We start from the raw sequence: 57671 nt of genomic DNA, 5'->3' as shown, positions 1-57671 counted from the left end.
ACCAATCGTAGCATTAGAATCAACAATTATTTCACACGGAATGCCATATCCACAAAATGTTCAAACAGCACGTGAAGTGGAACAAATTGTTCGTGATAATGGTGCAGTACCAGCAACTATTGCATTAATCAATGGTAAAATTAAAATTGGTTTATCAGATGAAGAACTTGAAATGTTCGGTAATGCTCAAGGCGTAGCAAAAGCATCTCGTCGTGACTTAGGCTATCTTTTAGCAACAAAAAAATTAGGAGCGACAACTGTAGCAGCAACAATGATTTGTGCGGAGCTAGCTGGTATTGAAATTTTTGTAACTGGCGGTATCGGTGGCGTACACCGTGGTGCTGAAACAACAATGGATATTTCAGCAGATTTAGAAGAATTAGCACAAACAAATGTTGCTGTAATTTGTGCGGGTGCTAAGTCAATTTTAGATATTGGTTTAACTTTAGAATATCTTGAAACAAAAGGTGTACCAGTTGTTGGATATGGTACAGATGAGCTACCAGCATTCTACACACGTCAAAGCGGTTTTGATGTCAACTTCAAGATTGATACGCCAGAGGAAGTGGCAGAAATGCTACGTGCAAAATGGCAATTAGGCTTAAAAGGTGGAGCTGTCATTGCTAACCCAATTCCAGAGTCTGAAGCACTTGAGCATTCATTCATTACAGGAATCATTGAAAAAGCTTTAGTAGAAGCAGAAGAAAACGGTATCCAAGGTAAAAACGTGACACCATTCTTACTTGGAAAAGTGAAAGAATTAACAGAAGGTAAAAGCCTGGATGCCAATATTGCATTAGTAAAAAATAATGCAGTAGTTGGGTCAAAAATTGCTGTAGCGTATAATAAATAAGTAACAACTATGATACGATAAGAGAGACTCTTTGCGAAATATTGCATTCGCAAAGGGTCTTTTCATTCATTTAGGAGAATATTTTTCCATTTTTCACATTGTTCACGAGAATAACTAAACAAAATGACACAGTTACTTTACAATAGCCCATAAAATTTTATACAATTAAGTTTATATCTAATCTGAAAAATTTGACGAGCAAGGTGGACATGTTATGGCGAAAGAGCAAATTTTGACTCCCGAGGACGTTTTTGAGTTAGTCAAATCCTACATGAATGATGAAAATGTCGCATTCGTGAAAAAAGCATATGAATTAGCAAGGGATGCCCATATTGAGCAATTCCGAAGCTCAGGTGAACCGTATATTATTCACCCTGTGCAAGTAGCTGGAATTTTAGCTGAATTACAAATGGATCCTGAAACAGTTGCAGCTGGTTTTTTACATGATGTTGTCGAGGATACGGATTTTACGCGCGACGATTTGGTTCGTGAATTCGGCGAAGAGGTTGCGATGCTTGTAGATGGTGTAACAAAGCTGGGGAAAATTAAATATTTATCTAAAGAAGCGCAACAAGCAGAAAATCATCGAAAAATGTTTGTAGCTATGGCGCAGGACATTCGTGTCATTTTGATTAAACTGGCAGACCGTCTACATAATATGCGCACGTTAAAGCATTTACCTGCAGAAAAACAACGCCGTATTTCTAAAGAAACGCTTGAAATTTTTGCACCACTCGCGCATCGTCTTGGGATTTCGACTGTTAAATGGGAGCTTGAGGATACAGCACTTCGTTATTTAAATCCACAGCAATATTATCGCATTGTCAGTCTTATGAAGAAAAAACGTGATGAGCGTGAAGCATATTTAGACAATGTCATGACTGAGATGAAGTCACAGCTTACAGAGGTTGAAATTGAAGCGGATATTTATGGTCGCCCAAAACATATTTACAGTATTTACCGTAAGATGGTGTTACAAAAGAAACAATTCAACGAGATTTATGATTTATTAGCCATTCGTGTACTTGTCGATAGTATTAAAGATTGCTATGCCGTACTTGGGATTGTGCATACATTATGGAAGCCGATGCCTGGGCGTTTTAAAGATTATATTGCGATGCCAAAACAAAACCTATATCAATCACTGCATACAACAGTAATTGGTCCTTATGGTGACCCATTAGAAGTCCAAATTCGAACGAAGGAAATGCATAAAATTGCCGAGTACGGGATTGCAGCGCATTGGGCGTATAAGGAAGGTAAAAAAGTTGATAATGAAAAACAAAATGTCGACCAAAAATTAACGTGGTTCCGAGAAATTTTAGAATTCCAAAACGAATCTTCTAATGCTGAAGAATTTATGGAATCTTTAAAATTTGATTTATTCTCTGATATGGTCTATGTATTCACACCTGAAGGAGATGTCATTGAATTACCGGCAGGCTCTGTACCTATCGACTTCGCATATCGTGTGCATTCAGAAGTTGGAAATCGTACAATTGGCGCGAAAATCAATGGTAAAATGGTACCGCTTGATACACCGTTAAAAACGGGAGATATTATTGAAATTTTAACATCAAAGCAATCATTTGGTCCGAGCCGTGATTGGCTGAAAATAGCTCAATCCTCACAGGCGAAAAATAAAATAAAGCAGTTTTTCAAACGTCATCTTCGTGAAGAAAATATCATCAAAGGTAAAGAGATGATAGAGAAGGAAATCCGAGCACAAGATTTTGATGTAAAAGAAACAATGTCAGCGGAAAACTTGAAGCGTGTATATGAAAAATTTAACTATACAAATGAAGAAGATATATATGCAGCTGTCGGCGTGAATGGAATTACAGCTCAGCAAGTTGTTAATCGTCTAGCGGAAAAACGTCGCAAAGAGCGTGAACAGGAAGAAGCGCTTGAGAAAATTGAACAAAAAATGAAAAACCCTATTCCACAAAAACGTACGGAATCGGGTGTTATCGTAAAAGATATCGACAATATGCTTATTCGACTTTCTCGTTGTTGTACGCCAGTTCCTGGAGATGAAATTGTAGGCTTCATTACGAAAGGTAGAGGTGTTTCAGTACACCGTGCAGACTGCCCAAATATTCAAGTAGATGATGAGCAGGAGCGTTTAATAGAAGTAGAGTGGGAACACGGACTTACTCCTGAGAGAAAAGAATACCCTGTCGATATTGAAGTTTCAGCCTTCGATCGACCAGGCATTTTAAATGAAATTATGCAAATTGTTAGCGAAACGAAAACGAATATATTAGCAGTGAGTGGTCGTGCAGATCGCGATAAAATGGCGACGATTCATTTAACGATATCGATTTCAAATATTTCACATTTGCATAAAGTAGTGGAACGTATTAAGCAAACACCGGATATATATTCAGTACAACGTGTTATTAACTAATCAATTTCTTTACTAAATGAATGGTTGGGCAGTAGCGACTTTGTTATGACCGAAGTTGATACTTCTGGTGCTTACAATGAAGAATTGAGGTTTTAAAGAATGAAAGTAGTTTTACAGCGTAGTAAAGCTGCCTCTGTTACGGTTGACGGAAAAGTAACGGGAGCTATTGAGAGCGGCTATGTTCTTTTGGTGGGCATTACACACGAGGACACGCAAGATGATGTTGTATATTTAGCAAAAAAAGTAGCTAATCTCCGCCTTTGGGAAGATGTAGATGGAAAAATGAACCATTCCATACTAGAGCAAGGAGGGGCTATTCTATCCGTCTCGCAATTTACATTATATGGGGATGCAAAAAAGGGGAATCGTCCAAGTTTTACAAGTGCAGCAAGATCAGAAGTTGCGGAACCGTTATGGGAGGCCTTTAATAATGCCTTACGCGGACACGGTTTACATGTGGAAACAGGAATATTTGGTGCAATGATGGACGTTGCACTTACAAATGATGGCCCAATTACGATACTTCTTGAGTCTAAATAAATGGTACATTTCCTATAATACCTTCATACATTTAACAGTATGGTTTGTTTTGTAGGAAGGAAGTGTGTGAACGGTGACTCAGGGAGGAAGCGTATCAAATCCATATTTATACGAAACTCTAAACATGATGATTGGTCAGGCAATAGTCGTGCAAACAGAGAAAAATATTCAACAAGGAAAACTAATCTCTGTATTACCTGACGATATCGTTGTAGAGATTAGTCGTACGCCGTTGTTCATTCGTATGAAGGAAATTGTATGGGTTACGTTGGCAACAAGGAAAAAATAAACGCATAAAGGTCTCTATACTCATGGGATATGAGTATAGAGACCTTTTTTCATTTTCGTATTGATGAATAGTAAGAAACATTGGGGATGAAGAAAGTCCCCAATGTTTCAAGTTTCACATTATTAATTCTCGTTAAAGTAATTTAAAATGCCTTGGTAGATGCCGAGAGTAGCTTGTTCCCGGAATTTAGCGGATGTAATAACACGTTCCTCACTACCATTACTTAAGTAGCCTAGCTCAATAAGGGCAGCCTTTTGACGATTTTCTCGTAAAACTAAATAATTTCCTTGTTGGGTACCACGATTTTTTAAATCGATTTTATTTGAGAGTCCATTATTTATTGCCTCTGCAAGATCTTGTTGATTACTGTTCATATAATATGAGGTGAAACCATTAACGGAGCTATCGTCTGTAGCATCATAATGAATACTGATAAAAGCATCTGCCTCATATTGGTGTGCAATTGATACGCGTTTACGGAGGGCAACATATTCATCTGATTCTCTTGTCATGACAACATTTGCTCCAGCAGCACTCAACTTTGAAGCAAGAAGAGATGCCGTTTTTAATGTAATTTCCTTTTCATCTGTTCCACGTTGTCCGGTAGTACCGTGATCATTCCCACCATGTCCAGCATCTACGATAATAGTTAATCCATTTAAAGTGCCTTTCTTGCGTGGTTTTGATTTTTCCTTTTTTGTAGCAGTAACAGCTTTACTTGGCGAAGAAGTAGTAACGACCCAGTTCGCCACAAAAGCAGTTTTGTCATCTACTTGTATTTCATAAAAGTCATTTTTAGCGCCTACAATAGGGTAGATTTCACCAGCATCTACACGTTCAACAACTTCGGCAGTTGTTGTTGCATCTGTCCGTAAGTTTGTCCCATTATAAATGATTGTGACAGATTCAAGATCTGAGGAAGCAGAAGAAGATTTTGATGCCTTTTTTTCTATATTTGAAAAAGTACCATAAAAGCTATAAACCCAACCTGCTTTTTTATCGTTATATTGAATTTGTACCCAGTTATGCTCTTGAGCTAGCACTTTAAAGGCTTGTCCATTTGAAACAGTGCCAACCTTGTTAGCATTTAAGTCTGGCTGTTGGCGCACATTAAGTGCATCCACTAAAACTGTAAATGTTGTATCTTTGTTGACTTTTTTTGTGGATACTTCAACTTTAGGTTCATCAGCCTTAGCCTTTTGTTCGGGTAGATCATTGATAGTAACATAGTCAGTGGATACCCAACCAACTAGTCCGTTCCAATCTATTTTCGCCCATTCGCCATTTTTTTCAATAAGTTTAGCTTGGTCACCTGTAGATAATTGTCCAAGAACTGCTGAAGATATGTCAGGCTCAGTACGGATATTTAGACGGTTGACTTGAGAAATTAACGTTTGGTCAGCCGTTTGCTTATCGTTTGTCGAAGCTGTTAGCCAGGATGCTACCCAACCTTCGTAATTGCCTGCTTTTACTCGTATCCAATCGCCCTCGCGACTAATAGAGGTTAACGGGTCACCCTCATCTAATGTCGTAATGATTGGATAAGACAGTCCAGGTCCCTCACGTAAATGAAGAATCGTTCCAGTTACTTTTAAATCACTGGAGTCGGCTAGTGCTGTTTGAACAGTGTTACTTGGAAATGCAAATGTTAGCACTAGTACGAAGATGATTATAGTATGTAAAAATTTTGTCCTCATCAGATTCCTCCTATTCCTTGTTCTATTTTACCATGCTTTTGTAATAGAATTCGTGGGAAAAAGGTAATGGAATTTGTTATTTTAACGATTGTAATGTAAAAAAAACGAAAACAGTTGACATTGCCTTTTGTTGTGACTAACATAAAGGGTAATCAAAAAATGATTAACCGCTTATGACCAAGCAAGTAGCGTATACCTCTATTGGAGAAGAGAGGGAAAGACCTAGGCTGAAATCTTTCCTACAAAAATGTATAACGTGAATAACACTTGAGAGGCTTTTTTCTGAAAAGTAGTGCTTAGTAGGAAAAAACGGAATCGGCCGTTATCCGATCAGGAGGAGGACGCATGTATTTGATGCGTCAACTAGGGTGGAACCGCGGAAGCTTATACAGCTCTCGTCCCTTGCATTATGCAGGGGGCGAGGGCTTTTTTTATGGACAAAAAAATGAGAGAAGTCCAGAAGAGCTTGCTCATAAGCAATTTATAAAGGAGGTATTTATATGAGTTTTAAAGTGCCACGAGGGACGCAAGATATTTTGCCTGGTCAATCAGAGAAATGGCAAAAGATAGAAGCGGTTATCCGTGATATCTGTCGTGTCTATCGTTACAACGAAATTCGCACACCGATTTTTGAGCAAACAGATTTATTTGCACGTGGTGTCGGTGAAACAACAGATGTTGTTCAAAAGGAAATGTATACATTTGAAGATCGCGGTGGCCGTTCGTTAACATTACGTCCGGAGAATACAGCCGGTGTAGTTCGTGCTTTTGTTGAGCATAAAATGTTTGGTGCACCTGATCAACCAGTAAAGCTTTCATATTTAGGACCAATGTTTCGTTATGAACGTCAACAAGCAGGGCGCTACCGTCAATTTGTACAATTTGGAGTAGAAGCCATTGGTTCAGCGGACCCAGCTATTGATGCGGAAGTAATCGCGCTAGCAATGGATGTCTATGAATCAGCTGGTTTAAAGGATTTAAAATTAGTCATTAATTCTCTTGGTGACAAAGAAACACGTGATACACACCGTACAGCACTGCTACAACACTTCGAACCACATATTCATGAGTTTTGTTCAGATTGCCAAAATCGTTTGCAAAAAAATCCACTGCGTATTTTGGACTGTAAGGCGGACCGTGAGCACCCGTTAATGACATCTGCACCTGCATTAACTGATTTCTTAACAGAGGAGTCAGCAGCATATTTCGCTCAAGTTAAAACGTATTTAGATACACTAGGAATTTCGTATGAGATCGATCCAAATCTTGTAAGAGGTCTTGATTATTACAATCATACGACTTTTGAAATTATGTCAACAGCTTCTGGTTTTGGAGCAATTACTACACTTTGTGGTGGTGGGCGCTACAATGGCCTTGTGCAAGAAATTGGTGGACCAGAAGTACCGGGTATCGGTTTTGCACTAAGTATTGAACGTTTATTGCTTGCGCTTGAAGCTGAGGGTGTTGAATTAGACACAGCATCAGGACTCGATGTCTATATGATTGCTATGGGTGATGAAGCGAAGTTAAAAGCAGTAGAGTTAACAAGTACCTTCCGTGCAAAGGGCATTTCTACGGAGATGGATTATCTAGATCGCAAAATGAAAGCTCAAATGAAATCCGCAGACCGTTTAGGTGCAAAATATACGATTGTTTTAGGTGAAACAGAGCTTGAAGAGCAAGTCGCTACTGTTAAACATATGGAATCAGGAGAACAACAAAAAGTAGCGTTCTCAGAATTAGTGAACTACCTATTAAAACAATAAACGAACACAAGCTGTTAAAACATAGATCGTTTATATTTCAATACAAGATTGTCTGTCCAAATGATTAAAATAGTTTAAGCTTCATTTTGGACAGATAAATCATCTAAACAATAAACTGATATCTAATTTTCCATGGCATCAATTCGCTACTTAGTAGGAAGTGTATGCTACATAAATAAAATAAACGGTCCATCATCAAAAGTTAGGGATGACATTTTGTAAAAACGTATGTCATGTGGAAAAGTTGATCTTCGTTACGACTGGACGCCCCCAGGAAGCTCTGCTCTGCGCGAAAGCGAAGCGTCAGCGGCAAAGCGCCCAGTCGGAACGGAAATCAACCTTAAGTTATGGTGATGAGCCAAATAAATTTTGGAGGAATTAATTAAATGGCAACAAGAACACATGCTAGTAACGAACTTTCAGAAGTATTACAAGGCGAAAAAGTCGTATTAAAAGGTTGGGTACAACGTCGCCGTGACCTAGGTGGTTTAATTTTCATTGATTTACGTGACCGTACTGGAATCACACAGGTAGTGTTTAGCCCTGATGTAGCAGAAGCACATGCTTTAGCTGATAAAGTACGTAGTGAATATGTAATTGAAGTAGAAGGAACAGTTATCCTTCGCTCAGAAGACCAAATCAACCCAAATGTACCGAACGGTAAAATTGAGGTAGAAGCAACAAAATTAATCGTCATTAATACAGCTAAAACAACACCATTCCAAATTGAAGATCGCACAGATGTATCCGAAGATTTACGTTTGAAATATCGTTATCTTGACCTGCGTCGTCCGGTTATGTTTGATACATTCAAAATGCGTTCTGACGTTACTCGTACAATTCGAAACTTCTTACAAAACGAAGGCTTCTTAGAAGTAGAGACACCAATTTTAACAAAATCATCTCCAGAAGGGGCTCGTGACTATTTAGTACCATCACGTGTTCATGAAGGTGAATTTTATGCATTACCACAATCACCACAGTTATTTAAGCAATTATTAATGGTATCTGGTTTTGAAAAATACTTCCAAATCGCACGTTGCTTCCGCGATGAAGACTTACGTGCTGACCGTCAACCAGAGTTTACACAAGTGGACATTGAAACAAGCTTTTTAACGCAAGAAGAAATTATAGAAATGAACGAACGCTTAATCCAAGCAGTTATGAAAGAAGTAAAAGACATTGATATCCCTGCTCCGTTCCAACGTATGAAATATCAAGAAGCAATGGATCGTTACGGTTCTGATAAACCGGACGTGCGTTTTGGTTTAGAGCTTGTTGATTTAAATGACATTTTTGATGGCTGTGATTTCAAGGTATTTGCTGATATAGTGGCACAAGGCAAACAAGTAAAGAGTATTAACATTAAAGGTGCAGCAGATAAATACTCTCGTAAAGACATGGACGAGCTAACGAAATTTGTTGGTATTTACGGAGCAAAAGGTCTTGCTTGGTTAAAAGTAACGGAAGAGGGCTTAAACGGACCGATTGCAAAATTCTTTGACGAAGCATTAGCAGCTGCATTAATCGAACGTATGAAAGCTGAAGTGGGCGATATTTTAGTATTTGTAGCTGATCAAGCGTCTGTTGTAGCAGCTTCATTAGGTGCACTTCGTACGAAATTAGGTCAAGACTTAAGCTTAATAGATGAATCACAATTTGCGTTCCTATGGATTACAGATTGGCCATTATTAGAGTACTCTGAAGAAGATGGTCGCTATAAAGCAGCACACCATCCATTCACACGTCCATTTGACGAAGATATTCAGTTAATGGAAACAGATCCTTCTGCTGTCCGCGCACAAGCATACGATATCGTATTAAACGGTTATGAGCTTGGTGGAGGTTCATTACGTATTTATGAGCGTGAATTACAAGAAAAAATGTTTAATTTACTTGGTTTCACAGAAGAAGAAGCAAGAGCTCAATTTGGCTACTTATTAGAAGCATTTGAATACGGTGTACCACCACATGGAGGTCTTGCATTTGGTCTTGACCGCTTCGTTATGTTACTTGCTGGCCGCACTAACTTACGTGACACAATTGCATTCCCGAAAACGGCAAGTGCTAGTTGCTTAATGACAAACGCACCTAGTGAAGTGTCTTCAGATCAATTAAGCGAGTTAAGTTTAGCAATCAAACCTTTCAGAAAATAATTAATACTACGAAATACCTGGATTCTCTAGCAAAAACTGTTGGGAATCTAGGTATTTTTTGCGTTTTCGCAAGAATTTAAATTTTTTAAAGAAAATAGTTTGAATTATCAGAAATTTAGTGTTATTATAACTGTAATACGAATCCTGATGTGTTTGTCTAATTGCTAGCTCTACTTAACAGTTTTGACCGAACACTTTAGAAACGGGAGCCTTCATTTTGTAGTCGCAAACAAGCCCCATGCGGAGCGGGACGTTTAAAGCTGCAAAGCGGGCACCCCCCTGCGAAATGCGGGTTCAAAACGAATGTTTCTTGGCATAACGGCACAATCGGGATTCGTCATACATAGTTATTAAGCAAAAAAAGGAGCATGTAAATAGTAACGGGTTCTGTTTTGAAGTACAAAAAGCAAAATCACAGGTTAAAAAGTCAATTAATTAGCATATTAAAAGGTACTGCAATTGTTATCTTAGGGTAACAATTGCAGTACCTTTTTTGTACAACTTGGTTTGATATTTCGTGAATCAAAATTTAACTAAAGCTACCCGTTAGCTTAATAAACATCTGTTAGTCTTCATCAAAAAAAAGTTGCAGTGGATAAATTTAATAGTGGTACTACTATTATTGCTAAACCTAAACTTACTTCAAAATTTACAATATAAAACATTTTTTCGTTATATTCCAATTTTATTGATAACGCTTTCCTAGCGTGGTATTTTTATATAAAGGAGGTGATTATATGAGGTATTTATTTGGATTCATTTTTTTATTAATAGGTATTTGGCAGCTAATAATAACCTGGCGAACATTCACAGGTCTCAAGAAAGACGGAGATAAAAGTACTTCTCCTTTTATTATGCTAGGCCTGTGGAATAGTTTAGTATTTGCCATAATTTTTATTGCTGTTTCACTCGGATGTTTCTTCATCAATTTTTAAATATTTCTATTTAAAATTTATTTGGTTTGTTCATTATTTTACAAGTATGTGATAAGCCAATCTCGTTTTTGAGTCGTCTTAAACAGTATATTAAGTATCGAACCAAAACACATACAAACTAAAAATCCAAACAAAGCATAAATGAGTGATTCCATAAAATACCTCCAAACTTCTATTATGTAATATTTTACTATAAATTCTTATTCAACTAAACTGCCCCGTTAGTTTAATATAGTTCCTTGCCATTTAAATCCTCACGCTAACTAATTCGAGCGAAAAAAGATTATGTATTCGCATCGTTATAGAACTTTCTATAATGTAGCTTTATTAATGCGATTTGATATACCAATTCATATGAAAATTGTTAAAAAACCGCTTTATATCAATAAAAAAGGGGCATCTAAATCATTTCGATTTGATACCCTTTTTTTAGTGTTTTTTAAAGTTTTGTACTCGAAAACAGAACCCGTTATGTAAATAGCTCCTTTTTTTAATGCAAGTAATGGGTTATTCAAAAAGGCAACTGCTACAAGCGGGACTAAAAAAATCATAGAGGAGGACAGGCGATGATCCTTGGCTTAAAAAAGAATGAAGTGAAAATTGTGCCATATGATAGTGAATGGAAAAATGAATTTATGCGAGCTTGTTCCGAGATTAAAGAACATACGAATATCCAACTTGATCGTATTCAACATATTGGTAGTACATCGATTGACGGAATTCAGGCAAAGCCAATTATTGATATCTTAATGGGTGTTGAGGATATTGATCATATTTCAGATTCATTTTTAAAAGCAATGAAAAAAGCTAGTTTTTATAGACTGCGTGTAGAAAGACCAGCAGAAATTGTATTTGCCAAGTTTACAGACGATACATTCGAAATCAAAACACATTTTGTTCATTTAGTAAATTATCAAGGAGAAAAATGGTGTGATTTATTGTTTTTTAGAGATTATTTAAATGCAAATGAAGAGGTCAAAAGGCAGTATGAAAAGTTAAAATTAAAATTCCTTAACAGCAATTTACAAGGGGTTGAGGAATATACATCGTATAAAGAGCAATTTGTACAATCGGTTTTTGATAAAAGAATTGCTTTAGCAGGAGGTGAATAAGACTTGGATATAGATTGCGGAAAAATGATAATTAAGCCTTCTCGTCACAATATTGAAAGAAAAACTGGAATGATATTTAAAAACATATGCCATGTATATAAGTTGATTGGGGCGAACCTCGCGAGTAAAGCGGTTCATCGGACGCCCCCAGGAAAGTGCCCAGTCGGAACGGAAATTAACCTCGCGTGATGATAATGTGGTGAAAAATTTAGAAAATATAAAAAAATCACTTTTTATTTATGTGAAAGCATCATATAATTGGTATAGACAACTATACCGAATAAAAAGTTTGCCTGTTAGCTTCAGTCAAGCTTCTCAAAAAACGCTTAGGGGGGTGATCTATTGAAGAATACACTTTTAATTTCCAATGTTACGATCGTCAATCATGATGAAGCACCGTATAAAGGCGACCTACACATTGATGATGGTAAGATTATTAAAATAAGTCATAACTTATCTGATAAGACTGAGCACTATATAGATGGCAAAGATAAAAATTGGTTTCTGTTACCTGGCTATATTGATATGCACATACATGGCTCTGCTGGGCATGATGTGATGGATGCTACGCAATTAGCATTACATCAAATGGCACGCTCTTTAGTACAGGAAGGCGTGACAGGCTTCCTTGCTACTACAATGACGCAATCTATAGAAGCAATTGAAAGCGCTTTAGCGAATGTTGGTCGATTTGAAAATAATGAGGATGAGGCAAGCTTATTAGGTATACATGTAGAGGGACCGTATGTATCAAAAAAACGGGCAGGCGCACAGCCAATAGAATACATTATTTTACCGTCTACGGAGCAATTTGCATCCTGGCAGAAGATAAGTAAGCAACGCATTCAACAAGTCACAATTGCACCTGAGGTAGAGGGAGGCTTTCCGTTTATTGCATCGTTAAAGGATTTAAATGTTATTGCTTCCATCGGCCATACTGACGCATCAATTGAGGAGGTGTCTAGGGCAGTAGCATTGGGGGTAAGGCAGGCTACACATTTATATAACCAAATGCGCCCTTTCCATCATCGCAATCCAGGTGTCGTTGGAGCAGTGCTTTTAGATGATCTAGTAAAGACCGAAATTATCGCAGATTTCGTGCATAGTCATCCTCAAGCTGTTAAGTTAGCGTATCGTATAAAAGGAGCGAAGGGCATTATCTTAATTACCGATGCGATGCGGGCAAAAGGTTTACATCACGGTGATTATGATTTAGGCGGTCAAACTGTTCATGTTTCTAAGGATGGCGCTCATTTATCTAATGGAGCTTTAGCTGGTAGTGTGCTAACGATGGAGCAAGCAGTAAAAAATATGAAAACAATCACCAATTGCTCATTGCAGGAAATTGTCGCAATGTCCTCTACGAATGCTGCTGAGCAATTACAACTTGCAACGAAAGGTCGTATTGCAGAAGGCTATGATGCAGATTTTGTATTACTGGATGAAAATTTAAATGTACAAAAAACTATTTGTCGGGGTAAAGTTGTATTTGAGAAATGAAAGTAAAGAGGCGATAAGGATGGTGCAACACTTGTTAGATAAAAATTCTCATATACCTATCTATATACAAATAGAAGAGATTATTAAGCAACGTATTTATTTAGAAGAATACAAAATCGGTGAAAATATACCTTCTGAGCGGGAGCTTTCTACGCAGTTTGATGTTAGTAGAATGACTGTGCGTCAATCCATCACAAATTTAGTCAATAGCGGTTTGCTGTATCGTGAAAAAGGGAGAGGTACGTACGTCGCTAATCCAAAATTAGAACAACCGCTAAAGGGATTAACAAGTTTCACAGAGGATATGCGGGCTAGAGGAATGGAACCAAGCAGTAAAGTTTTACGCTTTGAGAAAATCGTACCACCAGTTGATATTGCTAGAGATTTAATGTTAGAGCCGGGCGAAGAGGTATTCTTCGTTGTACGAATTCGTAGTGCAGATTCCAAGCCAATGGCCATCGAAAGAACATATATTCCAGTAAAAATATATCCTGAATTAGATGAAAAGAAAATAATGGGGTCATTATATGCGTTAATTGAAGCGAAGTTCCATCAGAAAATTGGAAACGCTATTCAGCAAATGGAGGCGGCCATTGTTCTAAAAGAAGATAGTAAATTTTTGCAAATTAATCATACTGCACCGGTGTTAATTATTAAACGTACAAGTTATTTATCTGATGGAGTTCCGTTTGAGCTTGTGCGAAGTACTTATCGAGCTGATCGATACAAATTCATTAGTGAAATTAAAAGGTGATCCTATGGATGCATATTTTCGAGAAATTCAAAAGATAATGCAGGTCGTCAAGGAGCAAGAATATGCTCAAATAAAAGAAGCCGCACAATTAATTGTACAAAGGCTTCAACGCGGAGGAATTGTCCAATTATTTGGTTGTGGTCATTCTCATCTTTTAGCACAGGACGGTTTTTATCGTGCGGGAGGGCTTGTACCTGTACGTCCTATCATTATAGAACCTTTAACATTACACGCAGGAGCGATGACGTCATCTGAAAATGAGAAGGACCCGACGATCATTGAACAATATAAAGATCATTTTGATTTTCATGAAAATGATGTTTGCATTGTTATTTCGACATCCGGGAGAAATCAAGCACCTATAGATGTAGCATTTTTAGCGAAAGAAGCAGGAGTACTTGTCTTGTCTCTGCAATCTCTTGCTTATTGCGAACAAATGACCCGTCATCAAAGTGGCAAGCGCTTAGAGGATGTGGTAGACAGAGTGATCAATACGCATATACCAATAGGAGATGGTTTACTGCATCACAATGACATACAGTATGCCCCATCCTCTACAGTTATTGGTTCAATTATATTAAACACATTATTCAGTGAAGTCATTGAGATCATGGCCATGTCTGACGAAGTATTACCAGTATTTAAAAGCAATAATGTTGACTCGGATTCGTCTCATAATGAGGCAATGATTGCCTATTATCAACATCGAATTAACTTTAAATGACAAGTGGAGGGATATCTATGAAGAAAATGTATAAAGTAACAGCGCCGGAGGGACTACATGCTAGACCCGCAGCTATACTTGTAACTGCAGTCACACCATTTGAGTGTGACGTTCAGTTAACCTATAAAGAGAAATCGGTCAATTTAAAATCAATTATGGGTGTTATGGCACAAGGAGTAGCACCCGGAAGTATTGTAGAAATTTCAGCAGATGGGCCCGATGCCGAGAAGCTTTTTCAAACAGTAACAGAAGTATTTGTTTCTAAAGGAATTGGAGAGGAATGCTAAAAATAAAAGGCATTGCTGTATCTCAGGGGCTTGCGGGAATATTCAGTGTTGGAAGGAGGTGATTTTGCATATGGAAATAAAAATAATTCCACCAGAAGATTATAAGCAGGTACATCAATTAAGAGATTATTGTTTTCCTAGTAAGTATACTGATGCGCAGCGAGATGATTTTCATTATTGGGTTGAGCATAGCACAACATTGGGTGCTTACGATGAACATAAAGTAGTTGGACAGCTATTAATATTGCCACTTAATATGACAATCCATGGTAAAAATTATGATATGGGCGGAATTGGCTTTGTTGCAACCTATCCTGAGTATCGGCAGCAAGGGATTATCAAAAAGCTTATGACAGAGGCACTAAAGAAAATGCGAGAGAATGGGCAAAGTATTTCTGTGTTAGCACCATTTTCTGTGTCCTTTTATCGTTATTTTGGATGGGAATTATTTTTTGAGAAGCTATATTACACGATTCCACAATCGATGTTTCCTTCTTTCGGAAAGCAGTTGGACGTAGTAAAACGTATGAGCTTTGAATGGCCAGATCGTGATCTTTTTCAGGTGATTAAGGATTTTTATAATGCACAGGCACTTTTCCATAATGGAAGTATGCTACGAGATGATGCTTGGTGGAACAGAATAGAGAGAAGGATGCCTGATAGTCATTTGGCGGCCTATTTTAAGGCTGATCAAATTGCAGGTTATATTCGTTATATCATTCGGGATGAAACGTTTGAGATTCATGATTTTATAGCTGAAGATTTACAAGCAGAACAAGCAATTTGGCGTTTTATAACGTCGCATGCGGCGAGTGTAAATAGCATCAAAGGAGTTACTTCTAACAACCATCAATTTGGCTTCTATTTTAAAGAACCACAGTTTAAAAAGGAAGTCGTTCAAGATGTAATGGTAAGGATAGTTGACGCTATGAGGTTTATGCAACATTATCCGTGGGGCGATATTCAGGAACCGTTATATATTCAAATTGAAGATGCGTTTTGTAGTTGGAATGAACACGTATATCAAATAAATAAAAGTGGGGATGTCTCAATAATTGAGACTAATTCTATCCCAGAAATGCATATGTTAACATTACCAATTAATCTTTTTTCAGCGATGATGGTTGGCTATTTTTCTGTAAAGGATGCACTTTTGTATGCAAATAAACATTTGACTGAAGATATGATTAGTCGATGGCAGCTTGCATTACCTTCTAAAAAACCAGCATTTTATGAATACTTTTAAGAAAAGCGTTCATGAATGAATAACTATCGATCGGTTTGTTCTGAAAATTTAAATTTTTTAAACTTTTTTCTGGACTATACCACTTAAATGAATCCTTTCAGTAGTCTGTAACAACGATATAGCCCAGTTTTCAAAACTGTTTTTTAAGGAAGAAAATAGTGTAAAAAGGATATTGTGGTATATACCAATAGGTGCTATTCTCAACATAAGAAAGCGATTTCATAATTCGAAATTTAACAATTATAGTCGCTAGAAAGACAATCTTAAATCGCGAAAAGGAGTGTTTAGATGAAGAACATTATGCTAGTGTGTGTAGCTGGAATGAGTACTAGTTTGCTAGTGTCGAAAATGCAAAAAGCAGCACAAGAACAAAATATTGAGGCGGATATTTATGCGATTGCTGAAAGCGAGGTCGACAAAATATTAGCTACTAAAATGGCGGACGTATTGCTACTGGGTCCGCAAGTCCGTTACTTAAAAGGAACATTTGAAACAAAATACAAGGAAAATTTCCCGATTGATGTCATTAACATGATGGATTACGGCATGATGAATGGCGAAAATGTTTTAAAGCAGGCATTAAAGTTGATTGGTTAAGGGGGCTACGGCAATGGAAGAAACAGTTTTGATGGAATCCATTATGGGACTGATTGTGCACAGTGGTAATACGAAAAGTGAGTGTATGGAGGCTATCCAGCTAGCAAAAAATGGGCAGATTCAGGAAGCAAAGGAAAAAATACAGCTAGCCAATGATGCATTGATTGAAGCGCATCATTCTCAGACGGCTTTACTGTCACAAGAGGCAAGGGGAGAAAAAGTAGAGGTGTCAATGCTGTTAATTCACGCACAGGATCATTTAATGAATGCCATTACGTTTCGTGATTTAGCATCTGAAATGATTGAGTTGTATGAACGAATCAAAGGGGAGTAGCATCAAGCCTTGATGTCACAATAAAAAGTAAAGGGAGTGTGTGAAATGTTCCGTTTTTTAGAAGAAAAATTTGTGCCGGTTGCAGCTAGGGTTGGGAATCAGCGTCATTTAGTTGCCATTCGAGATGGTTTTATTACAATCATGCCATTGACAATTGTTGGATCACTTGCGGTACTTGTTAATAATTTGCCTATCAAATTTTATCAAAATGCACTTGATGCTATCTGGAAGCATGAAACTTGGACACAGTGGGGCGGGAATATTTGGAACTCGACATTTGGAATTCTCTCGCTATTACTAGCCTTTACAATTGCTTATAATCTTGCTAAAAGCTATGAAAAGGATGGACTTTCAGCCGGTGTCATCAGCCTTTCCAGTTATATGACGTTTGGAACCTTTGGTGAAGGTGGATTAACAGGGTTAACAACAGGTACAGGTGGTTTGTTTATAGCCATTATTGTTGCTTTGCTGTCAACTGAAGTATTTTGTAGATTGGCTGGCAACCCTAAGCTACTAATAAAAATGCCGAATGGTGTACCGCCAGCTGTTTCAAAATCATTCGCTGCATTATTACCTGCTATTATTACAATTGGTTTATTTGCTCTAGTTCGTACAATTATTTCGGCAGGCTTTGATATTCCTGATATTGTCGGTTCATTCTACTCAGCGATTCAAGAGCCGTTTATGGGCTTAACGAATACATGGGTTGCGGCTTTAGTTTTAGCATTCATTCCTACGTTTTTATGGACATTAGGCGTTCATGGTGCTAATATAATCGAACCATTTATGCAAACAATAAATTTACCAGCGATTGAAGCGAATGTAAGAGCAATTTCATCTGGTGAAGTAGCGCCATACATCGTTAATAAACCATTCTTTGATGCCTTCATCAATATGGGTGGTTCTGGTACGACAATAGCACTTATTATTGCTATTTTCATTATCGCTAGAAAGAATAAACAATATAATACCGTTGGAAAATTGTCGGCAGCACCAGGTCTTTTCAATATTAATGAACCATTACTTTTCGGTCTTCCAATTGTGTTAAACCCAGTGTTATTTGTACCGTTTATTTTGACACCAATGATTAACGTAACAATTGCTTTCTTTGCAACAAAGTGGGGCTTTGTACCGGCAGCTACAGTTTCACCACCGTGGACAACGCCACCGATTATTAATGGATTCTTAGCGACTCAATCTTGGCAAGGAGCTGTACTTAGTCTTGTTTTACTGATCGTCGCAGTGTGTATTTATTTACCGTTTATTTCGATGGCAAACCGTATCGCAAAGCAGAATGAACAACGAGAGGCTGAATCAGAATCTCAAAACGAACAGCGTGTTTCAGAATTAGAAAATCAAAAAGTAGAAGTGTAATTGTGAACTAATGGAGGTATTAGCAATTGAGAAGATTAGGGATTTCACTATATCCTCAGCATAGTACACTAGAAGATATGAAGCGGTATGTTCAACTCGCTCATGACAATGGTTTTGATCGAATATTTACATGTCTAATGTCGTTAAATAACGATCAGGAACGACAAAAATTACAGCAAATCAATAAATTTGCGCAGCAGCTTGGCTTTGAAATTTCAGCTGATATTGCACCAGCTGTTTTTGAAGATTTAGGCTTAACGTATAAAGATATTGGGTACTTTAAAGAGCATTATCATTTAGCGGCATTGCGCTTAGATATGGGTTTTTCTGGCCAGGAAGAAGCGTTTATGTCCCTCGATGCAAGCAATTTAAAAATAGAGTTAAATATTAGTAACGGTACTAAATATGTAGAAAATATATTATCCTATCAACCGAATAAAGATAATATTATTGGCTGTCATAATTTTTATCCAAGACGTTTCACAGGTTTATCACGTCAACATTTTTTACAAACATCTCAACAATTTAAAGCGAATCATATTCGAACAGCAGCAATGATTTCATCTCAGCATGCTATGTTTGGACCTTGGGAAGAAACCGAGCATGGCTTACCAACATTAGAAGAGCATCGTCATCTGCCAATTACAGTGCAAGCGAAGGATTTATGGCACACTGGTTTAATAGATGATTGTATTATCGGCAATATGTATGCTTCTGAGGAAGAAATACGTGCATTAGGCCAATTAAATCGCCATAAGCTAGAGCTGAAGGTTGAGCAGTCTGTTGAAACGTCTGTTTTAGAAGAAGCAATCCTTTTTAAGGAGCCACATTTTAATCGTGGCGATGTTTCGGATTATGTAATCCGTAGTACACAATCTCGTGTTAAATATAAAAATGGTGACTTCCCTGCCCATGATAGCCACCCATTAAAATTGGGGGATGTGACTATCGATAATAATTTAGATGTACGTTATAAGGGTGAGCTTCAAATTGTTTTAAAGGAAATGCCGAATGCCGGATCAACAAATGTTGTGGCAAGAGTTGTTGAAGAAGAGCAATTCTTATTAGTAAATATTCAGCCATGGGCATCATTTGGCTTTACAAAATGATTACAGAAGAAGGGGTTAAGCCATTAGTTGATAGTGCTTAATCCCTTTTTTATCTTTATTAAGCAATGTTTTCTGTAGTGACAACTACAATTAAGCCAGGGCGAAATTGACTGGGAAGAAAGGAGCAAAGAAATGTATGTATTAGCGATTGATGGTGGTGGAACGAAAACGTCAGCAGTGATTTGTGATGAACTAGGCAATATTTATGCAAAAGTAGTAACGACTCGGAGTAACCCTACAGCAATGGATATACAATATTTTCAGTCAACGATTCATGAGATACTGCAAAATTTACAACAACAAAATCCGCAAGTATTTGCAGCTATCGATAGTTGTTTTGCCGGCATGGCTGGGGTAAAGGAGCTACAGGCAGAAGAAGTTGTAGAAACGATAGTACACCAATACGTTCCTAAAACAGCACATGTTTTTGTTGATAATGATGCTTTAATTGCACTTTATGCAGGCACACTTGGGCAGGCGGGTATTGTGCAAATTGCAGGGACAGGCGCTATTACAATGGGCTACGATCGTGAGCAACATTTTCATAGAGTAGGGGGCTGGGGTTATCTATTTGATGATGAGGGCAGTGGCTATGATTTAGGGGTTCAAGTGCTGAAGGCTATTTTTCAAAGCTATGATGGACGAGGAGATCCGACAGGTTTGACAGATGTTGTATTGCGTTATTTTTCTGTGGAAAATGTACCACAATTAATTGAGTGTATATATGGAGCGGAGCATCCTCGGACAGTGATTGCACCGTTAAGTAAATATGTTTTTGAGGTGGCAGAAAAAGGAGATCGTGTCGCTATAAAGATCATTGAGGGTGCTTGTAAGAAATATTATGTGGCGATTAAAGCATGTTACGCTCATATGACTTGGGAGGAAGGGAAAGTACCTGTTGTATTAGTGGGTGGCGTTTTTACTAATGAAGCATATTTTTTACCGGAATTACAGCGATTTGCACAAGCAGATGGGATACCATTGCAATTTATGGCGCCAGTCTTACAACCAATTGGTGGGGCAGTGATTGCAGCCTTCAAGCAAATAAACGTTCAGCTCGATTCAGATTTTGCGGATTCTTTCACCCATAATTATGAACAGGAATGAAAGTGATGTGATGAAAGGCAATTGAATTACACTTTATTCAATTGCCCTAAAATTTCGACTTCAAGCTTTAAACAGTGTGAACGTATAGATTTTGATGGATCTTACATACATAAAAAGTATTTTAACTTCTTTCAGCGGATGTCCAAACATCCGCTGAAATAGAGGAACTCAGTCTAAGAAAGCCACGTCCTGTGGAATTACCGAAATGACCGACATCGTGTCGGCCCTCGTGTTGTTGCCGCTACGTTAGCACTGCGCTTTCGCACAAAAAACATCTGCTGCTGCCGCTACGCTTTCGCGCAAAAAACATCTGCAGGCCTAAGCACAAAGCCGATTCCGGACGCAAATATGCCGAGGCATAATTGATTTAGTAGGAATACTTAATTTTTTTAGTTATAATTTTTACTTGATGAATATCGTGATAAAATGTAAGATAAGTTTGATTTTATCTTAGTATATAACTAGGTTTACTAATAAAGTGATCAGTGGAAGGTCTTTATCTACCGCTGATTATTAATGTTCACTAATAGGGCTTTAATGGGCAGATAATCGCACTTAACTTTTTTGGTAACACTAAATGTTGAGGTGGGAGTCTTGTACCTACAAATAAATTACTGCCCATTAAAGCGGAATCAAAATTCAATAGACGGAGAGTGTAAGGATGTTACATCAATTTTCACGTAATGAGCTCGCAATAGGAGCAGAGGGACTCGAAAAATTAAAAAATACAACAGTAGCCATTCTTGGTGTAGGCGGTGTAGGTTCATTTGCTGCTGAGGCATGTGCACGAAGTGGTATTGGCCGCATTATTTTGGTGGATAAGGATAATGTAGATATTACGAATGTTAATCGTCAATTAGTTGCCTATCTTTCAACGGTAGGAAAATCTAAGTCAGGTGTCATGAAAGAGCGTATTGCTGATATTAATCCAGCGTGTGAAGTAATTGATATGCACATGTTTTACACGGAGGAAACATATGAGCAATTTTTCGCACAAGGCATAGATTATGTTATTGATGCAAGTGACACAGTGATGTATAAAATTCATCTTATGAAGGAATGTCTAAAACGTAACATACCGATTATTTCTAGTATGGGTGCAGCCAATAAAATGGATCCTACTCGTTTCAAAATTGCGGATATTTCCAAAACACATACGGACCCATTGGCTAAAATAATCCGTACGAAATTACGGAAGGATGGTATTCATAAAGGCGTAACGGTTGTGTTCTCGGATGAGAGTCCTATTGTAGTTCGGCCAGATGTTGTGGAGCATGTCGGAAAACCGGATGCAGCTATTCGTAAAGCAAAAATGCCTCCATCTTCCAATGCCTTCGTTCCTTCAGTGGCTGGCTTAATAGCAGCAAGCTGGGTAGTGAATACAATCGTAAAGGATATAAAAATTACACGTGTACAAGGCTAATACACCTTTGAAAAATCTGTGTGTCGATAAATTTAAAAAGTTGGACGATAAATTCAAAATCTTCATCGATAAATTAACAATATCTATCGATAAACTCAAATAATTTCTCGGTAAAAATAAAAAGGGTATCCCCAGAAGAATCAGCGGCCGCCACCATTAAAGCGCCCAGACGGGAAGAAAATCACCATCAGTTATGGTGATGAGCCAATTTATGGAAGTAGCTGTCTCATTTAAGACAGCTGCTTTTTATATGTTACAATAGGAGCGTTGTAAAAAAAAGGATCTAAGATATTTGCCAGGTAATTAATGAGGGAGAGACAGACGCCTGAACGTGAGGGCAGCTTCACATTATGACGCCTCCAATATTTGCTGTAGAACCTAAAAGGAGGCGTTTTATAATGGAGCAAATCTATCAAATGGAATATAGAGGCTTAAATCTATTCGATGAAATTAGCACAGTAGAATTAGCTATTGATGAAGAAGGGCAAACAATACACATTTTTGATGTTGGCCAGGTTGTTAGCCCTATTTTTAATTTTGATGTGTCGGCTTACGAGCTATCAGATGGTTTTTACAAAATGGCGGATATACTCCGACATAAACGTATATTGACAAATCAACAGCCAGGTAATGAACTAACACTTAGTGAGTGGTTAATTACAAATACGGCCTATTTTTATATACCGCAAAAAAGAATAAAAAAATATGCGCAAGGAAGTATAATAGAAATTATTGATCGAACGAAAGAGCGATCTTTATTTGATGATTATGTTCAAAAAACATAATTTTACCAAAATAGTTCGCCTAAGGTGTTCAAAATGCTATTAATTCACGAAATTGCCTTATTTTTTTCATGTGACCACTTCTCTATTTGGTTTATTGCTATAATTTGAATAAATTCCAATAGATAATAGATCAGTTTGTTTGGAATGTACAGAACTACTTAAGGAAGTAGGAATGACGTTTAGAAAACAAATGAGAACACATCGGAGAGTGGTAAAATGGAAATTCAAGTAATTCGTGATCATTTAGATATTGTAAAACTTCAGCAGAAAATGAATGATATTGTATTTGACTATTTGGATACATCTAATAATTATCCAAAGGCTATGAGAGCACTAAATCCTTTATATACACAAGTTACAACATTTTATAAAGAGTATTTAGACAATAGAGCGGGTGAATTACCAAGTGCCAATACATATTGGCATTTGTTTATAGATTGTTGTGCAAAGCTTTGCTACTTTTTAGCGGCATCAACTTATTATTCATCCAATGAGTTACAAAAAACACCTGAAAAAGTTGAGCAATTATTAACGATTGCAGCCTATTCTTTACCTAGTATTGACCAGGAAGAGAATGAACAATTATTATCAGCGATTTTCGCACTTTACAGTGAAGTCGTAAAAGATGAAGAGAAAACCATATCACTACGAAATGCAGTACTTGAACAAAAAGGTGCTGTCAAACAATGCTTGCAGCAATTTAAAGTATTTGTTGATCATGAGTTTACGGTATAATTTACGAGTGATTTATCATCACTTTCAGAAAATAGAATAACAGTTTAGAATCTGCTTACTTTTTGCGGTTAATCCACCAATCCTTACAGCAATCTACTTTGCGAGGGATGATTGGGTTTCCGACTCTTAAAGTTTTGCAGATTTTTTTGTTAATGTTTATAGATTATTAAGAGAAGAATGGTATAGTAGTGCTGAAATTTTGTTGTATGAAAATAAAAAAAGGACTTTTTTCTTAAAAGGTATTTATAAATTTTTGTCGAAATATAGTTAAAAAATTGAAAATCTATGTGTAAGATTTATGGCTCATCATCGATTGTTAAAACGTATACTATGTACAAGTTGATTGGAGTACCGATTGCAACGGAAATCAACCCTACGTTATGGTGGTGATTAAGGTTTATTACATACTGAAAGAAGTTAAAGCCTCCGGCGGACGCAATTATGCCGAGGCATAATTGATTGAAGGGGGACGTTCGATGTTAATAAACGGTATCGAAATCGATTTGGAGAAATTAGAAAAACCACTCTTATTAGTAAGTGAGGATGAGGAGTTTTTATTTCTACAGCTTATACAACCAACACTTGAATATGAGCTTATTCAATGTCAACTAGCTCTCTCGACAAGAAAATCCATCTCATTAGTTAGAGATTTTTGGTTGGCATTGTATAAAGGTCAAGAAAAATTATATATCAACAGTGGACATGCGCTTCTGTACCCAATTCGTTCAATCATATTCGAACTGGTAACACAAGCTGAGTACTTTAAACGTTTGTCGAAAAAATCTTTTGAAGATGAATGTCTGTCACTTATTTATGCCGTTGTTCTAGTACAATTTGTCTTACGGTGGATAAAGGAACGGTTTAGTGATAACAAGGAAGTTAATGAAGCATTAAAATTATTATATAGAACTACAGATGATAATGAGGATGATCAAACCTCTCCGTCAAGGGAGCAATCGATCGGTCAAGCGATTGCTGTAAAAGCAATTCGCTTTGAAGTACGGGAAAACTCTCAGGAATTTGCTAGTCTACTCTATCAGACCTACAATTTTCTTCATTATTTACATGATATTGAAAAAGAACAGAAAGAAACGACTAAATTATCATCAATGAGAAATGTGGAAGACGTATTGAACCGATTTTACAATAAGCGCTATACAACAAATAAGGCTACCTTTACAGGATGATTGCTTAACACTTTGTCCTGTTTATTAGGGGGAGTAATAAGATAAAAAAATAAGGCGCTTCTAGTTCAGATTGAAGTGCCCTACTTTCATGAAAAAATAGTATATTATGATTTTCAGTGAAGCTAATCTAGAAACGATATTACTTTTCATCCTTATGAAAAGATTTAAGCTTTTCGTAGATTCCTGCCATTCGTTTTTCTTCACCTGCAATAACAGGTTTATAAAATTCTGTGCCCACTAGCTCATCAGGTAAATATTGCTGGTCGACCCAGCCGCCAAATGTGCCGATAGGGCTGTTGTGGGGATATTGATAGCCTACATGACCTAAATCTTTTGCTCCTTCATAATGAGCATCGCGTAGGTGATGCGGAATATCGCCAGTTTTTCCTTCATGAATGCTGGCAATGGCGGCATCAATGGCTGCAATTGCAGAATTAGATTTTGATGCAAGGCACATTTCAATAACAGCACTTGCAAGCGGAATACGTGCCTCGGGTAGCCCTAAACGTTCTGCTGCTTGTACAGCCGCGAGCATATGCGGCCCTACATCAGGATTGGCAAGGCCTATATCTTCATAAGCCATAACAAGTAAGCGTCGACTAACAGCTACTAAATCACCTATTTCCAATAAATGAGCTAAATAAAACAAAGCTGCATTCGTATCACTTCCACGAACAGATTTTTGCAATGCGGATAGCAAATTATAAAAATGGGATCCTTTTTTATCACCATAAACACCAATTCTACCGATAAGATGCTTAAGGATATGATCAGCAGCAACTGTTCGACCGTCCACTTCATCACTTGCATAATAAATCGATTCAAGCAAAGTTAAGGCCTTCCGAGCGTCACCATTAGCTGCTTCAGCAATTTGTTCAATTTGATGATCTGTTAAGACAAAATGATGTTTCCCTAGTCCGCGTTTATCATCAGAAAGTGCTTTGTTTATAAGTTCGATTATATTTTCTTTCGTTAAACGTTGAAGTTGGTATATTTCTCCGCAACGTGAGCGGATAGCGGGATTTACATCATGGTATGGATTTTCCGTCGTAGCTCCAATTAACACGATGGAGCCGTTTTCTACATGTGGCAACAAAGCATCCTGCTGTAATTTGTTAAAACGATGAATTTCATCCAAAAAAAAGAGGACTTTCCCTGAGATTCTAGCTTCCTGTACAATATCCTCAACATCCTTTTTACCTGCGCGAGTAGCATTAAGCGCGAAAAAGGGAAGGTTCGAGCTTCCTGCTATGGCATTCGCTATTGACGTTTTGCCGATACCTGGTTCACCAAATAGCAGCATGGATGGAACATGCTCATTTTGAATCATTTTATAAAGAGCGGTATTAGGACCGATAAAATCTTGGTGTCCTACAATCTCATCAAGGGTTAAAGGACGCATGCGATAAGCGAGTGGTTCATTATGCATTGAAAATTCCCCCTTTCAACTGTTTCATTGATTTTCAACTTTTTTTAGCGGGCTAAATGTTTATTTGTGCTTATAATGAAGCATTACATAGTATTTTGCCTAACTATACTAAGGCGCAAGTAATAGTATATCATAACCTCCCGAGAGTATTTCCGAGTTTTGCGAGAGGAGATTATGTTATACTGTTGGTAGTATTTTTGACTAGACTATTTGAGGGTGATAAAATGAAAATTTCTACAAAGGGCCGTTATGGTCTAACGATTATGATTGAATTAGCAAAGCATTATGGGGAAGGACCTATTCCACTACGCAAAATCGCTGCTGAAAAGGAGCTTTCTGAGGCATACTTAGAGCAGTTGGTTTCACCATTACGTAATTCTGGCTTAGTGAAAAGTGTACGCGGTGCATATGGTGGGTATATGCTTGCAAATCCACCAAGTGAAATTTCGGCGGCTAATGTTATTAGTGTGTTAGAGGGTCCAATTCAACCAGTAGAAGGTATTGAAAATGAAGAAGCACCTCAGCGAGAGTTATGGCTCCGCATTCGTGATGCGGTGAAAAATGTATTAGATACAACGTCAATTGAGGATTTAGCACAATATACGGAGGAAAATGTAGCGGAAGGCTATATGTTCTATATTTAAAATTAGGCTAAAGCACAGCTCCTTGCCCTGTGGCATGGAGACGAATCTTTAGCGCTTTTCGTACAAAGGAGTTTTCAACATGAATTCATATATTTATCTCGATCATGCTGCGTCTTCACCAATGAATGACAAAGTAATAAACGCTATGACTACAGCAATGCAACAAGTTTATGGAAATGCATCAAGTATTCATGGGATAGGTCGAGAGGCGCGCAAATATTTAGATGATGCACGTGAAATACTTGCCAAATCAATTGGTGCTCAACCAGGGGAAATTATTATAACAAGTGGCGGAACAGAGGCGGATAATACGGCTATTTTTGGCACTGTTTATGCACGGGCTGCTGAAGGGAAGCATATCATTACCACACAAATTGAACATCACGCGGTTTTACATACTTGTGAAAAGCTTGAGCGAGATGGCTTTAATGTGACCTATTTGCCGGTGGATGAAAAGGGACATGTTTCTGTAGAAGACGTGCGAAATGCATTGCGTGAGGATACAATTTTAGTAACGATTATGTACGGTAATAATGAAGTCGGTACAATTCAACCGATTGCCGAAATTGGTAACTTGCTACGCGAACATAAAGCTGTTTTCCATACAGATGCTGTACAGGCATATGGTTTAGAGTCAATTAATGTTGCTGATTTACAGGTTGATTTGCTAAGTGTTTCCGCACATAAAATTAATGGGCCTAAAGGTATTGGTTTCCTATACCAAAAAGCAGGGACACCATTTACTAGTTATGCATTAGGTGGAGCACATGAGAAAAAACGTCGTGCAGGTACTGAAAATGTGCCCGCAGTGATTGGCTTTGCGACTGCAGTGCAAATTGCAAATGAGTTGCGAGAAGAAAAGCGAGTGCTATACAATCGCTTTAAGCAAATTATGCTGGATGTTTTCACGAAGGAAAATTTAGCATTTCATGTGAATGGAGAGTTAGAAAATACGCTCCCACACGTTTTAAATGTAAGTTTTTCTGGTATGGAAGTAGAGTCATTCCTTGTAAATCTTGATATGGCAGGTATTTGCGTATCTAGTGGTTCTGCATGCACTGCTGGCTCCATTGATCCATCACACGTGTTAGTTGCGATGTTTGGACAAGGGACAGAGGAATTACGTAACTCGATCCGCTTTAGCTTCGGCCAAGGTTTAATAGAAGCTGACGTACAACATGCTGCTGAAAAAACTGCGGCGATTGTGAAAAGACTCGCAAAATAATAATTTGCAAAAATTGTACATGTAATGGAATTTTGATAAAAGAAAAGGTGACCATAATGAAAGAAACACGTGACCCCTCACAAATTCGTGTTGTTGTCGGCATGTCAGGTGGGGTAGATTCTTCGGTTGCTGCATATTTACTAAAACAACAAGGATATGAAGTAATCGGGATATTTATGAAAAACTGGGATGATACAGACGAAAATGGCGTTTGTACAGCTACAGAAGACTATGATGATGTTATTAAAGTATGTAATCAAATCGGGATTCCGTACTATGCAGTGAATTTTGAAAAGCAATATTGGGATAAGGTTTTCACCTACTTTTTAGAAGAATATAAAGCAGGGCGCACGCCAAATCCTGATGTTATGTGTAATAAGGAAATTAAATTTAAAGCGTTTTTAGAGCATGCGATGGATCTTGGAGCTGATTATTTAGCGACGGGTCACTATGCTCGAGTTGATCGTAGTGGCGATGGCGAAGTTCAAATGCTTCGAGGCATAGACAATAATAAAGATCAAACGTATTTCTTAAACCAATTATCTCAGGAACAATTGTCGCATGTAATGTTCCCAATTGGACATATTGAGAAAAAGGAAGTCCGTAAAATTGCGGAGGAAGCTGGGTTAGCGACAGCGAAGAAAAAAGATTCAACAGGAATTTGCTTTATTGGAGAGCGTAATTTCAAAGAATTTTTAAGTCAATATTTACCAGCTCAACCAGGTAAGATGGAGACGATGGATGGTGTCGTAATGGGCCAACATGACGGATTAATGTACTATACACTCGGTCAACGTCATGGTCTTGGAATTGGTGGTGACGGGGAGCCTTGGTTCGTGTTAGGGAAAGATTTGGAGCGCAATGTGTTACTAGTTGGACAAGGTTTCAATAATGATTCGTTATTTTCAACTTCACTGACTGCTGTGAAAATGAACTATACTTCGACAAAAAAATTGCCCGGGAAATTTTCATGCACAGCAAAATTCCGTTATCGTCAAACAGATACACCAGTAGAAGTGGAAATTTTAGCGGATGGACGTACACATATTACGTTTGCTGAGCCAGTACGTGCGATTACACCTGGACAAGCTGTTGTACTATATGACGGTGAAGAATGTGTAGGTGGCGGTACAATCGACGAAGTCTTTAAAAATAATGAAAAACTAACATATGTAGGTTAATTTGCGCAAAGACTGCTTATACTCTTTCCTAAAGCGTATAGAATTTAGGCAGTCTTTCGCTACATAGAGGTGAAGAAAAACAATGGATTTTAACGAGCAAGGCATTCAGGCGTTTCAAGAAAAGCGCTACGAGGATGCTGCACAACTTTTTACACAAGCGATTGAAGAAGAGCCTGAAAACCCAATAGGTTATGTGAATTTCGGAAATCTCTTAGCAGTCTTAGAGGATACTGAACGAGCAGAACGCTTTTTTCAAAAAGCAATCACTGTCGATGAAACAGCAGCAACTGCTTATTATGGTTTAGCAAATTTATATTATAATGCGGAACGATATGCGGAAGCAGTAAAGCTTTATGAGCAAGCACTAAAACATAAAATTGAAGGCGCAGATGTGTATTATATGATGGGCAAATGCTTTGAACGAATGGAAAATTCGAAGCTTGCACTGCCATACTTACAACGAGCTTCAGAGCTTGCACCAGAAGATACACAAATTCGTCTAGCATATGCGATCGTGCTATGTGCATTAGAAATGTTTGAAGAAGGTAAAAGGGAATTAGATTATTTGATTGAACAGGATTGGAATAACGCAGATGCACATTATAATTTAGGTGTATTATATGCGGTATCTACTGAGCAAACAGAAAACGCTATGTACCACCTAAAACAAGCATTTACATTACAGCCAGAATACGACCAAGCACGTTATCTTTACGATATGATTGCACAGCGATTTAACTAATATAATTTAAAAGCTCTCAAAAATACTGAAAGGATGCCAAAATTACATTGGCATCCTTTCAAATTGTCTACAAGGGAACATATATTAAAGTGTATCAATAAGCAAAGGTTGATTTTCACTCCGAGTTGGCGCTTTCCGCGGGCTTGGCTGTAACTTCTTTCAACAGGTGTTTGGATAACCTGCTGGAAGAAGTTACAGCCTCCGGCGGATGTCACGGAATCGGAAAGGAGTTCTTTGTGCATGCACAAAGCCGATTCCGGACGCAATTATGCCGAGGCATAATTGATTCTCCTCGTCACTACGTTCCTGCAGGGCTTTCAGCGCAAGCTCATCCCGCAGGAGTCGCCACTCTCCGTGAAAAATCAACAACTCCTAAGCAAAAGTAGTATTATTATAAATAACATCCTATGCTAAATAATACATGCTAGGTGAATTGGTTGATCTTCGTTCCGGCTGGGCGACTCCTTGGGGATCAGCAATAGAGGAACGAAGACTAAAACCATCACATCCTGTGATAACGCCTTCGTGACCAACATCGTGCTGTTGCTGTCGCTACGTTGCACTACGCTTTCGCACAGACAAAAACACTTTGCTGACGCTTCGTTAGCACTACGCTTTCGCGCAAAAGACATCTGCTGGCCCGAGACCCTGGAGCGAAGCGGCTCATCGGACGCCCCCAGGAAGCTTTGCTCTGTGCGAAAGCGTAGCGACAGCAACAACAAATGTTTTCTGTAGCGAAAGCAAAGCGTCAGCTACAAAGCGCCCAGCCGGAACGGAAATCAACCCCTCGTTGTGCCGAAGAGTAATACTATTCATTTACGTAATAGGATTTCAACAAACTAAAAGGATGCCGAAACTAGTTCAGCATCCTTATTTATTTTAATCTTCATCATCCTCGGAAGGATCATCAAATGGTAGTTGATAGATATATTGTGCTAAATGTGCAATTGGAGTAGTTTCTAAAAATGATGATTCTGCTTCGTTCGCTTTTAAAATATTGATTTCTTCATTTAGTCGTTCCATTTTTCGATCGAGTTCAGCTACTTGAATGGCTGCCTCCTTCAATTCAAAACGGATATGTTCAGGTACTTCCTTGTTGTATTTGTAATAGATTTTATGTTCAAGGCTAGCCCAGAAGTCCATTGCAATTGTTCGAATTTGAATTTCGGCATATACCTTCTCCATACGATCAGACATAAAAATGGGGATTTTTATTATAAGATGCAAGCTTTGATAGCCATTTCCCTTTGGGGATGCAATATAATCCTTTACCTCCACAACTTCAATATCATTTTGTGCCTGTAACATTGCACTCACTTTATATATATCTTCTACAAAGGAGCATGTAATTCGGACGCCTGCGATATCACGAATGTTTTCACGAATTGCTTCAATAGATGGCTTAAGGTTCCTTTTCTTGACCTTCAATAATATACTTTTCGGTGATTTTACTCGAGTTGATAAATGCTCTATCGGGTTATATTCATGAATCAGTTTAAACTCTTCTTGTAAAATATTTATTTTCGTTTCAATTTCCTGCAAGGCAAATTTATAGGCTAAGAAGAAGCGTGTTAATTCTGTTTGTAAAGTTTGTATAGTAGTTGCTTCAAGTTCATTTTTCATACTTCATTAAATCCTTTCTATTAATAAATGTGCACACAACTAATAGTAGCTTTTCAAAACTAGCTACTATATAGAAATAAGTGCTCTGAATCTTATAGCGTTATTGTTTCATCTAGTTCAAATAAAAAAAGGGGAGTTTAGTCCCTATAGTAAATCAAACGATAATTTCAGCATTTAGTTTCATAAAAAGGAAAAATATAATCCATATTATAAAGTGACTTCACAATACCCCGCCTTGTTTGCAATAATCCACTACGTCTGAATAATGCAAATCTCCACCAAAAATTGAAAGAGCGCTACCGATTGTAACGTGAAGTCTACCATTTGCGATATTTTTAAATTTCTTTAAGTCGTCTAAAGATCGAACGCCACCAGCATATGTTGTTGGAATCGTTGTCCAAGAGGCTAAATCATGCACTAGGCTTTCCTGTATACCACCTTTTTTTCCTTCCACATCAACAGCGTGAATAAGTAGCTCATCACAGAAATTTTCGATAAATACAATAGACTCAGCATTTACTTCAAAATCACTAAACTTTGTCCATTTATCAGTAACAACAAACCATTTTCCATCGCGCATACGGCAGCTTAAATCAATGACAAGATGCTCTTTACCAATATTCTGTACTAATTGTTTGAGACGATCTAAATGGAGCTTACCATCATAGAAAATAAATGATGTAACAATAACATGAGTAGCTCCTGCATCAATATATTTTTTTGCATTTTCTGAGGTGATGCCGCCTCCTACCTGCAACCCTTGAGGATATGCTGCTAATGCTGCTAATGCGGCCTCTTCGTTTCCATCACCTAGCATAATGACGTGACCACCTGTTAATTGATCCTTGGCAAACATTTTTGCATAATAACTAGAGTCATGATTTGAAATATAGTTCTCGATAACTTCTTGATCGTTATGACCTAGTGTGCTGCCAACAATTTGTTTTACTTTGCCATCGTGTAAATCGATGCAAGGTCTAAATTCCATTAGCTTCACAATCCTTCCGTACAATAAATTCACCTATATCATAGCATGGAAAGGTTGATAATAACTGTGAATTATCAGTTATCGAAATATTCTTTCAGTGTTTTCGTAGCAAAAGTGATACGGCAGCTACAAAAATTTAGTGAATTCTCTTTTTAAACGATTTTTCAAGTTACGGTGTGGTAAAATATAATGATTGAAATGAACGGGAAAGGACGACCGAAAATGGCAGATAATCTTGATTTATTTGAACTAAATAAATTTTTTATACTCGGACGTCCAATCGTCTCTATCTTCCATAATGCGCAAAATATGTATTCGATAGTTCGTGTGAAAATTCAAGAGACCAACTTACAGTATGAAGATAAAGAAATAATAGTTGTTGGATATTTTCCGCCGCTACAAATGGATGAACAATATCGTTTTACAGGGTTATTGAAACAACATCCAAAATATGGTGTGCAATTTCAAATTGAGACATTTACAAAGGAAGTGCCAGCAACAGAGCAAGGAATTATTCATTACTTATCGAGTGATTTGTTTGTTGGAATCGGAAGAAAAACCGCTGAAACAATCGTAGAGAAACTAGGCGCAAATGCGTTACGTCTTATTTTAGAGGACCCAAATGCGCTTGATGCTGTACCTCGTTTATCTGCTGAAAAAAAAGAGGTTATCCATCGTACGATTGAACAAAATCTAGGCTTAGAACGTGTGATGATTCAACTTAATGAATGGGGTTTCGGACCACAGCTCGGCATGAAAATTTACCAAACATATCGCACAGAGGCAATTGAATTATTAACTGAAAATCCATATCGCCTAATTGAAGATGTAGAAGGTGTAGGTTTCTTTCGTGCGGATGAACTAGGTTCTAAATTGGGTATTACCGGCAATCATTCAGACCGTATTAAGGCGGCGATTCTACATACTCTCAATACTGCAGCATTATCGGATGGGCATGTGTATTTAGATGCAGAAAATGTTTTACCACTTGTAAAAGATATGCTTGAGCAAAGCCAACGAGAGGAAATTCCCTTTGAAATTATTTCTAAAGCTTGCATCGAATTGCGAGAGGAAAGTAAGATTTGCGGGGAAGAAACGAGACTCTATTTGCCATCTCTATATTTCTCAGAAGTAGGAATTGCATCAAAAATAGTAGGTTTAATCGAACGTAACAAGAAAGCTGAACATTTTAGTAAGGACGAAATACGTAAAGCGATAGGTGAAACAGAAGAGCTGCTCAATGTCACATATGCTGAAACACAAGCGAATGCTATTCAACAAGCGCTAAACTCAGCCGTTATGATTTTAACTGGTGGACCTGGTACAGGTAAAACAACTGTTGTTCGGGGTGTAGTAGAAGTGTATGCAAAGCTACACGGACTATCATTAAACCCGAAGGAATATGCACAAAAAGAAGAGCCATTTCCGATTATTTTATGTGCTCCAACAGGACGTGCGGCCAAGCGTTTATCGGAATCAACAGAGCTTCCCGCAATGACAATTCATCGATTGCTAGGTTTTACTGGTCAGGAAAAAGAGGAAGAAACTGAGCGTGAAGTTACAGGAAAACTCATTATTGTAGACGAAATGTCGATGGTCGATACTTGGCTCGCACATCAATTATTAAAATCCTTGCATGAGGATGTACAAGTTGTATTTGTTGGCGATCAAGATCAACTTCCGCCAGTAGGACCAGGACAGGTGTTAAAGGATTTGTTGGCTTCCGGGCAAATACCTACTGTGGAATTAACAGAGGTTTATCGACAAGCAGAGGGCTCAACTATTATTGAACTTGCTCACCAAATTAAACGTGGTAATATCACAAATGACTTAACGTTAAAAACGTCTGATCGTTCATTTATTAAAGCCTCATCAGATCAAGTAGCAAACGTTGTCACACAGGTTGTGAAAAGTGCGGTTACGAAAGGGCAAGAAATTCGAAATATCCAAGTGCTAGCACCAATGTACAAAGGTCCAGCAGGAATAGATAATTTAAATAAAATGATCCAGGAGCTTATTAATCCAAACGATACTGGTACTAGAAAAGAGCTCGTCTTTGGGGATGTCACATATCGTATAAAGGATAAAGTCTTACAACTTGTCAATCAACCAGAAAGTAATGTTTTTAATGGTGATATGGGTGAGGTAATCAGTATTATTAAGGCAAAGGAAACAATTGAGAAACAAGATTTGCTTGTTGTATCATTCGACGGTATTGAAGTAACTTATCAACGTACTGACCTCAATCAATTGACACTTGCCTACTGTTGTTCTATTCATAAATCGCAAGGCTCTGAGTTCCAAACGGTTATTATGCCGGTCGTACGAGGCTATTCTAAAATGTTGCGTCGTAATTTGTTATATACAGGTATTACGCGTGCAAAAAATTTCTTAATTTTATGTGGTGAGCCTGATGTGCTAGCTGATGGTTTGCAGCGTACGGATGATTTACAGCGCTTCACGTCTCTACGTGCAAGGCTCAATCCAATGGATATTGCAGAGGAAATTGTAGAATTAGAAACGATTCCATTAAACGAAGATTTACAAAATGAAAAACAAGCCATTGATTTCAAGCTAACGGTAGAAACGGAATCATATATCCATCCATTGATTGGAATGGACGGTATCTCGCCATATGATTACTTAGATAAGTAAAAGAGGATAGTATGAGGGGCAGAAAAAGTAATCAATAACAACATTCGACCAAATGGTCCTACCATATGCACAGTAAAATACAAAACCCGATCAATTCGAATTGATCGGGTTTTGTTGTGCGACCTTTTTGATTAGTGAATGCCAACTAAGTGATGTTTAACTACTTCATATGCTTGGCACACATTTTTAAATTGATCTTTTTCTTTGGCGATCATATCTGAAGCAATAGAAAATAAAAGATTTTCTTCATTATGGTCCTCCATTTTGCTCATTAAAGCAGCTTCCATTTGCGCCACGTACGAGATGATTTGTTTATTCATATATATTCTCCTTTAATAAAAAAGATGTTTTCGTTTTTAGTTTCGAAGCTATCTTACACCTGCATAAATAAAAAATCTAGAAATTCTGTACTAGTCGAAGGAGACTTTTTTGTGAATGTGTCGCAAAAATGAACTTGTTAAAAAAGTGCTGATTGAAACCGTTTTTCTCTAAAATAACTGAAAAATCGTGCAATGAAGGCAGTTTTTAACTGTATTTATAAAGTAGTACAGTTTGTAAATTATGAGGGGTTGCTATAATACAGCTTGCTGAAGCGGAACCTATTTTAGGGAATGTCATATACTAAATAAGTATAAAAAACATTTGTAACGTTTAGGGGTGACTGCATGCCAGTAATTACAGGAAAGCAATATATCGACCGTATTGACGCTTTACAAACATATATTTCAATTGATGGGAAAGTTGTCACAGGGAAGGTGTCGGAGCATCCAGCATTTAAGGGAGTAATGCAGAGTCAGGCAAGGCTTTTTGATTTACAAAATGAAGAGGCATTGGTTGAAAAGATGACATATGTTTCACCAACGAGTAATAACCGTGTAGGTATGTCTTTCCTTCAAGCGGTGACAGTCGAAGATCTCGTGAAAAGACGTAATGCAATACGTGAGTGGGCATTATCCAATAATGGCCTTATGGGGAGAAGCCCGGATTACATGAATACGACATTAATGGCTCTAGCATCGGTTGCAGAATATTTGAAAGATAAGCCAAATTGTTTCCCTCAGCATTTGTTAAAATTTTATGAGTATGCTCGAGAGAATGATTTGACTATGACACATACATTTATCGAGCCACAAGTAAACCGTCAAAAATTTTATTTTGAAGATGAAGAGGTTACAATTGCAGCTAAGATTGTCGATAAAACGAGCGAGGGGTTAGTCATTAAAGGTGCGAGATTACTAGCGACACAGGGAGGAATTACAGATGAACTCCTTGTTATATCAACAAATGGTTTTGATGAAGGAAAAGGCTATTCTTTCTCAATACCAAGTAATACAAAAGGTTTAAAGTTTTTATGTAGGCAATCATTTGTCGGAGGAGAATCGGCTTTTGATTATCCATTAAGTAGTCGTTACGAGGAAATGGATGCAATCGTTGTATTTGATAATGTTGTAGTACCGTGGGAACGCGTCTTTTATTATGAGAATGTGGAAGTTGCCAATAACTTTTTGAACGTAAGTGGTTTTCAAACACATGGTTTACACCAAGTTCTTACACGACAAATTGCCAAAACTGAATTTGTCTTAGGTGTTGTACAGTCAATTATAAATACGATAAATATCGGCGAATACCAACATGTACAGCAAAAGGTAGTTGATATCATCGTGACATTAGAAACGATGAAAGCCTTACTGTTAAAGTCTGAAATAGAAGCAAAAAAAGATGCTTTTGGTTTTATAAGACCTGACCTTCCAACAGTACAAGTAGCTATTCAGGTTTTCCCTAAAGTGTATCCGACCTTTACAGAAATTATCCAGCTACTTGGCGCAAGTGGACTAATGTCCATTCCAAGTGAAAAAGCATTTACTGCGGATGACGGCGACCTTGAGCACTATCTACAGTCTTTTCAAGATGGTGGAGAGGAGCGCGTCAAAAAATTCCGCCTAGCTTGGGATTTAACGATGAGTAGCTTCGGTACAAGACAAACACTGTATGAGCGCTTTTTCTTTGGGGACCCAGTCCGTTTAGCTAGCGCGCTTTATAATTCTTACAATAGGGAAGAATTAGTGAATAGAGTAGAAAGCTTTTTAAAAAATAATAATTAGTTTCGAGGAAGTAACTGTTTAAAACTAATTTAAACAGTTACTTCTCTATGATATGAGTTGCTGTGAAAAATATACAATATCAATAGCTTTATAGATTAGTCAGCACATCATCAAAAGTAACGATTCCAAGGAGTTCAAAGTTCTCTGTTACAACAGGGACTGCTAAAAGACCATATTTGCGTATGATTTGGAAGACCTCAGATTGGTTTGTGTTGGCAGTCACTGAAATGATTCCAGAGTTCATAATTTCACCCATTCGACTCTCTGATGGGGAAATGATAAGCTCTCGTAATGATATGACACCAAGCAATTGTTTATTGGAATCTGTAACGTATAAGTAATAAAAAGTTTCTGCATCTACTTCGCTATGCTTTAGACGTTCAAACACATCAATTACTAAATCATCTTTTGCAACTATTACTACGTCTGTTGTCATCAAGGCTCCCACTGACCCTTTTTTGTATTGAAGTAATTGCTTAATATCATCGGCTTCATCTTTTTCCATTTGCGCTAAATAATAATCAGCTTCTTTATATGATAGTAGCCCCAAAAAATCGGTAGCGTCATCTGAAGGTAATTCATTTAACATCTCCACTGCAAATGGACGGTCAAGCTCCAAAATACATTTTTTCTGCAAAGATGGTTCTAACTCGCTAAAAATTTCTCCAAATTCACAAGGAGTTAAAAATGAATAAATTGTGAAGCGTCTTTCCTCACTAAGTTCTATAAAAAATGTTGCTTGATCCATAGGGTGTAAATCTAGAAAATCCTTTCGAAAAGAATCTTTTTTTCCAGACTTTAAAGATTGCAACATGTAGTATGTGTACTCTTCTTTATATTTATATTGATGTAGTCTAATCATTATTGACGCTCCTTTCTATTACAAATTCTCAATTTCGACACTCAGGACGTGATCAATCTTTTTGACATAATAATAAATCTCCGTCGTATATTGGTCTTCTGGTACCGAAAGAATTAAGTCAATTAATTGGTGATCGTTATCAATATCTTTGAGCTTGAAATGCCGAATTTTATACTCGTATTTTTTGGAAGATCCATTTTGCCCTCTATGCTTAATCATTTTAATTAATTCTGTCATACGATAATTCGATTCCACGATAATCTTTAATGAAATATCCTGTCGGTTAAGTGTTGATAAACCTAATGTTTTAATAAAAAAGGGCACAATGTTGACTGCCACTATCAAAAGGATGACAGCACATGTTGCCTCTATATAAAACCCCGCCCCGATAGAAATTCCAAGGGCAGAAGCTGACCAGATTAGCGCAGCGGAAGTAAGACCAGAAATCACCTCGTTACTTCTTCGTAAAATAACACCAGCACCAATGAAACCAACTCCACTTACAATCTGCGCAGCAAGTCTCATCGGATCCATATTCGGATGATTGGCACCTCCAAATTTTCCGAATGCTTCTATGGAGACAATGGTTAATAAACAGCTGGCAATACAGATGACCATACTAGGTCTCATGCCAAGTTGTTTTTGTTTAATCTGTCTATCAATCCCAATCAATAATCCGAATAGTAAAGCTAGGCTTAACTTGATTATCATTTCTACTGTCATTATCATCGTCAATCACCTCTTCAGTTCTTTTTATAGAATGCCACTAAAATAAAAATAATATAAAAAAGCTCCCGTAAAAAAGGGAGCTTCTTGCTTAGAATGTATCTTGTTCGACGTACACATCAAATAAACCTATCTTGGTAAACGCCAATTTGCGAAAAAATTCATAATTGGGTTTTTGAAGTAAGGGACATATGCGGACTGAACGCAAAAACGCTGCCTTTTGCCATATTCGAATTATTTAAAAATATGAAATGCCATATCGAATAACTATCCATCACATGTTCCCCCTTTTATAGTCAAATAAAATAAAACCCCCTCTAACGATTTAGAGGGGGTGAAAAGCGCACAAAAAAACAAAAAAAGTACGTTCGTTTCCCCTTAATCGAGTTTTAGCACTATACACCGTAAAGAAATGACATCATTTCTTAGCCACCTTAAGAAAAGCCTTAATTCGGCAATTCCTGTTCTACCCATGGGTATCTTTCGATATTTCTGGGCAGTGGCCTATGTTTGCATAGGAGCCTCACCTAACGAGGACATATAGTTTTCAAGTGAATTGTACTCCGAATAATTTTGGTTGTCAACAACTGTTCAAAAGAAAAAACCTTAAAAAATGGTATCAGGGAAATAGTGTATTTTCGGTGCATCATCATAACATGGGAGGATTTCTGTTCCGTCTGGGGGTCCGATTAGCCACTTGGGGCAAAATGATATTGGCTACGAATGCGTATCACAGAGACGTAATTCCTCTTTACCCTTCCCTCGCCTACTGGCTCGCTCCAGGGTCTTGTAAATCCTCTATTTGATGAGCCATATTTTTATGCTTACAATTTTTACTTAATCAAATTGTGGGGTAGAGATTTTTCGAATTTAAAATTTATAAATTTGTAATTTACGATAATCAATAGCCTCTGTAACAGTTGTTAAGCCCTTTTCAGAATACGTAAGTTTTTTTATTTAAAACTGCTGAACAAAAAATCTAAATAGGATCAATACAAAAATCGATGAAAATACATAGAGTGGAGAGGAGCAATTGCTTTTTGTCTCTCTACTTTCGTTACGGAGCAAAGTTTACTGGAATCTTTTTGGTAATATGTGAGCTACGAGATTATGCCGAGGCATAATTGATTAGAGTAAAGTATTACGAAAGCTCTTTATCTGTTTTGTTTGAGAAAATTTTTTTCGTAAACAACCGCAAATTTCTACTCCGTTTATTTCTTATTTCGCACGGGAATTCGTAATAAAAAAACCTAAAAAAAATTTTTTGACTCTTGACAAATCAAAAAATACGGCTTACGATTGCGAAGAAATTAAATAAAACCTCGTTAGGTGAGGCTCCTATACAAACATAGGCCACTGCCCAGAAATATCGAAAGATGCCCATGGGTAGAACAGGAATTGCCGGATTAAGGCTTTTCATAAGGTGGCTAAGAGATAAATTCATCTCTTTACGGTGTATAGTGCTAAAACTCGACTAGGGGGAATCGAAAGTGCTTTTTTGTGCTGCTTATTTTTGTGCACTTTTTAAACCCTCTAGGACTCCTAGAGGGTTTTTTAATTTCCAAAAAGATCCTTATTGCATAATGCCATATCGATTAAATCCTTTTAGCAGGGGTAAAAGAGTTCATTTTTAGAAAGGAGGGGGTCAAAATGGAGAGTCCGAGTCCGACCGATGAAGATAGTAGGAGTAAAAAACTTAAATCTGTTTTAATTCAGCAGATTAGGAGGGCGATTCAATGCTTAAAATCTATAAAAGAAGCAAAGAAGGGCTACTGGAAGAACAGCCTAAGATCGTTCAGGGTAGCTGTGTATATCTCACTGAACCATCCGAAGAGGATATACAGTATGTTGCTAATCGACTTGGAGTACCAACTGACTTTATTAGTGACTCCCTTGATATTGATGAACGATCACGAATAGAAAAAAGCGGAAATGATTTATTACTGATTGTCAATGTACCCTTAAAAATGCCAAATGGTGAAACTATACCATATAGGACAATTCCAATCGGTATTATTCAAACAAGTGAAGTAATTGTAATAATTTGTCGCGTTAATCATCCGATTTTACAGGAATTTAGCAAAATTCTCGATAAGAATTTTAATAACAATATAAACGTATCTTTTATTTTACAATTGTTGCTTATTTCGGCCCGTTATTGTTTACGAAGCCTTGACGATATTAATCAAAAAGTTATTGTATCTGAAAAATTAATACAAAAATCGATCAAGAACAGTGAAGTGTATACTTTACTCAATATAAATAAGAGCCTTGTTTATTTCATAAAGGCGTTAACAGTAAATCTTGTAATGATGAGGAAATTGTCAAGAGTACTAGAAATGAATGAAGAAGATGAAAAACGGATGCAAGACACTCTTAATGAGATGCAGCAAGCTCTTGATACATCAAAAATTTACAACGAAAATTTAGGTAATATGATGGATGCATATTCTGCTGCGATTGAAATTAACCTCAGTGTTGTAGTGAAAGTTTTAACTGCATTTACGATTATCTTGACGTTTCCGACGATGGTCGCAACAATTTATGGGATGAATTTCCCATTACCGAAGCAAGATGGTGCATATGCATTAGCAGTACTAATGTCAATCTCTGCAGTCATTAGCTTGTTGACAGGTTGGGTATTTTATAAAAAACGGCTATTTTAGAAGAGAAAGTGAGGAAAAAAGATGCTTACGATATATCAAAGTAATTCAATAGGTCAATTACAACAGGTATCTGATATTGTTCACAACACGTTGCTCTATCTTGTGGATCCGACAGATGCTGAAATTTCTCAAATTTCAAATAAACTTAATGTTCCGAAAGATTTTATTCGTGATTCCTTAGACATCAATGAGCGACCTCGGATTGAAAAAGAAGATTCGTCAATGGTCATCATTCTTAATTCTCCTGTTGTGATGAATGAGGAACGTTTGTACGAGGAAATTCCTTATCGTACGATACCAATCGGGATTATTCATGTAAAGGACCATTTAATAATTGTCACAAAAGAAGACAATCCATTATGTAGAGACATATTTTCAGGAAAGTATGGAACATTTCAAACGCATATGAAGACTCGAATAACATTACTTCTATTTGAAGCGATTGCTCAATCGTATCTCGATTTTCTCAAGCGTATAAAAGCGCAGGTTGGACGATTACAGCGAGAATTAAAAGAATCACATAACAATCGTGAGCTTTTTGGTCTGATTCATATTAATAAAAGTTTAGTATATTTTTCAACATCTTTACGAGCTATGCGCAATGTCTTTTTACACCTTTCCAAAGGGCAGGATATAAAGCTATACGTAGAAGATCAACAAATGTTGCATAATGCGCTCGTAGATATTGAACAAGCAGCGGAAGTAACAGAAATGCGAAGTCTTAGTTTAAGTGGTCTTATGGATGCGTACGCAGCAATCACTCATAATAATCTGAATAGTGTTTTGAAAATACTGACTACTCTTACGCTTGTACTAATGATTCCGACTATAATTGGAAGTGTTTTCTCGATGAACGTCCCATTGCCCTATGAAGATCAGCCATTCATGTTCTTAGTAGTTATTGGACTAATGGTAGGAATCAGTGGGAGTCTCTTCTACGTATTTTACAAATCAAAATTTTTGCGTTTCTAATATATTCAGATAGTACGTAAGAAAGGTTGTGTTATAAAATGCTTTTAATTAACAAAAGTACCTCAGAAGGTAAGTTTGAACAGACATCAAAAATTGGTTATAACAGCTGGCTTCATCTTGAAGCACCAACAACAAGTGAAATTGAACATGTAGAGGCAGCTCTTGGTGTTCCAAATAATTTTTTAACGGATTCACTTGATATAGAAGAACGCCCACGAATTGAAGAGCGCAACGGAGCGGTCTTGATGGTTATTCATGTCCCATACGACCAATTAGATGTCGAGAGTTCTGATCAAGATGTGAAGTATCGGACAATTCCAATGGGTATCATACACACAAAAAATCATATGATAACGATTTGTAGAGAAGAGTTACCTTTTATGAAGGATTTGTTTAATGGTGAATTAACTCTTTGTGAGACACATATGAAAACGCGCAACACTTTAAATATATTAAGTATAACGGCTCGAGCATATATTCGTTTTTTAGCTACAATTGAACGGGAGATCACTTTAGCAGAAAAGGAACTTGCCAAGTCATATCGTAATAGTGAGATGTACACACTCCTTCACTTAAACGAAAGTCTTATATATATGGTAACTTCTCTCAAACAAATGAAATTTACGATGCAAAAAATATTACATGGTAGCTCTATCAAATTAGACGAAGACGATGCAAGTATTTTAGACGACGTCCTTATTGAAATTGATCAAGCATATGAAGTGACGGAAATTAATCAAACTAATTTAAATAATATTATGGATGCATATGGTAACGTAATTCAAAACAACGTAAGCCAAGTTCTTAAATTACTCGCTTCATTTACAATCATATTATCGGTGCCGATGTTAATTGCCAGCATTTATGGAATGAATGTGCCTATACCATATCAAGATACACCAAATATTTTTTGGGTAGTGATTGTCGTTATGATCTTGTTAACAGGATTGTCTACCTTCGTTTTTTACAAAAAAAATTATTTCTCTCGGTAGCATAGTGGGATAGAATATACTCATTTTTAATGAGCTTAGTTATGATTAGCAATTATAGTGCGAATTGACAGAAGGAAATATTTTTTTTATAATTCTCGTTAGAAAATAGTAAAAAACGATGATGGAATAAGTACGTATTTGTACGTGTAAAAGAAAGGGATTTCTAGGCTGAAAAAATCCTCACAATAGCAAATGCCGAAAGCTACTCCAGAGTGCAGTTAATCACTGCCGTTCACTTACGTTACAAGTGCTAAAGAGGTAAGTATATTTTTACTTACAACTAGGGTGGTACCGCGAGACAAACACAAGTCCTCGTCCCTTTTTTGGGATGGGGGCTTTTTTATGTCTATCTGCGCGAAAGCTTACGCCGAAGCAAAATTGATTTGCGGACTCATTTCGTATTTTACAAAACATATTGGGAGGAACTTTTCATATGAAAGCAGTAGAAATTCGCCGCATGTATTTAGAATTCTTTAAAGAAAAAGGTCATCATCATGAGCCATCAGCACCACTTGTGCCAATCAATGACCCATCATTACTTTGGATTAACTCAGGTGTTGCAACACTTAAACCATATTTCGATGGTCGTATCATTCCTGACAATCCACGTATTACAAATGCCCAAAAATCAATTCGTACAAATGATATTGAAAACGTAGGTAAAACGGCTCGACACCATACGTTTTTTGAAATGCTAGGTAACTTCTCGATTGGAGATTACTTCAAAAAAGAAGCTATTCATTTCGCTTGGGAATTCTTAACGGATAAAAAATGGATGGGCTTTGATCCAGAGCTTTTATCTATTACTATTCATCCTGAAGACCAAGAAGCGTATGACGTTTGGCATAACGAAATTGGTATTCCTGAAGAGCGTTTAATCCGACTTGAGGGGAACTTCTGGGATATCGGTGAAGGTCCATCTGGTCCTAACTCAGAAATTTTTTATGACCGTGGGGAAGAATACGGTTCAGATGAAAATGATCCAGAAATGTATCCAGGTGGTGAAAATGAACGCTATCTTGAAATTTGGAACTTAGTGTTCTCTCAATTCAACCATAATCCTGATGGCACATATACGCCACTTCCAAAGCAAAATATTGATACAGGTATGGGTCTAGAGCGTATCGTATCAGTTGTTCAAAATGTTCCAACGAACTTTGATACTGATTTATTCATGCCTATTATTGAAAAAATCGAGCAGTTAGCAAATCGCCCATACAAACGTCCAGGTGAAGTAGCGCTAAGTGAAATCTTCGGTTCAGAAGAAGATATTAATACACCATTTAAAGTTATCGCGGACCATATCCGTACAGTGGCGTTTGCCATTGGTGATGGTGCTCTTCCTTCAAATGAAGGTCGTGGATATGTATTACGTCGTTTACTTCGTCGTGCAGTGCGCTATGCAAAACAAATCGGCATTGAAAAGCCATTTATGTTTGAATTAGTACCAACTGTTGGTGAAATTATGAATGATTTCTACCCAGAGGTAACGGAAAAATGCGAATTTATCCAACGTGTTATTAAAAATGAAGAAATTCGCTTCCATGAAACATTAGACGGTGGTCTTGCTATCTTTAACGAAGTTGTAGCAGCTCAAAAAGCAGCAGGCCATGACTATATTCCAGGTGCAGATGCATTCCGTTTATATGATACTTACGGTTTCCCAATCGAATTAACAGAAGAGTATGCGGAAGAAGTAGGTATGAAGGTAGATCATGAAGGCTTTGAAGTAGCAATGGAGGAACAACGTGAACGTGCACGTGCGGCTCGTCAAGATGTAGATTCTATGCAAGTACAAAACGAAGTGTTAGCAAACTTGACGGTTGCAAGTGAATTTGTAGGCTATGATACATTAGCGACAGACACAGAAGTTGCAGCGATCATTGTCAACGGCCAAGTATCAAAAGTAGCATCTGAAGGGCAAGAAGCATTAGTTATTTTAGCTAAAACACCATTCTATGCTGAAATGGGTGGTCAAATTGCGGATAGCGGTGTTATTTCTAATGATAGCTTTACTGCTATTGTAAAAGATGTACAAAAAGCTCCAAATGGTCAGCCGCTTCATACTGTACTTGTAGAATCTGGGGAAATGCATGTTGAAGATGCTGTGAAAGCAGTAGTTAACCGTGATGAACGTAATTTAATTATTAAAAACCATACAGCAACACATATTATGCAACGTGCATTAAAAGACGTATTAGGTGACCATGTTAGCCAAGCTGGATCATATGTAGGACCTGATCGTTTACGCTTTGACTTCTCTCACTTTGGACAAGTGACAAAAGAGGAATTACAACAAATTGAACGTATTGTAAATGAAAAAGTGTGGGATGATATAGAGGTCGTTATTGAAGAAAAAGGTATCGAAGAAGCGAAAGCTATGGGTGCAATGGCGCTATTCGGTGAGAAATATGGCGATGTCGTTCGCGTTGTTTCAATTGGAGATTACTCTATTGAGCTTTGCGGTGGTATTCACGTAAAACGCTCTTCTGAAATTGGCTTCTTCAAAATTGTTTCAGAAGGTGGTATCGGTGCAGGTACTCGTCGTATCGAGGCTGTGACAGGTAAAGTTGCATATGAAGCAGTAAAAGAGGAAGAAGCTTTATTAAACGAAGCGGCAGCATTATTAAAAGCAAATCCAAAAGATCTTGTGACAAAAGTACAAGCATTGCAAGCTGATTACAAAGATTTACAACGTGAAAATGAGGCATTATCACAAAAAATCGCGAATGCACAAGCGGGCGCTATTGTGGACGCAGCGCAAACTTTTGGGGATGTAACTGTTCTATCTACTAAAGTTGAGGCGAAGGACAACAATCAACTGCGTCAAATGATGGATGACTTGAAAGCTAAAATGCCTAAAGCTGTTATCGTTCTTGGTGCTGTCGATGGCGAAAAGGTTATGCTATGTGCTGGAGTAACAAAAGATTTAGTTGGTGGCAATTACCACGCAGGAAATATCGTAAAAATGGTAGCAGAAGCATGTGGTGGTAAAGGTGGCGGTCGTCCAGATATGGCGATGGCAGGTGCAAAAGAAGCATCAAAACTTGATGAAGCACTACTTTCTGTGTATGATTATGTTAAATCCATTTAACTTCTTTCAGCGAAAAGAAGTTAAAGCCTCCGGCGGATGTCACGGAATCGGCAAAGGAGTTCGCATAGGATGTTAGCCTAAAATCATCGCATTCATGCGATAACGGCTAACTGACCTGCATCGGTAAAAACGCCACGTCCTGTGGCATTACCGAAATGACCGACATCGTGTCGGCCCTCAGCAGGCCTAAACACAAAGCCGATTCCGGACGCAATTATGCCGAGGCATAATTGATAATACGCCAAAACATGTTATAATAAAGAGAAATTGGAGATGGCTTTTGTTGCACATCTCCTTATTTCTGAAAGCGAGGTGCTGGTCATGAGTTCATTTGATCAAACTATGAAATTTAATTTTCCAGAAGAATCAATGGAACAGGAAGTCAAGCAGGTAATGTTGAAAGTACATTCTTCATTAGAGGAAAAGGGATATAACCCTATCAATCAGATTGTCGGTTATTTACTTTCTGGTGATCCGGCGTATATTCCTCGCCATCAGGATGCTCGTAATTTAATTCGCAAGCTTGAGCGTGACGAAATTCTAGAAGAGCTTGTTAAGTTTTATATTAAAAAGAATAACGAGGACTAGAAATGAGAATTATGGGATTGGACGTTGGGTCAAAAACCGTTGGCGTTGCTGCTAGTGATGCTTTAGGGTGGACGGCTCAAGGTATTGAAACCGTAAAAATTGATGAAGCTAACGGCGAGTTTGGCATTGAGCGAATAGCCGAGCTAGTGAAGGAGTACGCTATAACAGAATTTGTTGTAGGATACCCGAAAAACATGAATAATACGGTTGGACCGCGTGGTGAGGCTTCTGAAAACTATAAAAAGCTTTTAGAAGAAACATTTTCACTACCGGTTAAGCTTTGGGATGAGCGTTTAACTACGATGGCTGCTGAGCGTATGCTAATCGAAGCTGACGTGAGTCGCAAAAAGCGTAAGCAAGTCATTGATAAGATGGCTGCTGTGATGATTTTACAAGGCTACTTGGATAGCAAAAATTAATTGATGAGGTGACAACCACATGGCACAAGAGCATAACCATGAAGAAGAATTACATGTACAACACATTACAGTGATTGACGAGAACGGAAATGAACAGCTTTGTGAAGTAATTCACGTACACGAATCAGCTGAATTTGGCAAATCATACGTATTTTACTCAATGGTAGGCGCAGAAGAAGATGAAGATGGCTCTGTAGAAATCTTCGTATCTTCATTCGTTCCATCTGAAAATGGTGAAGATGGTGAATTAACACCAATCGAAACTGAAGCAGAGTGGGATATGGTAGAAGACGTATTAAACGCTTTAGAGGATGAAAACGAGGAATAATCATCGTAATCTTTAAAAGTGTGGAACAAGGATGGCAACAAGCACTCCTTGTTCCTTTTTTACTTTAGGAAGAATGAAACTATGAGGTTGTAATGCGCCTATAGTGAATATATAAAGATTTTTATCAAAGTTTGAACCATAGTTAAAAGGAGGAGATTAAATGAACGAGGAAACGCAAGAATTTCTGATCATTGGAGAGAATGGCAAGGGGCAAAAGTGTCGTGTTGTTTTCACCTTCGATGCAGAAGAGAAATCATATGTATTGTTTTCGTTAATCGACGAAGAGGGTAATGAAATTCCTGGAGACATTTCTGCTATGACATTTGATTATGATGATAATAATGGAGAAATGACTAATCTGCAGCCTGTTGAAACAGAGGCAGAATGGGAAATGATTAATGAGGTAGTCCTGACACTTCTAGACGAATTTGAAGAAGAACCGCAGCTATTTACAATAACAGATGAGGCTGGGGCAGATCAGGTATGTGAGGTTATTCATACATTTTCATCAGAACAATTTGGCAAATCCTATGTTCTTTATGTGCTGGCAACGGACGAGCCAATCGAGGACCGAGATATTTTTGCTTCTCAATACGTATCTGGAAATGACGGAACGATTGAAGATTTATTACCGATTGAAACAGATGAAGAATGGGCATTTGTTGAAGATGTATTAAATGAATTGTAATTAGAACTCTGAGTGGTAACTTGCTACTCAGAGTTTTTTTATTGAGAATGATTAATATGAAGGGGTGCTTGCGGAATTTAATAGAAAATTTCTATCTCGTATGTAAAAATATTCTATACGCAAATGAAATTCATGTATTTTTGAGTGAATTTGATTGTTTTTCGAGAATAAATGAGAATTCTTGAAATTTTTTTATCTGAATTTTTAAATATTTACAGATAAAACGAGATATCGATTATTGACCAATCAAAAGTAAACAGATAAGATTTGTTTTACATTAAACCAAGTAAGTTGATTTATAAAGGAGGGAATAGAGAATGAGGACAATATGGGGACTACTAGTCGGTGTATTAGTGATAGGTTTGTTGGTAGGCTGCACAAACAAAGGAGAAGCGAGTAAAGATGAAACAGTAACATTAAAGGTGGGGGCAGCCAATGTGCCACATGCGGAAGTACTAGAGTACTTAGCAAAGGATCTTGAAAAAGATGGCGTGAAATTAGACATTATAATTTTAAAAGATGCTGTTCAAACAAATCAGCAAACGGCAGATGGTGAACTAGATTTTAATTACTTTCAACACATTCCGTTTTTAGAACAAACGAATAAAGAAAGCCATTTAGATTTAGTGAGTGTAAAAGGAATTCATATTGAACCTTTTGGTGTGTACTCTAAAAAAATTAAAAATATAAATGATTTACCGCAAAATGCAAAGATTTCGGTCCCGAATGATGTCGTCAATTTTTCGCGGGCCTTACTACTATTTCAGAATAATGGACTAATTGAATTAAATAAAGCAAAGGAAAATAACTATACAGTTGAGGATATTACAAAAAACGAAAATAATATTGAATTTATCGGTGTTGATTCTCAGTTATTAACTCGTTCACTAGATGATGTAGACGCAGCGGCAATTAATACGAACTACGCCTTAGAAGGGGGCTATAACCCTAAGGAGGATGCTCTTATTATTGAAGGTTCAGAATCGCCATATGTCAATATTATTGCGACTACAAAAGAAAAGCAAAATGATCCAGCAATTCAAACAGTCGTTAAATGGCTGACAAGCGAAAAGGCGCGCACCTTTTTTGAAGATCGGTATAAGGGGGCTGTCGTTCCAGCATTTTAGCTTAAAATCGAGGGCGTCAAAACTAAGGAGGTAGACGTGAAATGATTGAATTTATCGAAACGACAAAGGAATTTAAGGTAGGAACAACCGTTGTAACGGCATTAAATCACATTAATTTAACGATTCAAAAAGGTGATGTTTTTGGTGTTATCGGCTTTAGCGGTGCTGGCAAAAGTACATTAATACGGACAGTGAACTTACTGGAGGAACCAACGTCTGGTCGCGTTCTTGTGAATGGCAAAGAGCTGACAACATTAAGTAAAAAGCAGCTCCGCGAGGAAAAGAAAAACATTGGTATGATTTTTCAACACTTCAATCTTCTCCGTTCAAAAACTGTCTTCGAAAATGTTGCGATGCCTTTAGTATTAAGCGGCGTTAAAAAATCAAACATTGAAGGTCAAGTAAGGGAGGTTTTGTCGTTTGTCGGTTTACAGGACAAAGCCGAGCGCTATATCGATGAGCTGTCAGGTGGACAAAAGCAGAGAGTGGGCATTGCTCGTGCACTTGTCACAAAGCCAACAATTCTATTGTGTGATGAAGCGACCTCTGCTCTTGACCCGCAAACGACTAAATCTATTTTGGAGCTACTAAAGCGAGTCAATATCGAGTATGGTATTACCATTTTAATGATTACACATGAAATGGAAGTCATAAGGGATATTTGCAATCGTGTGGCTGTTATGGAAAACGGAAGAGTAATTGAAACGGGCAATGTACTTGAAATTTTTTCTGCACCGCAAAAGGAGACGACTAAAAACTTTGTACAATCGGTAGTTCGAGATGAAATTCCACAATCTGTTTACGAGCAACTTAAAACGATAGATCAGTCTAAAAAAATTTATAACCTGAAATTTATAGGTGTAGACGTTGGGCAGCCGGTTGTCTCTCAAGTAGCAAAAAAGTTTGATGTTGATGTAAATGTACTGTTTGGCAATATTACAGAGCTACAAGGGATTCCCTTTGGTAATTTAATCGTTGAGCTAGTTGGCGTAGATAAAGAAATAGAAAAGGCGCATCAATTTATTCGAACGAAAGATATTCAAATAGAGGAGGTTATTGCACATGAAGGTGAGCTCACAAATCATTATCGACGCAGTATTAGACACGCTGTACATGGTTAGTATTTCGTTATTTTTTGGTGCCATTTTAGGCTTTATTTTAGGGATTACTTTAGTTGTGACGAGAAAAGGGCATATTCTTGAAAATAAAATGATTTTCTCAATCATCAATCCCATCGTCAATACCCTACGCTCCATTCCGTTCATTATTTTGCTTGTTGCTATCATTCCATTTACACGCTTGCTCGTTGGAACGGCGATAGGTACGACTGCTGCCATTGTGCCGCTCGTCTTGCATATAGGTCCGTATATATCTAGGTTAATAGAAAATTCATTATTGGAAGTGGATGAAGGCATTATTGAAGCAGCGAAGGCAATGGGTGCCTCCCCACTTCAAATTATTCAAAAGTTTTTGTTACCTGAAGCTTTCCCCTCTTTAATATTAAGTGTCACGACTGCGACAATTGGGCTTATTGGGGCGACTGCAATGGCAGGGGCTGTTGGAGGAGGTGGCCTTGGTGATGTAGCCATTACTTACGGCTATCAACGCTTTGACAATGTCACAATTTTAGTAACAGTGGTGATTTTAGTAGTACTTGTACAAATTATTCAAAGTATAGGAAATAGTCTTGAACGAAAATTACGCAGAGTGTCATAAAGGAGAATTTTAATATGAGGAAACTAAATTATTTTTTCGGCTTAATAGCATTACTGTTCCTACTAGTTGCTTGTGCAAAAGCAGATGAAAAAGATACTGTAAAGGTTGGTATTCGTAGCTCGGAATTGAAAACATGGGAGTATATAAAAAAACAGGCTGCTAAGGAAGATATAAATCTTGATTTAGTGACATTCTCAGCACAATATGACCCGAACCAAGCATTGGCGGAGGGGGAAGTTGATATCAATGCGTTTCAACATGTAGCCTACTTAAATTTATTTAATACGAATAACAAAACAGATTTACAGGCGATTGGCACAACGATTATGGCTCCGATAGGTTTATATTCAAACAAATATAAATCCTTGGATGATATGAAAGAGGCCGCCAAAATTGCTGTACCAAACGATCCTTCTAACTGGGGGAGAGCTTTACTGCTGTTACAGGAAAATGGATTACTGACGGTTACGGATAATTTTGATGGCAACGGTGGAGAGGATCGGATTAAAGATAATCCAAAAAAATTGAACATTTTACCAGTAGATAGTGCGACGACACCGAGGGTTATGGAGGATGCTGATTTTGCGGTCATTAATAATGGGGTCGCTGTCGAAGCAGACCTACTATTGAAAGATGCTATTATTCATGAAAATGAAACGGCGAAGCCATTTATTAATGTCATCGTAGCAAGGCCTGAAGATAAGGACAACGAGACATTGAAAAAAATTGTTGCCATCTATCAGCGTGAAGAAACTGCTAATTTCATTAAAGATGTTTCTAATGGCAATTATATTCCTGTAAAAATGCCTTTAGATGAATTAGCTACTTGGAAAAAGTTTTATCTTCATTGACCAACACTATATTAGCCTAATGCCTTTGTTTATATGTGGATAGTGAAATGGATTCATTTTTAAGGGAGATGACGAGAAAATGACTAAGAAAAAGGAGTTAAAGCTTGCGTTATATTTAATTGGGGCAGGTATGCATGTTGCAGCTTGGAAACATCCTTCAGCAAAAGTTAATGCAAGCATCGATATTAAAGCTTTACAAAAGGTGGCGCAAATTGCTGAAAAGGGTAAGTTTGATATTGCTTTTGTTGCGGATAGTTTAGCGATCAATCATGAATCACATCCACATATTTTAAATCGCTTTGATCCTCTTATACAGATTACAGCTTTGGCAGTTGCGACAACGAAAATTGGACTTGGTGCAACTGCATCAACCACATATAGTGAGCCATATGTGCTTGCAAGGCAACTAATGTCTGTAGACCATATTAGTGATGGTAGAGTCGGATGGAATTTAGTGACAACAGCAGATGCCACAGGAGAGACGGCTTTAAACTTTAGCCGTGACAAGCATTCGGAGCACGATCATCGTTACGAACGAGCGGAGGAATTTATCGATATAGTTCAGTCGTTATGGGATTCATGGGAGGACGATGCTTTTGTCTACGACCGTGATCATAATATTTTTTATGACCGTAATAAAGTACATGAGACCGCTTTTAAAGGCAAATATTTATCAGTGAAAGGTCCGTTGAATATTGCACGTTCCGTTCAGGGGCAGCCTGTTATTGTTCAGGCGGGTGCTTCAAAACCTGGGCAAAAATTAGCAGCACGAACAGCGGAGGTCGTTTTTGTTCATTGGGATAATATTGAAAAGTCCAAGGAGTATTATCTACATTTAAAGGCACAGCTTGCTCCATTTGGTCGCACCGAGGAGGAGCTCCTTGTGTTACAGGGGATATCGCCAATTGTGGGGGATACTGAGGAAGAGGCCATCCGTAAGTATAATGAATTACAGGCGTTGATTGACCCATATGAGAGCTTAAAATTTGTTTCGGGTTATATGGGGAATGTGGATTTTTCTAAATACTCGTTAGATACACCTGCAATTGAAGTGGATTTTCCTAAGGTCAACAGTATTCAAAGTCATTTCTATGAGCATTTAGAGATTATCAAAAAAGAAAATTTAAAGGTTGGCGAATTATATGCGCGCCTATTTGGTCCTGCGAAGCGCGATGCCTTTGTTGGAACACCCACACAAATTGCTGATGAGATGGAGCGGTGGATTACAGAGGCAGCGGCAGATGGCTTTATGTTACAGTTTCCATTATTGCCACGTGATTTAGAAGACTTTGTGAACAAAGTTGTGCCAATTTTACAAGAGCGTGGTATTTATCGTAAAGAGTATACAGGTTCAACACTAAGGGAACATTTAGGGCTGAAAAAACCACACAATAGATTTACGAAAAGCAAGGTGACTCATTAATGAGTGATGTTTATATTCGTAACGATCGTGAGAAAAAGCTAGTTCAATATGCTTATGAATTGGCACAACAATTTGACAAGACAGCTAGTAAATATGACGAGAGTGGAGAATTTCCGTTTGAGCACTTTAAAATCTTGGAGGATGCGGGTTATTTTAAATTAACCGTGCCGAAAAAATACGGCGGCGAGCGAGGAAAGGGGAATATTTTCCGTGGTAGTTTACCTGGAACAATTGCCAAAAAAGTGCCTAGAGGCTATATCATTACAGGTGAAGATGATGTAGTTGTTTTACAGCTTGCGAAGAGTTTACTAGTCGATGTCAAACAAGGCGCTTTTCAATTATAGGTATCATTTCATCTTGAAGTTTTCCAACCGTTATCTTGGGGAAAATAGTATTGAATCTGCTAACAATATAGTTGGCAGATTTTTGTTTTTCTTCATGAAGGGGCTTTCCATTCCAATAATCAAAACGACTCCATTATTATCTATCTGGTTTTCTCTAGTATGTTATTAATGACTTAAAACTGTTTTTGTTTCAGTTTGTTGACGAATTCTTGGAAATCAACTTTGATTATTATATTCATCCTATTGTCATAAGCTATTTTTTTATGTGTGCTATTTCTACTGAATTTTCTATTTCTGTTTGTCGTGAAAGTTGATTTCTAGTATGATAATGGAGTGATAGGGGGGAAACCCGTGAATAACGGTTCAAAAAAACAAGAAATGTTATCAAAAATGCAAGAAAGAAAATCCGAGGTAAAAATTGTGAGAAAAATCGTTGCTATTGTTGCAATTGCTTTGATCCTAATAATAGGGGTAGTCGGTTTAATTGGCTATAGTTATGTGAAGAGTGCATTAAAACCAGTAGATCCAGATGCGACTAAAACAATAGCGGTTGAAGTACCAATTGGCTCAGGTTTAAGCTCTATTTCGACTCTACTAAAGGAAAAAGGGTTAATTAAAGATGCTCGTGTTTTTAAATACTATGCCAAATTTAAAAATGAATCCCAGTTCCAAGCAGGAAAATATGATTTAACACAGTCAATGACATTAGATGAACTAATCGAAAGTTTAAAAACCGGAAAGGTCTACCGTACACCAGTCTTTACAATGACCATTCCTGAAGGCTTAACACTTGAACAAATCGGTAATATTGTGGAAAAGAAAACGTCGTACACTCAAAAGGAATTTATGGACTTAGTAACAAGCGATACATTTGTTCAACAAATGAAGGCTAAATATCCTGAGCTTGTGACGGATGCGGTTTTAGCCGATAATATTCGTTATGATTTAGAGGGCTATTTATTCCCTGCAACGTATTCTTATTTTGAAGAAAAACCAACATTGGAATCGATTGTAGATGAAATGGTAGGGGCAATGGACAAGGTTGTGAAAAATTACAGCGATGTTCTAACTGAAAAGCAAATGTCAGTACATCAATTATTAACATTTGCTTCATTATTGGAAAGAGAAGCTACTGCTCAAACAGATCGAGAAACAATTGCGAGCGTATTCTATAACCGTATCGATCAAGGGATGCCGCTTCAAACAGATCCAACTGTTTTATATGCACTAGGATCTCATAAAGATCGTGTACTTTATAAAGATTTAGAAGTAGATAATGCCTATAATACCTACAAAAATAAAGGCTTAACACCAGGTCCTATTGCGGGTGCTGGAAAAACTTCAATTGAAGCAGTGCTTAATCCAAGTAAAACAGAATATCTCTTCTTCTTAGCGGATAAAGAGGGTGTCAATCATTTCTCGAAAACATATGAAGAACATTTACAGAAAGAACAACAATATTTGCGCAAGGCAGAGTAATTTTTGTTAACTTCTTTCAGTCAATGTTTTTAGAAGACTCCCAGGTGAGATGCATGCGGTTTTAAGTTACTTTTCAGCGGGTGTCCATACATCTGCTGAAAACGTAATTATGCCGAGGCATAATTGATATTATTAAAAAATAAATAGCAATAAAGAGGATAGAAGGAAAGAAAAATAGCTTTCCTTCTATTTTCGTGCTATTATAAATTGTGATTTTTAATCGATCCGCATGGGAATAATTCAATCAGTCCGTTAATGTGGAATAATATACGTGGTGGCAATTGTTTAAAGCTTATAAAAACAATTGCTCATTTTTGTATGACGAAGTACCAAGACATCACGTTTGGTCTTTTTCTTTTTGTTGCTAAATGATGAAGTACAGACAACGAGGATTGCTCGTTGCGCCTCTGGCGGATGTCACAGAATCGGAAAGTAGTGCTTATAGGATAATGACCGACATCGTGTCGGCCCTGGTGCAGGCCTAAGTACAAAGCCGATTCCGGACGCAATTATGCCGAGGCATAATTGATATGAGGGTGAACTTAAAAATGGAATTATCAGATGCATATATTCAATCATTTATTCAGCCACGTAATGAATTGCTTTTAGAAATGGAAGCATTTGCGGAGGAGAATCATGTACCGATTATGCAGCTTGCAGGTATTGATGCACTAAATCAACTGCTACGTATTCAAAATCCGTCGAAAATTTTAGAGATTGGTTCAGCAATTGGTTATTCTGCTATAAGAATGGCAGAGGCTTTACCAAATGTGCATATCGTTACAATTGAGCGTGATACAGAGCGTGTTGGGAGAGCGAAGGCTTATATTGAACGTTCTACAGTTTCAGATCGTATTACGGTCATTGAAGGTGACGCCTTAGAGGTGAACGATGAAGCAGTTCATACGACCTTCGATGCAGTTTTCATCGATGCTGCAAAGGGACAATATCAACGCTTTTTTGAAAAGTATGCGCCACTAGTAAAATCTGGCGGAGTTCTATATATCGATAATATGTATATGCATGGCTTATCAGATTTGGATTTAAAAGATGTACCGCGTCGCAAGCGTACAATGATTCGCAATTTAAAAAACTTCACCGAATGGATTATGCAGCACCCTGATTATACTAGTGCATTTTTACCAGTCGGTGATGGTTTATTACTATGTTTGAAGAGGTGACTATTATGAAAAAACCTGAATTGCTTGTTACACCGCAATCAGTGGACCATGTAAAAGCACTTTTACAGGCTGGAGCAGATGCTTTTGTCATTGGTGAACAACAATTTGGCCTTCGTCTAGCAGGGGAATTTTCTGTTAGTGAAGTAGAAGAAGCTACAAAGTTGATTCATGCAGCGGGTAAAAAGGTTTATGTTGCGGTAAATGCGCTATTCCATAATGAAAAATTGGATGCACTTGCCGAATATGTAAAAGAAATGCAACGTATTGGTGTTGATCGTTTAATTTATGGTGATCCAGCAGTATTAATCATCTGTCGTGAGCAAGGTGTTACAATACCGCTACACTGGAATCCAGAAACGACAGCAACGAACTGGTTTACGGCAAATTATTGGGGGAAACGCGGAGCAACTCGCGCAGTACTTTCACGTGAACTTTCTTTAGATGAAGTACTAGAAATTAAAGAAAAAGTAGATGTAGAGATTGAGGTTCAAGTACATGGAATGACATGTATGTTCCAATCAAAACGCCCATTACTAGGCCATTATTTCTTATATCAAGATAAAGTAATGGAAATTGAAAATCGTAAGGAAAATCGCAATATGTTCCTTCATGATGATGAACGTAATAATAAATATCCAATTTATGAAGACGCTAACGGTACGCATATTTTCAGTCCAAACGATATGTGCATTATTGATGAGCTTGG

At 37.5% G+C, this 57671-nt stretch carries 53 protein-coding genes, 1 other RNA gene, 2 riboswitches and 2 other annotated features (2 of these 58 cut by a window edge); of the genes, 46 read left to right on the top strand and 8 right to left on the bottom strand.

The window, feature by feature from the left end:
• The 4 genes from ACFCYJ_RS10300 to ACFCYJ_RS10285 all read left to right on the top strand — a co-directional run.
• Positions 1 to 853: the 3' portion of a pseudouridine-5'-phosphate glycosidase gene (locus tag ACFCYJ_RS10300; protein WP_376073844.1), read on the top strand. 56 nt of this gene lie to the left of the window's left edge; 853 of the gene's 909 nt are visible here — the last part of the coding sequence; the start codon falls outside the window, past its left edge; the stop codon is at positions 851 to 853.
• A gap of 214 nt (positions 854 to 1067) precedes the next feature.
• Positions 1068 to 3263, top strand: coding sequence for a RelA/SpoT family protein (locus ACFCYJ_RS10295; protein WP_376073842.1), 2196 nt, complete (start codon positions 1068 to 1070; stop codon positions 3261 to 3263).
• A 99-nt stretch (positions 3264 to 3362) separates the two neighbouring features.
• A complete protein-coding gene (gene dtd, locus ACFCYJ_RS10290; protein ID WP_376073841.1) occupies positions 3363 to 3803 on the top strand; it encodes a D-aminoacyl-tRNA deacylase in 441 nt (146 codons plus the stop codon).
• A 73-nt stretch (positions 3804 to 3876) separates the two neighbouring features.
• Positions 3877 to 4092: a DUF2642 domain-containing protein gene (locus tag ACFCYJ_RS10285; RefSeq protein WP_376073839.1), complete on the top strand. Its 216-nt coding sequence runs from the start codon at positions 3877 to 3879 to the stop codon at positions 4090 to 4092.
• A 122-nt stretch (positions 4093 to 4214) separates the two neighbouring features.
• Here the strand turns inward: ACFCYJ_RS10285 and ACFCYJ_RS10280 are convergent, their stop codons facing one another.
• Entirely contained in the window at positions 4215 to 5789 is a 1575-nt protein-coding gene (locus tag ACFCYJ_RS10280) for an N-acetylmuramoyl-L-alanine amidase family protein (RefSeq protein ID WP_376073838.1), read from the bottom strand.
• A gap of 164 nt (positions 5790 to 5953) precedes the next feature.
• Positions 5954 to 6195: a binding site (T-box leader), on the top strand.
• Between the two features lie 94 nt (positions 6196 to 6289).
• Here ACFCYJ_RS10280 and hisS point away from each other — a divergent pair.
• From hisS to ACFCYJ_RS10185, 19 genes are all read left to right on the top strand, one after another.
• Complete coding sequence (hisS, locus tag ACFCYJ_RS10275) at positions 6290 to 7555, top strand: histidine--tRNA ligase (RefSeq protein WP_376073836.1); 1266 nt, start codon at positions 6290 to 6292, stop codon at positions 7553 to 7555.
• Positions 7556 to 7790: 235 nt separating this feature from the next.
• Positions 7791 to 7937 carry a hypothetical protein gene (locus ACFCYJ_RS10270; protein WP_376073834.1) on the top strand — a complete coding sequence of 49 codons (147 nt, stop codon included), beginning with the start codon at positions 7791 to 7793 and terminating at the stop codon, positions 7935 to 7937.
• Between the two features lie 4 nt (positions 7938 to 7941).
• Positions 7942 to 9711 carry an aspartate--tRNA ligase gene (gene aspS / locus ACFCYJ_RS10265; RefSeq protein WP_376073832.1) on the top strand — a complete coding sequence of 590 codons (1770 nt, stop codon included), beginning with the start codon at positions 7942 to 7944 and terminating at the stop codon, positions 9709 to 9711.
• Positions 9712 to 9849: 138 nt separating this feature from the next.
• A non-coding RNA gene (gene ssrS, locus ACFCYJ_RS10260) (6S RNA) lies at positions 9850 to 10049 on the top strand.
• Positions 10050 to 11212: 1163 nt separating this feature from the next.
• Entirely contained in the window at positions 11213 to 11758 is a 546-nt protein-coding gene (locus tag ACFCYJ_RS10255; RefSeq protein WP_376073830.1) for a GrpB family protein, read from the top strand.
• Between the two features lie 342 nt (positions 11759 to 12100).
• On the top strand, positions 12101 to 13258 hold the full coding sequence (gene nagA / locus ACFCYJ_RS10250) for an N-acetylglucosamine-6-phosphate deacetylase (protein ID WP_376073828.1): 1158 nt from the start codon (positions 12101 to 12103) through the stop codon (positions 13256 to 13258).
• 31 nt (positions 13259 to 13289) lie between these two features.
• Positions 13290 to 14012 carry a GntR family transcriptional regulator gene (locus ACFCYJ_RS10245; protein ID WP_376073854.1) on the top strand — a complete coding sequence of 241 codons (723 nt, stop codon included), beginning with the start codon at positions 13290 to 13292 and terminating at the stop codon, positions 14010 to 14012.
• Between the two features lie 4 nt (positions 14013 to 14016).
• Complete coding sequence (locus ACFCYJ_RS10240; RefSeq protein WP_483869476.1) at positions 14017 to 14736, top strand: sugar isomerase domain-containing protein; 720 nt, start codon at positions 14017 to 14019, stop codon at positions 14734 to 14736.
• 17 nt (positions 14737 to 14753) lie between these two features.
• Positions 14754 to 15023, top strand: coding sequence for an HPr family phosphocarrier protein (locus ACFCYJ_RS10235; RefSeq protein WP_376073825.1), 270 nt, complete (start codon positions 14754 to 14756; stop codon positions 15021 to 15023).
• A 70-nt stretch (positions 15024 to 15093) separates the two neighbouring features.
• Positions 15094 to 16269 (top strand): GNAT family N-acetyltransferase, encoded by a 1176-nt coding sequence (locus ACFCYJ_RS10230; RefSeq protein WP_376073823.1) that lies wholly within the window; start codon positions 15094 to 15096, stop codon positions 16267 to 16269.
• A gap of 288 nt (positions 16270 to 16557) precedes the next feature.
• A complete protein-coding gene (locus ACFCYJ_RS10225) occupies positions 16558 to 16866 on the top strand; it encodes a PTS sugar transporter subunit IIB (RefSeq protein ID WP_323647521.1) in 309 nt (102 codons plus the stop codon).
• Positions 16867 to 16879: 13 nt separating this feature from the next.
• Entirely contained in the window at positions 16880 to 17200 is a 321-nt protein-coding gene (locus tag ACFCYJ_RS10220) for a PTS lactose/cellobiose transporter subunit IIA (RefSeq protein WP_376073821.1), read from the top strand.
• 45 nt (positions 17201 to 17245) lie between these two features.
• The gene (locus tag ACFCYJ_RS10215; RefSeq protein WP_376073819.1) at positions 17246 to 18574 is read left to right on the top strand and encodes a PTS sugar transporter subunit IIC; all 1329 of its coding nucleotides are present in this window, start codon (positions 17246 to 17248) and stop codon (positions 18572 to 18574) included.
• 26 nt (positions 18575 to 18600) lie between these two features.
• The gene (locus ACFCYJ_RS10210) at positions 18601 to 19683 is read left to right on the top strand and encodes a DUF871 domain-containing protein (protein WP_376073818.1); all 1083 of its coding nucleotides are present in this window, start codon (positions 18601 to 18603) and stop codon (positions 19681 to 19683) included.
• 132 nt (positions 19684 to 19815) lie between these two features.
• A complete protein-coding gene (locus tag ACFCYJ_RS10205; protein WP_376073816.1) occupies positions 19816 to 20790 on the top strand; it encodes an N-acetylglucosamine kinase in 975 nt (324 codons plus the stop codon).
• Positions 20791 to 21451: 661 nt separating this feature from the next.
• Complete coding sequence (locus tag ACFCYJ_RS10200) at positions 21452 to 22213, top strand: tRNA threonylcarbamoyladenosine dehydratase (RefSeq protein ID WP_376073814.1); 762 nt, start codon at positions 21452 to 21454, stop codon at positions 22211 to 22213.
• A gap of 398 nt (positions 22214 to 22611) precedes the next feature.
• Positions 22612 to 22998 carry a hypothetical protein gene (locus tag ACFCYJ_RS10195; protein ID WP_376073812.1) on the top strand — a complete coding sequence of 129 codons (387 nt, stop codon included), beginning with the start codon at positions 22612 to 22614 and terminating at the stop codon, positions 22996 to 22998.
• A 216-nt stretch (positions 22999 to 23214) separates the two neighbouring features.
• Entirely contained in the window at positions 23215 to 23733 is a 519-nt protein-coding gene (locus ACFCYJ_RS10190) for a hypothetical protein (RefSeq protein ID WP_376073810.1), read from the top strand.
• 476 nt (positions 23734 to 24209) lie between these two features.
• Positions 24210 to 24920: a hypothetical protein gene (locus ACFCYJ_RS10185; RefSeq protein ID WP_376073808.1), complete on the top strand. Its 711-nt coding sequence runs from the start codon at positions 24210 to 24212 to the stop codon at positions 24918 to 24920.
• A 139-nt stretch (positions 24921 to 25059) separates the two neighbouring features.
• On the opposite strand, the gene ACFCYJ_RS10180 is transcribed toward ACFCYJ_RS10185, so the two are convergent.
• The gene (locus ACFCYJ_RS10180; RefSeq protein WP_376073806.1) at positions 25060 to 26349 is read right to left on the bottom strand and encodes a replication-associated recombination protein A; all 1290 of its coding nucleotides are present in this window, start codon (positions 26347 to 26349) and stop codon (positions 25060 to 25062) included.
• A gap of 224 nt (positions 26350 to 26573) precedes the next feature.
• Here ACFCYJ_RS10180 and cymR point away from each other — a divergent pair, with 224 nt between their 5' ends.
• The 4 genes from cymR to ACFCYJ_RS10160 all read left to right on the top strand — a co-directional run bounded on the left by cymR (position 26574) and on the right by ACFCYJ_RS10160 (position 30141).
• Entirely contained in the window at positions 26574 to 26993 is a 420-nt protein-coding gene (gene cymR, locus ACFCYJ_RS10175) for a cysteine metabolism transcriptional regulator CymR (protein WP_053596201.1), read from the top strand.
• A gap of 79 nt (positions 26994 to 27072) precedes the next feature.
• Positions 27073 to 28218, top strand: a complete 1146-nt coding sequence (locus tag ACFCYJ_RS10170) for a cysteine desulfurase family protein (protein WP_376073803.1) — start codon at positions 27073 to 27075, stop codon at positions 28216 to 28218.
• Between the two features lie 56 nt (positions 28219 to 28274).
• On the top strand, positions 28275 to 29399 hold the full coding sequence (mnmA, locus tag ACFCYJ_RS10165; RefSeq protein WP_376073802.1) for a tRNA 2-thiouridine(34) synthase MnmA: 1125 nt from the start codon (positions 28275 to 28277) through the stop codon (positions 29397 to 29399).
• An 82-nt stretch (positions 29400 to 29481) separates the two neighbouring features.
• A complete protein-coding gene (locus ACFCYJ_RS10160; protein WP_376073800.1) occupies positions 29482 to 30141 on the top strand; it encodes a tetratricopeptide repeat protein in 660 nt (219 codons plus the stop codon).
• A 410-nt stretch (positions 30142 to 30551) separates the two neighbouring features.
• Here the strand turns inward: ACFCYJ_RS10160 and ACFCYJ_RS10155 are convergent, their stop codons facing one another.
• From ACFCYJ_RS10155 to hisA, 3 genes are all read right to left on the bottom strand, one after another.
• Entirely contained in the window at positions 30552 to 30773 is a 222-nt protein-coding gene (locus ACFCYJ_RS10155) for a hypothetical protein (RefSeq protein WP_376073798.1), read from the bottom strand.
• 247 nt (positions 30774 to 31020) lie between these two features.
• The gene (locus ACFCYJ_RS10150) at positions 31021 to 31764 is read right to left on the bottom strand and encodes a GTP pyrophosphokinase (RefSeq protein ID WP_376073797.1); all 744 of its coding nucleotides are present in this window, start codon (positions 31762 to 31764) and stop codon (positions 31021 to 31023) included.
• 220 nt (positions 31765 to 31984) lie between these two features.
• Complete coding sequence (gene hisA, locus ACFCYJ_RS10145; protein ID WP_376073796.1) at positions 31985 to 32752, bottom strand: phosphoribosylformimino-5-aminoimidazole carboxamide ribotide isomerase; 768 nt, start codon at positions 32750 to 32752, stop codon at positions 31985 to 31987.
• Positions 32753 to 32974: 222 nt separating this feature from the next.
• On the opposite strand from hisA, the gene recD2 reads away from it, so the two are divergent.
• Positions 32975 to 35407, top strand: a complete 2433-nt coding sequence (recD2, locus tag ACFCYJ_RS10140) for an SF1B family DNA helicase RecD2 (protein WP_376073794.1) — start codon at positions 32975 to 32977, stop codon at positions 35405 to 35407.
• 131 nt (positions 35408 to 35538) lie between these two features.
• On the opposite strand, the gene ACFCYJ_RS10135 is transcribed toward recD2, so the two are convergent.
• Complete coding sequence (locus tag ACFCYJ_RS10135) at positions 35539 to 35727, bottom strand: hypothetical protein (protein ID WP_376073792.1); 189 nt, start codon at positions 35725 to 35727, stop codon at positions 35539 to 35541.
• Positions 35728 to 36072: 345 nt separating this feature from the next.
• Between ACFCYJ_RS10135 and hpaB the strand changes: the two genes are divergently transcribed.
• Positions 36073 to 37509 (top strand): 4-hydroxyphenylacetate 3-monooxygenase, oxygenase component, encoded by a 1437-nt coding sequence (hpaB, locus tag ACFCYJ_RS10130; protein ID WP_376073791.1) that lies wholly within the window; start codon positions 36073 to 36075, stop codon positions 37507 to 37509.
• 88 nt (positions 37510 to 37597) lie between these two features.
• Here the strand turns inward: hpaB and ACFCYJ_RS10125 are convergent, their stop codons facing one another.
• Complete coding sequence (locus tag ACFCYJ_RS10125; protein WP_376073790.1) at positions 37598 to 38371, bottom strand: magnesium transporter; 774 nt, start codon at positions 38369 to 38371, stop codon at positions 37598 to 37600.
• Positions 38372 to 38389: 18 nt separating this feature from the next.
• Positions 38390 to 39094, bottom strand: coding sequence for an MgtC/SapB family protein (locus ACFCYJ_RS10120; RefSeq protein ID WP_370042174.1), 705 nt, complete (start codon positions 39092 to 39094; stop codon positions 38390 to 38392).
• A 371-nt stretch (positions 39095 to 39465) separates the two neighbouring features.
• A riboswitch (M-box (ykoK) riboswitch) is annotated at positions 39466 to 39639 on the bottom strand.
• Positions 39640 to 40411: 772 nt separating this feature from the next.
• A riboswitch (M-box (ykoK) riboswitch) is annotated at positions 40412 to 40586 on the top strand.
• 247 nt (positions 40587 to 40833) lie between these two features.
• Here ACFCYJ_RS10120 and ACFCYJ_RS10115 point away from each other — a divergent pair.
• From ACFCYJ_RS10115 to ACFCYJ_RS10035, 17 genes are all read left to right on the top strand, one after another.
• On the top strand, positions 40834 to 41763 hold the full coding sequence (locus tag ACFCYJ_RS10115) for a magnesium transporter CorA family protein (protein WP_376073789.1): 930 nt from the start codon (positions 40834 to 40836) through the stop codon (positions 41761 to 41763).
• Between the two features lie 21 nt (positions 41764 to 41784).
• A complete protein-coding gene (locus tag ACFCYJ_RS10110) occupies positions 41785 to 42735 on the top strand; it encodes a magnesium transporter CorA family protein (protein WP_376073787.1) in 951 nt (316 codons plus the stop codon).
• 38 nt (positions 42736 to 42773) lie between these two features.
• Positions 42774 to 43727, top strand: a complete 954-nt coding sequence (locus tag ACFCYJ_RS10105) for a magnesium transporter CorA family protein (protein ID WP_376073786.1) — start codon at positions 42774 to 42776, stop codon at positions 43725 to 43727.
• Positions 43728 to 43836: 109 nt separating this feature from the next.
• Positions 43837 to 44050 (top strand) — a binding site (T-box leader).
• A 110-nt stretch (positions 44051 to 44160) separates the two neighbouring features.
• Entirely contained in the window at positions 44161 to 46821 is a 2661-nt protein-coding gene (alaS, locus tag ACFCYJ_RS10100) for an alanine--tRNA ligase (RefSeq protein WP_376073784.1), read from the top strand.
• A gap of 321 nt (positions 46822 to 47142) precedes the next feature.
• Positions 47143 to 47409: an IreB family regulatory phosphoprotein gene (locus ACFCYJ_RS10095; protein ID WP_004226839.1), complete on the top strand. Its 267-nt coding sequence runs from the start codon at positions 47143 to 47145 to the stop codon at positions 47407 to 47409.
• Between the two features lie 2 nt (positions 47410 to 47411).
• On the top strand, positions 47412 to 47828 hold the full coding sequence (gene ruvX / locus ACFCYJ_RS10090; RefSeq protein ID WP_079562849.1) for a Holliday junction resolvase RuvX: 417 nt from the start codon (positions 47412 to 47414) through the stop codon (positions 47826 to 47828).
• Positions 47829 to 47847: 19 nt separating this feature from the next.
• Positions 47848 to 48156 (top strand): DUF1292 domain-containing protein, encoded by a 309-nt coding sequence (locus tag ACFCYJ_RS10085; protein ID WP_049667728.1) that lies wholly within the window; start codon positions 47848 to 47850, stop codon positions 48154 to 48156.
• Positions 48157 to 48316: 160 nt separating this feature from the next.
• Positions 48317 to 48844: a DUF1292 domain-containing protein gene (locus tag ACFCYJ_RS10080; RefSeq protein WP_376073781.1), complete on the top strand. Its 528-nt coding sequence runs from the start codon at positions 48317 to 48319 to the stop codon at positions 48842 to 48844.
• Between the two features lie 317 nt (positions 48845 to 49161).
• The gene (locus ACFCYJ_RS10075; RefSeq protein WP_376073779.1) at positions 49162 to 49971 is read left to right on the top strand and encodes a MetQ/NlpA family ABC transporter substrate-binding protein; all 810 of its coding nucleotides are present in this window, start codon (positions 49162 to 49164) and stop codon (positions 49969 to 49971) included.
• A gap of 41 nt (positions 49972 to 50012) precedes the next feature.
• Complete coding sequence (locus ACFCYJ_RS10070) at positions 50013 to 51092, top strand: methionine ABC transporter ATP-binding protein (RefSeq protein WP_376073777.1); 1080 nt, start codon at positions 50013 to 50015, stop codon at positions 51090 to 51092.
• Positions 51034 to 51687: a methionine ABC transporter permease gene (locus ACFCYJ_RS10065; protein WP_376073775.1), complete on the top strand. Its 654-nt coding sequence runs from the start codon at positions 51034 to 51036 to the stop codon at positions 51685 to 51687. The genes ACFCYJ_RS10070 and ACFCYJ_RS10065 overlap by 59 nt, the downstream gene beginning before the upstream one ends.
• A gap of 14 nt (positions 51688 to 51701) precedes the next feature.
• A complete protein-coding gene (locus ACFCYJ_RS10060; RefSeq protein ID WP_376073773.1) occupies positions 51702 to 52538 on the top strand; it encodes a MetQ/NlpA family ABC transporter substrate-binding protein in 837 nt (278 codons plus the stop codon).
• A gap of 79 nt (positions 52539 to 52617) precedes the next feature.
• Entirely contained in the window at positions 52618 to 53961 is a 1344-nt protein-coding gene (locus ACFCYJ_RS10055; RefSeq protein WP_376073771.1) for an LLM class flavin-dependent oxidoreductase, read from the top strand.
• A complete protein-coding gene (locus ACFCYJ_RS10050; RefSeq protein ID WP_376073769.1) occupies positions 53961 to 54305 on the top strand; it encodes an acyl-CoA dehydrogenase family protein in 345 nt (114 codons plus the stop codon). The genes ACFCYJ_RS10055 and ACFCYJ_RS10050 overlap by 1 nt, the downstream gene beginning before the upstream one ends.
• Before the next feature lie 351 nt (positions 54306 to 54656).
• A complete protein-coding gene (gene mltG / locus ACFCYJ_RS10045; protein ID WP_376073767.1) occupies positions 54657 to 55784 on the top strand; it encodes an endolytic transglycosylase MltG in 1128 nt (375 codons plus the stop codon).
• 548 nt (positions 55785 to 56332) lie between these two features.
• The gene (locus tag ACFCYJ_RS10040) at positions 56333 to 56965 is read left to right on the top strand and encodes an O-methyltransferase (RefSeq protein ID WP_376073766.1); all 633 of its coding nucleotides are present in this window, start codon (positions 56333 to 56335) and stop codon (positions 56963 to 56965) included.
• A gap of 5 nt (positions 56966 to 56970) precedes the next feature.
• Positions 56971 to 57671 carry the 5' portion of a peptidase U32 family protein gene (locus ACFCYJ_RS10035; protein WP_376073764.1) on the top strand. Its footprint extends 232 nt past the window's final position, so the window shows 701 of its 933 coding nt (coding positions 1–701); the start codon lies at positions 56971 to 56973; its stop codon lies off the right edge, out of view.

The sequence above is a fragment of the Lysinibacillus sp. NPDC056232 genome (assembly GCF_042267565.1).
In the GTDB taxonomy this organism is placed as follows: domain Bacteria; phylum Bacillota; class Bacilli; order Bacillales_A; family Planococcaceae; genus Lysinibacillus.
Note: the sequence above shows the minus strand (reverse complement) of the source record. Positions and strands in the feature narration are given on the sequence as shown.

Bases quoted from the DNA above. Each gene is read 5' to 3' on its own strand.
- ACFCYJ_RS10215 (WP_376073819.1), top strand. From the start codon at position 17,246: ATGTTCCGTTTTTTAGAAGAAAAATTTGTGCCGGTTGCAGCTAGGGTT.
- ACFCYJ_RS10230 (WP_376073823.1), top strand. From the start codon at position 15,094: ATGGAAATAAAAATAATTCCACCAGAAGATTATAAGCAGGTACATCAA.
- ACFCYJ_RS10190 (WP_376073810.1), top strand. From the start codon at position 23,215: ATGGAAATTCAAGTAATTCGTGATCATTTAGATATTGTAAAACTTCAG.
- ACFCYJ_RS10195 (WP_376073812.1), top strand. From the start codon at position 22,612: ATGGAGCAAATCTATCAAATGGAATATAGAGGCTTAAATCTATTCGAT.
- aspS (WP_376073832.1), top strand. From the start codon at position 7,942: ATGGCAACAAGAACACATGCTAGTAACGAACTTTCAGAAGTATTACAA.
- ACFCYJ_RS10060 (WP_376073773.1), top strand. From the start codon at position 51,702: ATGAGGAAACTAAATTATTTTTTCGGCTTAATAGCATTACTGTTCCTA.
- hpaB (WP_376073791.1), top strand. From the start codon at position 36,073: ATGCCAGTAATTACAGGAAAGCAATATATCGACCGTATTGACGCTTTA.
- ACFCYJ_RS10240 (WP_483869476.1), top strand. From the start codon at position 14,017: ATGGATGCATATTTTCGAGAAATTCAAAAGATAATGCAGGTCGTCAAG.
- ACFCYJ_RS10220 (WP_376073821.1), top strand. From the start codon at position 16,880: ATGGAAGAAACAGTTTTGATGGAATCCATTATGGGACTGATTGTGCAC.
- ACFCYJ_RS10095 (WP_004226839.1), top strand. From the start codon at position 47,143: ATGAGTTCATTTGATCAAACTATGAAATTTAATTTTCCAGAAGAATCA.
- ruvX (WP_079562849.1), top strand. From the start codon at position 47,412: ATGAGAATTATGGGATTGGACGTTGGGTCAAAAACCGTTGGCGTTGCT.
- ACFCYJ_RS10040 (WP_376073766.1), top strand. From the start codon at position 56,333: ATGGAATTATCAGATGCATATATTCAATCATTTATTCAGCCACGTAAT.
- ACFCYJ_RS10075 (WP_376073779.1), top strand. From the start codon at position 49,162: ATGAGGACAATATGGGGACTACTAGTCGGTGTATTAGTGATAGGTTTG.
- ACFCYJ_RS10055 (WP_376073771.1), top strand. From the start codon at position 52,618: ATGACTAAGAAAAAGGAGTTAAAGCTTGCGTTATATTTAATTGGGGCA.
- hisS (WP_376073836.1), top strand. From the start codon at position 6,290: ATGAGTTTTAAAGTGCCACGAGGGACGCAAGATATTTTGCCTGGTCAA.
- dtd (WP_376073841.1), top strand. From the start codon at position 3,363: ATGAAAGTAGTTTTACAGCGTAGTAAAGCTGCCTCTGTTACGGTTGAC.
- ACFCYJ_RS10295 (WP_376073842.1), top strand. From the start codon at position 1,068: ATGGCGAAAGAGCAAATTTTGACTCCCGAGGACGTTTTTGAGTTAGTC.
- alaS (WP_376073784.1), top strand. From the start codon at position 44,161: ATGAAAGCAGTAGAAATTCGCCGCATGTATTTAGAATTCTTTAAAGAA.
- ACFCYJ_RS10120 (WP_370042174.1), bottom strand. From the start codon at position 39,094: ATGACAGTAGAAATGATAATCAAGTTAAGCCTAGCTTTACTATTCGGA.
- ACFCYJ_RS10160 (WP_376073800.1), top strand. From the start codon at position 29,482: ATGGATTTTAACGAGCAAGGCATTCAGGCGTTTCAAGAAAAGCGCTAC.
- ACFCYJ_RS10105 (WP_376073786.1), top strand. From the start codon at position 42,774: ATGCTTTTAATTAACAAAAGTACCTCAGAAGGTAAGTTTGAACAGACA.
- ACFCYJ_RS10200 (WP_376073814.1), top strand. From the start codon at position 21,452: ATGTTACATCAATTTTCACGTAATGAGCTCGCAATAGGAGCAGAGGGA.
- ACFCYJ_RS10180 (WP_376073806.1), bottom strand. From the start codon at position 26,349: ATGCATAATGAACCACTCGCTTATCGCATGCGTCCTTTAACCCTTGAT.
- ACFCYJ_RS10070 (WP_376073777.1), top strand. From the start codon at position 50,013: ATGATTGAATTTATCGAAACGACAAAGGAATTTAAGGTAGGAACAACC.
- ACFCYJ_RS10065 (WP_376073775.1), top strand. From the start codon at position 51,034: ATGAAGGTGAGCTCACAAATCATTATCGACGCAGTATTAGACACGCTG.
- ACFCYJ_RS10235 (WP_376073825.1), top strand. From the start codon at position 14,754: ATGAAGAAAATGTATAAAGTAACAGCGCCGGAGGGACTACATGCTAGA.
- ACFCYJ_RS10225 (WP_323647521.1), top strand. From the start codon at position 16,558: ATGAAGAACATTATGCTAGTGTGTGTAGCTGGAATGAGTACTAGTTTG.
- cymR (WP_053596201.1), top strand. From the start codon at position 26,574: ATGAAAATTTCTACAAAGGGCCGTTATGGTCTAACGATTATGATTGAA.
- ACFCYJ_RS10280 (WP_376073838.1), bottom strand. From the start codon at position 5,789: ATGAGGACAAAATTTTTACATACTATAATCATCTTCGTACTAGTGCTA.
- ACFCYJ_RS10125 (WP_376073790.1), bottom strand. From the start codon at position 38,371: ATGATTAGACTACATCAATATAAATATAAAGAAGAGTACACATACTAC.
- ACFCYJ_RS10185 (WP_376073808.1), top strand. From the start codon at position 24,210: ATGTTAATAAACGGTATCGAAATCGATTTGGAGAAATTAGAAAAACCA.
- ACFCYJ_RS10115 (WP_376073789.1), top strand. From the start codon at position 40,834: ATGCTTAAAATCTATAAAAGAAGCAAAGAAGGGCTACTGGAAGAACAG.
- mnmA (WP_376073802.1), top strand. From the start codon at position 28,275: ATGAAAGAAACACGTGACCCCTCACAAATTCGTGTTGTTGTCGGCATG.
- ACFCYJ_RS10255 (WP_376073830.1), top strand. From the start codon at position 11,213: ATGATCCTTGGCTTAAAAAAGAATGAAGTGAAAATTGTGCCATATGAT.
- ACFCYJ_RS10135 (WP_376073792.1), bottom strand. From the start codon at position 35,727: ATGAATAAACAAATCATCTCGTACGTGGCGCAAATGGAAGCTGCTTTA.
- ACFCYJ_RS10110 (WP_376073787.1), top strand. From the start codon at position 41,785: ATGCTTACGATATATCAAAGTAATTCAATAGGTCAATTACAACAGGTA.
- hisA (WP_376073796.1), bottom strand. From the start codon at position 32,752: ATGGAATTTAGACCTTGCATCGATTTACACGATGGCAAAGTAAAACAA.
- ACFCYJ_RS10205 (WP_376073816.1), top strand. From the start codon at position 19,816: ATGTATGTATTAGCGATTGATGGTGGTGGAACGAAAACGTCAGCAGTG.
- ACFCYJ_RS10080 (WP_376073781.1), top strand. From the start codon at position 48,317: ATGAACGAGGAAACGCAAGAATTTCTGATCATTGGAGAGAATGGCAAG.
- ACFCYJ_RS10155 (WP_376073798.1), bottom strand. From the start codon at position 30,773: ATGTCTTTTGCGCGAAAGCGTAGTGCTAACGAAGCGTCAGCAAAGTGT.
- ACFCYJ_RS10085 (WP_049667728.1), top strand. From the start codon at position 47,848: ATGGCACAAGAGCATAACCATGAAGAAGAATTACATGTACAACACATT.
- ACFCYJ_RS10170 (WP_376073803.1), top strand. From the start codon at position 27,073: ATGAATTCATATATTTATCTCGATCATGCTGCGTCTTCACCAATGAAT.
- ACFCYJ_RS10050 (WP_376073769.1), top strand. From the start codon at position 53,961: ATGAGTGATGTTTATATTCGTAACGATCGTGAGAAAAAGCTAGTTCAA.
- ACFCYJ_RS10150 (WP_376073797.1), bottom strand. From the start codon at position 31,764: ATGAAAAATGAACTTGAAGCAACTACTATACAAACTTTACAAACAGAA.
- recD2 (WP_376073794.1), top strand. From the start codon at position 32,975: ATGGCAGATAATCTTGATTTATTTGAACTAAATAAATTTTTTATACTC.